Origin of the sequence: Pseudomonas putida (assembly GCF_028682475.1) — a bacterium.
Lineage (GTDB): Bacteria > Pseudomonadota > Gammaproteobacteria > Pseudomonadales > Pseudomonadaceae > Aquipseudomonas > Aquipseudomonas putida_AG.
The window spans coordinates 1-56726 of the sequence record NZ_JANHLE010000005.1 but is presented as its reverse complement, the minus strand read 5'-3'; the positions used below and the strand labels follow the sequence as shown (position 1 = coordinate 56726).

Below are 56726 nucleotides of genomic sequence, written 5' to 3'. Positions count from 1 at the left end.
GCGACGCCCTGGGCCATGCGCGCCAGCAGGTCGGCGGTGGCCGGGGCGATCAGCACCAGGTCGGCCCATTTGGCCAGTTCGATATGGCCCATCGCCGCTTCGGCAGCAGGGTCCAATAGGTCCATGTGCACCGGGTGACCGGACAGTGCTTGCAGGGTCAGCGGGGTGATGAACTCCGCGCCGCCGCGGGTCATGACGACACGCACCTGCGCACCGTGTTCCAGGAGTCGGCGGACCAGTTCGGCACTCTTGTAGGCGGCGATGCCGCCGCCGACGCCGAGAACGATGCGCTTACGATACAGCCGCTGCATAGGCTTGCCTTTTGCTCGATGATTGCACGCGGCGACGACGCCTCCCCAGGCCGAATCGTCGCGTAAAAAAGTGCGGGTAATGTAGCACAGGGCTGAAACACAGGAGCAGTAACCGATGGACAGGGAGGTGCGGATGAGTATCAGGGATTGGCCTGTGGCGGAGCGGCCGCGGGAAAAACTGTTGGAGCGCGGGGCCGCAAGCCTTTCAGATGCAGAATTGCTGGCGGTTTTTTTGCGCACCGGGGTAGCGGGCATGAGCGCGGTCGACCTTGCCCGGCATCTGTTGAAGAAATTTGGCGGATTGCGCCATCTGCTTGAGGCCGATCAAGCCACGTTTCAGCGTGAAATCGGACTGGGGCCGGCAAAATACACCCAGTTGCAGGCCGTGATGGAAATCGGTCGGCGGCACTTGGAGCAAACTATAGCCCGCGACTCGGCGCTTCAAAGCCCGGGTGCAGTACGTCGTTACCTGAAAGCCAAACTGCGTCATGAACGCAGCGAGGTGTTCGGATGCCTGTTTCTCGATACCAAGCACCGACCGCTAGGTTTTGAGGTGCTGTTCCGCGGCTCGATCGACAGCGCCAGTGTCTATCCCCGAGAAGTCATCAAGCGCGCCTTGGCAAACAATGCAGCGGCGTTGATTCTTTGCCATAACCATCCATCAGGTGTGTGCGAGCCCAGTCAGGCTGACTTGATCCTGACTCGACGCCTGAAGACTGCGCTGGAGCTCGTTGATGTCAGGGTGCTCGACCACCTCATTGTCGGCGATGGCGAGCCCCTGTCGATGGTCGAGCGCGGTTGGTTCAGCGCGTCGAACTGACCTTGGCGAAATCCTGGCGACCAAACGGGCTGACCTGGTAACCCTGCACGTCCTTGCGCAGCAGTGCGGCAGCGGTCGGGTGCGCCAGCGGCAGCCACAAGGCCTGTTGCTGGATCTGCGTCTGGGCCTGCTGGTACAGACGGCTGCGCACGCTCTGGTCGGTGGTGGTCTTGCCCGCGCTGATCAGCTGGTCCAGGCGCTGGTCGCAATAGCGGGCGAAGTTGGTGCCGGACTTCACTGCCGCGCAGGCGAACTGCGGGCTAAGGAAGTTATCCGGGTCGCCGTTGTCACCGGCCCAACCCATGAAAAGCAGGTCATGCTCGCCAGCCTTGGCGCGGCGGATCAGCTCGCCCCATTCGATCACGCGGATCTCGGCCTTGATGCCGATCTTGGCCAGGTCTGCCTGGAGCAACTGCGCGCCGAGGCTCGGGTTGGGGTTGAGCAGGCTGCCTTGCGGGCGGGTCCAGATTGTGGTGCTGAAGCCGTCTTTAAGGCCGGCTTTGGCCAGCAGTGCGCGGGCTTTGTCCAGGTCGGTGGGGTAGCCCGGCAGGTCCTTGGCGTAGCTCCAGGTATTGGGCGGGTAGGGGCCATTGGCGGCCACAGCAGTGTCTTCGAACACCGCTTTGAGGTAGCTGGACTTGTCGAATGCCAGGTTGATGGCCTGGCGCACTTCGGGCTTGTCCAGCGGGGCATGCTGGCTATTGATCGCGACGAAAGCGGTCATGAAGGCTTCGGTCTTTTCTACCTTCAGCGCCGGGTCTTCGCTGGCGGCGGCAATATCCAGCGGTTTGGGCGACAAGGCGATCTGGCACTCGTTGCGCTTGAGTTTCTGCAGGCGCACGTTGGCGTCCGGGGTAATGGCGAAGATCAGCGGATCAACCGCGGGCTTGCCAGCAAAGTAGTCCGGGTTGGCCCGGTAGCGGATCACCGCGTCCTTCTGGAAGCGGTTGAACACGAACGGGCCGGTGCCGATCGGCTGGCTGTTGAGCTTCTCCGGGGTGCCGGCCTTGAGCAACTGATCGGCATATTCGGCGGAGTAGATCGAAGCGAAGCCCATGCTCAGGGTCGGCAGGAACGTCGCATCGGCGTGATCGAGGGTGAAACGTACGGTCTGCGGGTCTACAGCCTCGATCTGTTTGATCAGGCTGGGCAGCTGCAGGGATTGCGCATGGGGGTATCCGCTCTGGGCGATCTTGTGCCAGGAATGCGCGGGGTAGAGCATGCGCTGGAAGCTGAACAGGACGTCGTCGGCATCCAGGGTGCGGCTCGGCTTGAAATAAGGGGTGCTGTGGAACTTCACCTCGGGGCGCAGCTTGAACTCATAGATCAGGCCATCGGCGGAAACCGTCCAGCTTTCGGCCAGGCTCGGTACCACCTGGCCTGTTGCAGCATCGAATTCGACCAGGCGATTCATCAGTACATCGGCTGAAGCATTGGTGGTTGTCAGCGAGTTGTACTGCACCACGTCGAAGCCTTCGGGGCTGGCTTCGGTGCATACACTCAGCGCAGCCGCATGGGCGAGTGCCGGGCCGAACAGGGTGGCGAACAACAGGGGTAGAGCGGCAGCACGCATGAGGAATCCTTGGCTGAACGATGGCCCATCTGCCAGTGCAGTCTGGAAAAGTCTTACCCTAGTGTGCCAAGCCAGAAATGACCATAGCCTTTTTTGCCAATCGTGCGACGAGTGGTCGACACCTTGCCGGGCCAGTCGTTATGCTGCTCCGGCGTGTCGCCCAGCAAGGCAAAGCACATATTCTGTTGTTGTGCTTTGGTCTTTCTGGTATAAAGCAGCGCTCTTTTCTAGGGGCTCGGCTTGTCGCATCTGTTGATTGAGTCGATAAGACCCTGAAGAAACACGGCGCCTGGCGCCAAAGACTGAGAGATTAAGCGGCCAACCCATGCCGGGTTGGGCATGTGGTTTTAGAGGGCTGAGGCATGTCGAGAGTCTGTCAAGTTACCGGTAAGGGTCCGGTAACCGGGAATAACATTTCCCACGCAAACAACAAAACCCGTCGTCGTTTCCTGCCGAACCTGCAGCATCATCGCTTCTGGGTCGAGTCCGAGAAGCGTTTCGTGCGTCTGCGCGTATCTGCCAAAGGCATGCGCATCATCGACAAGCGCGGCATCGATGCCGTTCTGGTCGACATTCGCCGTAACGGCGCTAAGGTCTAAGGGAGAGAATCATGCGTGAATTGATCCGTCTGGTGTCGACCGCTAATACCGGCCACTTCTACACCACCGACAAGAACAAGCGCACCACTCCGGACAAAATCGAAATCAAAAAATTCGATCCGGTTGTTCGCAAGCACGTGATCTACAAGGAAGCCAAGATCAAGTAATTGATCCGGCTGACGAAAAAAGGGCCCGTATCTCTGGATACGGGCCCTTTTTTTATGGCGGCAGGAGCGGGTTAAGCTTTCTGCTCGAACATCACATAGATCTTGCGGCACGGCTCCAGTACTTCCCAGGTGCCCTTGAAGCCTGCAGGGATCACAAAGCGATCACCGGCACGCAAGGTTTTCGCGCCGCCGTCTGCATCGCGCAGCACCGAAACGCCCTGAACGATCTCGCAGTACTCGTGTTCAGTGTAATTGACGGTCCATTGCCCCACTTCACCTTCCCAGACGCCGGCAGCGAATTGACCGCAAGGGCTGGAATAGTGGTTGTAGACCGCCTGATCTGGCTCACCCTTGAGAATCTTTTCTGCAGCAGGGCGGTAACGTTCGGCCTCGGTGAGCACCTGGGCGAAGTCGATGATCTGATCAATGCGCATGGCTGGTTCTCTTGTTTGTTTAATAAAATGAACATCAGTAGGCTTTTGGTGCCATTATGTCAAATATATTGATAATTAGGTCGCCAGTGGTTTAGGGTGGCAGGTGCCTGTGCGCGTAGCTCGCCCAGCCAGAATTTTTGACAGTGCCGGTGATCCCTCGTGCGGCACTGCACCTTAACAAGAGGAGGAGTTTCGTATGACCACCCTGACTCGTGCGGATTGGGAACAGCGTGCCCAACAACTGAAGATCGAAGGCCGCGCTTTCATCAATGGTGAATACACCGCCGCCGTTTCCGGCGCGACGTTCGAATGCCTCAGCCCGGTCGATGGCCGTCTGCTGGCGCACGTTGCCAGCTGTGATGAAGCCGATGCCCAGCGCGCCGTGGAAAACGCCCGCACTACTTTCGCGTCCGGCGTCTGGTCGCGCCTGGCCCCAGCCAAGCGCAAAGCCACCATGATCCGTTTCGCCGCCCTGCTCAAGGCGAACGTCGAAGAGCTGGCGCTGCTGGAAACCCTGGACATGGGCAAGCCGATCAACGATTCGCTGACCATCGACGTGCCAGGCGCTGCCCAAGCCCTGAGCTGGAACGGTGAAGCGATCGACAAGATCTACGACGAAGTCGCGGCTACCCCGCACGATCAGCTGGGTCTGGTGACCCGCGAGCCTGTGGGTGTGGTGGCCGCCATCGTGCCGTGGAACTTCCCGCTGCTGATGGCCTGCTGGAAGCTCGGCCCGGCGCTGGCCACCGGTAACTCGGTAGTGCTCAAGCCTTCGGAAAAATCGCCACTGACCGCCATTCGTATCGCCCAACTGGCAATTGAAGCCGGTATTCCGGCCGGCGTGCTCAACGTGCTGCCAGGCTACGGCCACACCGTCGGCAAGGCTCTGGCCCTGCACATGGACGTCGATACCCTGGTGTTCACCGGTTCGACCAAGATCGCCAAGCAATTGATGATCTACGCCGGTGAATCGAACATGAAGCGTGTCTGGCTGGAAGCCGGCGGCAAGAGCCCGAACATCGTCTTCGCCGACGCCCCGGACCTCAACGCCGCTGCCGAAGCGGCCGCCAGCGCCATCGCCTTCAACCAGGGCGAAGTCTGCACCGCCGGCTCCCGTCTGCTGGTCGAGCGTTCGATCAAGGACAAGTTCCTGCCACTGGTACTCGAGGCCCTCAAGGCCTGGAAGCCCGGCAACCCGCTGGACCCAGCCACCACTGTCGGTGCTTTGGTCGATAGCCAGCAGATGAACACCGTGCTGTCGTACATCGAAGCCGGTCACAGTGACGGCGCCAAACTGCTGGTCGGTGGCAAGCGTATCCTCGAAGAAACCGGTGGCACCTACGTCGAGCCGACCATTTTCGACGGCGTCAGCAACGCCATGCGCATTGCCAAGGAAGAAATCTTCGGCCCGGTACTGTCGGTGATTACTTTCGACAGCGTTGAAGAAGCGATCAACATCGCCAACGACACCCCGTACGGCCTGGCCGCCGGTGTGTGGACCGCCGACATCTCCAAGGCGCACCTGACCGCCAAGGCCCTGCGTGCCGGTAGCGTCTGGGTCAACCAGTACGACGGCGGCGACATGACCGCGCCGTTCGGTGGCTTCAAGCAGTCGGGCAACGGTCGTGACAAGTCCTTGCACGCGCTGGACAAGTACACCGAGCTGAAGGCGACCTGGATCAAGCTGTAAGCAGCTAGCCACCGCCCAACCCGGGCATCCTCTGTGGGAGCCGGCGTTGCCGGCGATGCGGCCTGTGTGGTCCGCATCGCTGGCAAGGCCAGCTCCCACAGTGGTTTGTGAAACCCGCAAAGGAGCGTGCAATGCGTTGGGGAACCTATTTCGCGGTGCTGACGGCGGTGCTCAGTGTCGGCCTGGCGCTGGGCGTGAGCATGCCGCTGGTGTCCTTGCGTCTGGAAAGCTGGGGCTACGGCAGCTTTGCCATTGGCGTGATGGCGGCGATGCCGGCGATCGGCGTATTGCTCGGCGCCAGCCTGTCCAGCCGGCTCGCCGCGCGTTTCGGCACTCCGGGGCTGATGCGTCTGTGCCTGTGGGCGGGTGCCGTGTCCATCGGCCTGCTGGCGCTGTTGCCCAGCTACCCGCTGTGGCTGGTGCTGCGCCTGCTGATCGGCATGATCCTGACCATCGTGTTCATCCTCGGCGAAAGCTGGATCAACCAGCTGGTGGTCGAGCAATGGCGCGGGCGCCTGGTAGCTTTGTATGGCAGCAGCTATGCCCTTAGCCAGTTGGCCGGGCCGTTGCTGCTGGGTGTATTGGGTTCGGAAGATGACCTCGGCTTCTGGATTGGCGCCGGTTTGCTGCTGGCAGCACCGCTGGTGTTGCTGGGGCGTGACGGAGCGCCAAGTGCAGAGGCGTGCAGCGTGACGTTATTCGATCTGATCGGTTTCTGTCGGCGCCTGCCGGTGATTGCCTGGGCGATCGCCCTGTTCGCTGCGTTCGAGGCGATGATCCTCACCCTGTTGCCGGTGTACTGCCTGCAGCAAGGATTCACCACCGAGATTGCCCTGTTCATGGTCAGCACCGTGGTGGTCGGCGATGCACTGCTGCAGTTGCCGATTGGCGCGCTGGCCGACCGCATGTCACGGCGCACTCTGTTCAGTGGCTGCGCACTGGCGCTGCTGGTGTCGAGCCTGGCGATTCCGCTGATGTTGCAGACCTGGCTGATCTGGCCACTGTGGGTGTTGTTCGGTGCCAGTGCCGGTGGCTTGTTCACCCTGTCGCTGGTGCTGATCGGCGAGCGCTACCGTGATGATGCGCTGGTGCGGGCCAACGCCCATGTCGCGCAGCTGTGGGGGATCGGTTGCCTGATCGGGCCGTTGGTTGCCGGTGCCGGCAGCCAGTGGGTCAGCGGTCATGCCTTGCCACTGCTGATGGCTGCGGGGGCTGCCGGCCTGGTGCTGCTTGCGCGGCGGCCGAATGCGTTCGAGCCAGCGCCGGTCTAGAGCATCCGCTCCAGGCCGACGGCCTTGCTGATCCAGGCGTTGAAGCGGCGCCAGAGGCCGCCGGGTTCGGTGGTCAGGGTGTGCAGCTGGTGATTGTCTTCGGTCACCCAGACCACCTCGCCGTTGACCAGCTTTGGCTGGTAACTGAGTGCCGGAGCCATGCCCTGGACTGCCAGGTCGCGGGTGTACTCGGCAAGCTCTGGGCTGTCGACCAGCACGCCGACTTCGGTGTTCCATAACACCGAGCGCGGGTCGAAGTTGAACGAACCGATGAAGGTCTTGCGCCGGTCGAAGATGATCGCCTTGCTATGCAGGCTTGAGTCGGAGCTACCGTAGATGCGCAGGGCGCGTTTCGAGCCGGGGTCGCCGGGCTGGCGACGCAGCTCATACAGATGCACGCCATGCTCCAGCAGCGCCCTGCGATAGGGTGCATAGCCACCATGTACGGCGGGTACGTCGGTGGCTTCCAGCGAGTTGGTCAGTAGTTTCACCGAGACACCGGCATCGGCGCGGCTGGTCAGGTACAGCAGGCCGGGTGCGCCCGGTACGAAGTAGGCCGAGATCAGGATCAGCTCGTGTTGCACGCCGTTCATGTCCGGGGCCAATTGATGGGTCATCAGCAGCTGAGGGTCTGGCTCATCGCGGGCCAGGACCTTGCTGGGTGCATCCCACAGCGCCTGGTTGTGGGCCCAGATCAATTCATTGCGCCAGATGCCCAGGCGCGGATTGGTCTTGTACGACATCAGGCGGTCATACAGCGCCTTGCGCTCGACTTCGGCTTCGGCCAGCGAGGCTTCCAGACGCTGGCGGCTGGCGCGCAGGTCATCGGCGTCAGGCTGGGTCATGAGGAAATCGCCGATTGGCCGGCTCAGGGCGCTGTTCCAGTATTGATCGAAGCTGTGCCCCAGTTGCTCGGCAACCGGCCCCACACCTAACAGGTCGATATCGGTGAAATTCAGGTTGGGCTCGGCGTCGAAGTACTCATCGCCAATATTGCGGCCGCCGACGATGGCCATGCTGTTGTCCACCAGCCACAGCTTGTTGTGCATGCGCCGGTGTTGCAGGCTGAGGTTGAACAGGCGGCCGAGCGCCCGGGTTACGCCGGTGCTGCGGCCCAGGTGCAGCGGGTTGAACACGCGGATGTGGATGTTCGGGTGCGCGGCGAGGGTGGCCATCTTGTCGTCGATGCCGTCGCTGGTGGTGTCGTCCAGCAGGATGCGAATCCGTACACCGCGGTCGGCAGCCTGCAGCAGCTCGTGGACCAGGGCGCGGGTGCTGAGACCGTCGTGGACGATGTAGTACTGCAGGTCGATGCTCGACTGGGCGTTACGGATCAGCTCGGCGCGGGCGCGAAACGCTTCGTTGCTGTTGGGCAACAGGCGAAAACCGGAGCGCCCCTCGTAGGCGGATGCCTGACGCTGCACCGAGCGACCGAAGGCCGAGTCGCTGGCGGGTAGCGCCTGACTGACTTCGCGCGGCTGGCTAACGCTGGCGCATCCATTCAGGCCGAGCATCAGCGACAGCAGCAAGGGCAGCGTGCGCGGGTTTATCAAGGCTGTGGGTCCTTCACGACGGGGCTTATGGATATCGACCGCGAGCGGCGGCGGAAAGTTACTCGTCGCTTGCGGCTTCGGCCAGTAGACGAATGGCGGTCTCGCCAACCTTGCGTACCGCCGCTTCGATCTCGGCGGTAGGACGGGCGGCGAAATTCATTCGCAGGCAGTTACGGTACTTGCCCGAGGCGGAAAAAATGCTGCCTACGGCAATCTGTACGCCTTGCCCTAGTAAAGCCCGGTTAAGACGCAGGGTGTCGAAACTTTCCGGCAATTCTATCCACAGCATGAAACCACCCTGCGGCCGGCTGGCGCGGGTGCCGGACGGAAAGTAGCGGGTGACCCAGTCGCTCATCTGGTCGCGGCTGCGCTGGTACTGGCTGCGCATGCGCCGCAGGTGCGGCTGGTAGTGCCCTGCTTCGATGAAGTCGGCGATGGCCAGTTGCGGTTGGGTCGCGGTGCAGCCGGTGCTGATGTATTTCATGTGCAGCACCCGCTCCAGGTAGCGGCCGGGAGCGACCCAGCCGATCCGCAGGCCCGGCGCCAGGGTCTTGGAAAACGAACTGCAGAGCAGCACCCGGCCGTCTTCGTCGAATGACTTGATCGTGCGCGGGCGCGGGTAGGTGTAGGCCAGATCGCCGTATACGTCGTCTTCGAGGATCGCCACATCGAAGCGTTGGGCCAGGGTCAGCAAGGCCTTCTTGCGCGCCTCGGGCATGATGTAGCCCAGCGGGTTGTTGCAGCTCGGGGTGATCTGGATGAGCTTGATCGGCCATTGTTCCAGGGCCAGCTCCAGGGCTTCTAGGCTGATGCCGGTGAGCGGGTCGGTGGGGATCTCCAGGGCTTTCATGCCCAGACCCTTGAGGGTCTGCATGGCGCCGTGAAAGCTCGGCGAGTCCACCGCGACGATATCGCCGGGCTGGCACACCGCGCGGATGCTGGTCGAGAGGGCCTCGTGGCAACCCGTGGTGACCACCAGATCGGCCGGGTCGAGGCTGCAGCCGGAATCGAGCATCAGCCGGGCGATCTGTTCGCGCAGGGCCAGGGTGCCGGAAATGGTGTCGTAATACAGCCCAGGCATGTCCTGGCGGCGGCTCAGCTGGGCCAGGCTGCGCAGCAGGGGCTTGAGGGTCGGGCTGTCGACGTCGGGCATGCCGCGGCCGAGTTGCACCACATCCTTGCTCGGCACGCTGCGAATCAGCTCGATGACCTGTTCCCATTGGGAAATTTCCACTGGCCGTTGCGCCGGCCGGCTGACGGCGGGCAGGGCAGGCAGGCTACGATCGGTGGGTACGAAGTAGCCGGACTTGGGCCGTGGCGCGGCCAGGCCATTGTCTTCGAGCAGGCGATAGGCCTGCTGCACGGTGCTCAGGCTGACGCCATGTTCCACGCTCAGGGCGCGTACCGACGGCAAGCGGTCACCGGGGCGGTACAGGCCTTGTTCGATGCGGGCGCTGAGCAGCTCGGCAAGGTTGACATAGAGGGTCACGGCATACTCCCGCAGCGAATGTTGGCTGACCACCGATACAGATGCTGAAAAAATACAGCATTCAGTCTGAAAACGGCCAATTCTGTATGGAAATAATAAATCTGCTTTGAATCTGTAATGCTTTTCCCCAAGCGCGCAAGCTTTTCCTACGGTTATCCAAACCCGGAGGAGTCAAGCAATGAGCGGTATGAGCGATGTGCGCCTGCAATTACACGCGGAAGAACTGAGCCGTGAACAGCGTTTGCAGCTGTTCAATGTACCGGCCGGGCTCGGGCGCTGGGGGTTGATGGCACACCGTTGGCACAGCCGCCGGGCACTGCTGGAGCTGACGCCCGAGCAGCTGCGCGATGTTGGCCTGACGGCGGAGCAGGCACGTGAGGAGGGGCTCAAGCCATTCTGGCGTGGCTGAGATCGGCAATTTGCAGCACCCCGGTGGGAGCGGGCTTGCCCCGCGATGCGGTGTGTCAGTGACATCGCATCGCGGGGCAAGCCCGCTCCCACCGGGGGGTTATCCACCTCAGACCAGCTCTTTGAGCCGGTGCCAGAGCATGCCCAGGGCCAGCAGCGGTGAACGCAGATGTTTGCCACCCGGGAAGGTGATGTGCGGGACCTTGGCGAACAGGTCGAAACGTCCGCTGTGCTGGCCGCTGATGGCCTCACCGAGCAACTTGCCCGCCAGGTGCGTGGCGTTGAGGCCGTGGCCGGAGTAGGCCTGGGCAAAGTACACGTTTGGCTGGTCCGGCAGGCGGCCAATCTGCGGCAGGCGATTGGCGCCGATGCCGATCATGCCGCCCCATTGGTAGTCGATGCGTACATTCGCCAGCTGCGGGAACACCTTGAGCATCTTCGGCCGCATGTACGCGGCGATATCTTGTGGATCGCGTCCGGAGTAATGGCAGGCGCCACCGAACAACAGGCGGCGGTCGGCAGAAAGGCGGTAGTAATCCAGGGCTACGCGCTGGTCGCAGACCGCCATGTTCTGCGGCAGCAGGTTGTGTGCCTGCGTTTCGCTCAAGGGCTCGGTGGCGATGATGTAGCTGCCCGCGGGCAGCACCTTGCCGCCCAGTTCGGCATTCAGGTCATTGAGGTAGGCGTTGCAGCCCAGCACCAGGGTGCTGGCTTGTACTGAACCTTGCGCCGTATGTACCCGCACCTGCGAGCCATAGTCGATGCGGGTGACCGCCGATTGTTCGAACAGGCGCACGCCGAGCTTGTTGGCCACCGCTGCCTCGCCCAAGGCCAGGTTCAGCGGGTGCAGATGACCCGAGCCCATGTCGATCAGGCCGCCGACATAGCGGTCGGAACCCACCACCGTGTGCATCTGCTCCGCTTGCACCAGACGCAATTCATGGCGGTAGCCCAGGCTGCGCAGTTCCTCGGCGTCTTCGGCGAAACCCTGCAGGTCTTTCGGTTTGTTGGCCAGGTCGCAGTAGCCCCAGGTCAGGTCGCAGCTGATCGCGTGGCGTTCGATGCGCTGGCGGACGATATCCACTGCTTCCAGGCCCATCAGTTTCAGCTCGCGCACGCCGTCGCTGCCCAGCACCGGGGCGAACTGATCAAGGCCGTGGCCGACGCCACGAATCAGTTGCCCGCCATTGCGCCCGCTGGCACCCCAGCCGATTTTGCGCGCTTCGAGAAGGATCACATTGAGGCCGCGTTCGGCCAGCTCGATCGCGGTGTTCAACCCGGAAAAACCGCCGCCAACCACACAGACATCGCAGCTCAACTCGCCCTGCAAACACGGATACTCCGGCTGGGGCAGGCTGCTGGCAGCGTAGTAGGAGGCGACGTGAGAAGCGGGTGATTGAACAGCGGCGCTCATGGATGAGTCCTGGCTTTAAGTGTTTGGAAAAATTGACGCAGGATAAGCTGCACTTTCGGCACCGGGCAACCATGGGGCAAAATAGCGGTCATTCCCGTTCTTCGCCGCAGGCCGCCATGAGTTGCAACAGCCACAAGATCCGTTTCCTGCGCGATCAGATCCCGTCGTTCGAGTGCGTCCCCGGTTGCCATGACTGCTGTGGGCCGGTGACCACCTCCTCGGAAGAAATGGCCCGCCTGCCGCGCAAAAGCGCCGCCGAGCAGGAGGCCGCCCTGGCCGAGCTGAACTGTGTGCACCTGGGGCCCAACGGCTGCACGGTGTACGAGGAACGGCCGCTGATCTGCCGGCTGTTCGGGACCACGCCGCGGCTGCCATGCCCCAACGGTCGCGGCCCGGCCGAAATGATCGATCCCCAGGCCGAGAAGCTGGTGCATCAGTACATCGCCAGCACCCGTCAGGTGCTGGTCTGAGCGTCAGTCCGGAATCGGCAGGCTGAGGCTCTCTTTGACCTCTTCCATGACAATGTAACTCTTCGATTCGCGCACATGCGGCAACTTCAACAGGATGTCGCCGAGCAGCTTGCGGTATGAGGCCATCTCCGAGATCCGCGCCTTGACCAGGTAGTCGAAGTCGCCGGAAACCAGGTGGCATTCCAGTACGTGGGGCAGCTTCAGCACCGCGCGGCGGAACTCTTCGAAGGTGTCGCCCGACTTGTAGTCCAGGCTGATCTCGACGAACACCAGCAGGCTGCCCTTGAGGTGCTGCGGGTTGAGCCTGGCGTTGTAGCCCATGATGATGCCTTCACGCTCCAGGCGCCGGACCCGTTCGGTGCAGGGCGTGGTCGACAGACCGACTTTCTCGCCCAGTTCAGTAAACGAGATCCGCCCATCCGCCTGCAGGATCCGTAGGATGTTGCGGTCGATCTTGTCCAGTTCACGTTTGCTTTGGTGCTGGGTTCTCATAGTGGATGCCCCTCCGTAAAAGCGTACCTTGCCGAGAATTCTCGCCAAATATAGGCTTTTATACAGTGAAATGCACTGGTCATACCTTCCTATACTGCGCGCATCTATGCCATTAACAACAAATGTCAGCGGTACGCTGCGTCGAGGGTAATCAACATGCGAGTTCTGGTACTTGGTAGCGGTGTGATCGGAACCGCCAGTGCCTACTATCTGGCACGGCAGGGTTTTGAAGTCGTCGTGGTCGACCGTCAACCGGCCGTCGCCATGGAAACCAGCTTTGCCAACGCCGGCCAGGTCTCGCCAGGCTACGCCTCGCCCTGGGCTGCGCCGGGCGTGCCGCTCAAGGCCATCAAGTGGCTGCTCGAGCGCCATGCACCCCTGGCAATCAAGGCCACCGCTGATATCGACCAGTACCTGTGGATGGCGCAAATGCTGCGCAACTGCACCGCCAACCGCTATGCCGTGAACAAAGAGCGCATGGTTCGCCTGTCCGAGTACAGCCGCGACTGCCTCGACGAGCTGCGCGCCGAAACCGGCATCGCCTACGAAGGCCGCACCCTGGGTACCACCCAGCTGTTCCGCACCCAGGCGCAGCTGGACAACGCTGCCAAGGATATCGCCGTCCTCGAGCAGTCCGGCGTGCCGTACGAAGTCCTCGACCGCGCAGGCATTGCCCGCGTCGAACCGGCCCTGGCCAACGTTACCGACATTCTCGCCGGCGCCCTGCGTCTGCCTAACGACCAGACAGGCGACTGCCAGCTGTTCACCACCCGCCTGGCGGAAATGGCGATCAAGCTCGGTGTCGAGTTCCGCTTCGGCCAGGATATTCAGCGCCTGGACTACGCCGGCGACCGCATCAATGGTGTGTGGATCGACGGCAAGCTGGAAACCGCCGACCGCTACGTGCTGGCGCTGGGCAGCTACTCGCCGCAATTGCTCAAGCCGCTGGGCATCAAGGCCCCGGTCTATCCGCTCAAGGGCTACTCGCTGACGGTGCCGATCACCGACCCGGCCATGGCCCCGACTTCGACCATTCTCGACGAGACCTACAAGGTCGCGATCACCCGTTTCGACAACCGCATCCGTGTTGGCGGCATGGCTGAAATCGCTGGTTTTGACCTGTCGCTGAACCCGCGTCGACGCGAAACCCTGGAGATGATCGTCAATGATCTTTATCCTCGCGGCGGCGACCTGAGCCAGGCCAGTTTCTGGACCGGCCTGCGTCCGACCACCCCGGACGGTACGCCGATCGTCGGTGCCACGCCGTTCCGCAACCTGTTCCTCAACACCGGTCACGGTACACTGGGCTGGACCATGGCCTGCGGTTCCGGTCGCTTGCTGGCCGATCTGATCGCGCGCAAAAAGCCGCAGATCAGTGCCGAAGGTCTCGATATCTCTCGTTACGGAAAACATCAGGAGCCTGCAAAACATGGCAATCCAGCGCCAGCTCACCAATGAGCGCATGAGTCAGATCGTTACCCACAATGGCACCGTCTACCTGGCGGGCCAGGTGGGCGACGACATGAATGCCGGGATTGAGCAGCAGACCCGTGAAACCCTGGCCAACATCGAGCGCCTGCTGGACCTGGCGGGCACCGACAAGAGCCGTCTGCTCTCGGTGACCATCTACCTGAAGGACATCGATGCGCACTTCCAGGGCATGAACAGTGTCTGGGACAGCTGGTTGCCGAAAGGCGTCGCACCTGCGCGCGCCACCGTTGAAGCCAAGCTGTGCGAGCCGGAAATCCTCGTCGAACTGTCGGTGGTCGCCGCACTGCCGTAATCGCAATCCCTCACCCGGTGCCGCTGGCGGCCCATCAGCTGCGATTGAGCACCGGGCTTTTTACTTCCAACCAGACTGCCCAGAAGGCTGCCGTCATGCGTCCTGCCCGTGCCCTTATCGATCTCCAAGCCCTGCGTCACAACTATCAACTTGCCCGCGAACTGACCGGTGCCAAAGCCCTGGCCGTGATCAAGGCCGATGCCTATGGTCATGGTGCGGTGCGCTGCGCGCTGGCGCTTGAGCAGCAGGCCGATGGTTTTGCCGTGGCTTGCATCGAAGAGGCGCTGGAGTTGCGCGCGGCCGGCATCAAGGCGCCGGTGTTGCTGCTCGAAGGCTTTTTTGAAGCCAGCGAATTGCCGCTGATCGTCCAGCACGACCTGTGGTGCGTGGTGCATTCGCTGTGGCAGCTCGAAGCCATCGAGCAGGCACAGCTGAGCAAACCGATCACCGTGTGGCTCAAACTCGACTCGGGCATGCACCGGGTTGGCCTGCATGTCAAGGACTATCAGGCCGCTTACCAGCGTCTGCTGGCCAGCGGCAAGGTCGCGCGCATCGTGCTGATGAGCCACTTCGCCCGTGCCGATGAACTCGACAGCGCAGCCAGCAATGAACAGCTTGCGGTGTTCCAGGCAGCACGCCAGGGCCTGACTGCCGAGGTCAGCCTGCGCAACTCGCCGGCCGTGCTCGGCTGGCCGAACATGCCCAGTGACTGGGTGCGTCCAGGCCTGATGCTGTATGGGGCGACGCCGTTCGAAGTGCCACAGGCAGAGGCCGCACGGCTGCAGCCGGTGATGACGGTGCAATCGCGGGTAATCAGCGTACGTGAGCTGCCGGCCGGTGAGCCGGTGGGTTATGGCGCCAAGTTCATCAGCCCGCGGCCGACCCGGGTTGGTGTCGTGGCGATGGGTTATGCCGATGGTTATCCACGCCAGGCGCCAAACGGCACCCCGGTACTGGTGGCCGGCAAGCGCACCCAGCTGATCGGCCGGGTATCGATGGACATGCTCTGCATCGACCTCACCGACGTGCCGGAAGCCGGCCTGGGCAGCCCGGTGGAGTTGTGGGGCAAAAACGTGCTGGCCAGTGAAGTGGCACTGCATGCCGGCAACATCCCTTACCAGATCTTCTGCAACCTCAAGCGCGTACCGCTGGACTACAGCGGCGATTAACACGCGAAAGCGGACAGGCTGCGGGTCGAAGTGTTGTAAATACTGAACGCTGTTGCGATGATAACGTTCAATTTCGACCCCACTCGTTCGTTTAGGAGGGCTCCAGCATTGGACGTCGGTGAACGACTGCAAGCCATTCGCAAGCTCAAGGGCCTGTCCCAGCGTGAACTCGCCAAACGTGCGGGCGTCACCAACAGCACGATCTCGATGATCGAGAAGAACAGCGTCAGCCCTTCCATCAGCTCGCTGCGTAAAGTGCTGGGCGGTATTCCCATGTCCATGGTCGAGTTCTTCTCTGAAGAACTGCAGCCGGAAAACCCCACGCAGATCGTCTACAAGGCCCACGAGCTGATCGATATCTCCGACGGGGCAGTGACCATGAAGCTGGTCGGCAAGGCGCACCCGAGCCGGGCCATCGCGTTTCTCAACGAGGTCTACCCACCGGGTGCCGATACTGGTGAAGAAATGCTCACCCATGATGGTGAAGAGACCGGCATTCTTCTCGAAGGTCGCCTGGAGCTGGTGGTCGGCCTGGAAACTTTTATTCTCGAAGCGGGCGACAGCTACTATTTTGAAAGTACCAAGCCGCACCGTTTCCGTAATCCGTACGATGAGCCAGCCCGGCTGATCAGTGCGGCGACCCCGGCCAACTTCTAAGGCGTACAGCGCGGCGGATTGTCGCGGCTAAGACCCTTTGGACATTAGGGTTGTTTCGGTATGGCAGGGTTCCCGTTATACTTGCGCCGCCTGCGAAACCGTGGCCGCGGGCGTGACTAGCCACCATGAGGGTGTACGTGTGAATCTAATCAAGAAAATGCTGGCCGTACCAGCTGCCGTATTGGCCCTTTGGGCAGTCAGCGCACAAGCTGCGACCAACGACGACATCGCCAAGCGACTGGAACCGGTCGGCCAGGTGTGTGTCCAGGGGCAGGAATGCAAGGGTATGGAAGTGGCTGCCTCCGCGGGTGGCGGCGGTGCCAAGACCCCGGATGAAATCATCGCCAAGCACTGCAATGCTTGCCACAGCACTGGGCTGCTCGGCGCACCGAAGATCGGCGACACTGCTGCCTGGAAAGAGCGTGCCGACCACCAGGGTGGTCTGGACGGTATCCTCGCCAAGGCTATCACCGGTATCAATGCCATGCCGCCCAAAGGCACCTGTGCAGACTGCTCGGATGACGACCTGAAAGGCGCCATCAAGAAGATGTCCGGCCTGTAAGCCTGCGCTTCGCCAACAAAGCCCGCCCTGTGCGGGCTTTGTCGTTTTTAGCGCTGGCCTGCGGAGCAAACTCGGGCCATGCTCGGTCGAACCTGCATGGATGACCGGGAGGCGCAGATGGCGCAAAGCTGCTCGATCGAAAAGGCCGTAGAGGAAGTGCTGGCGCGCTTGCCCGCACATATCCACATGGGCTTGCCGCTGGGCCTTGGCAAACCCAACGCCTTCGTCAACGCGCTGTATGCGCGCATCCGCCAGTTACCTGAACGGCGTCTGACGATCTATACCGCCCTGAGCCTGGGCAGGCCCGATCTGGGCGACGGCCTGCAACGGCGCTTTCTCGAACCCTTTATCGAGCGCGTGTTCGGCGACTATGAAGAGCTCGAGTACCTGAATGACCTGCGCAACGATCGGCTGCCGGCGAACATTCGCGTCGAACAGTTTTTCATGCAGCCCGGCAGCCTGCTGCACAGTGCCACGGCCCAGCAGGACTATGTCAGCAGCAACTACAGCCACGCCGCGCGGGACATCAATGCCAAAGGCCTGAACCTAGTGGCCCAGCTGGTGGCTGAAGATCCCCGGCACCCGGATCAGTTGAGTCTGAGTTGCAACCCGGACATCACCCTCGACCTGTTACCGATGATCGAGCGCCGGCGCGCCGCCGGGGAAACCATCCTGCTGTTGGGCCAGGTGCATGCCGAGCTGCCTTACATGCCAGGCGCCTCGGAGTTACCGCGCCAGGATTTCGATGTGCTGATCGATACGGTTGAGCAGCGGCGACTGTTCTCGACGCCGAACATGCCGGTCACCACCCAGGATCATTTCATCGGCCTGCACGCCAGCACCTTGGTGCACGACGGCGGCACCTTGCAGATTGGCATTGGCGCCATGGGCGATGCGCTGACCGCTGCACTCCTGGCCCGACAGGCTGAAAGTGAAGCGTACCAGGCGTTACTCGCAGACATGGATCTTCAGCCCTGGCAGCAACTGATCGCCCGCGAAGGTGGCACCGAGCCCTTTGCCCACGGGCTGTATGGCTGCAGTGAGATGTTCGTCAACGGCCTGTTGGCACTGCTGGACGCGGGCATCATCCGGCGCCCGGTCGATGGCGGGGTGTTGGTGCATGGTGGCTTCTTCCTCGGCCCTCGGGCGTTCTACCAGCGCTTGCGCGACATGCCACTCGACGCCCGCAAACGGATTGAGATGCGCGCTATCAGCTACATCAACGAGCTGTACGGCCAGGAGTCGCTCAAACGTTCGCAGCGCCTCGATGCACGCTTTATCAACACAGTGTTCACCATGACGCTGATGGGCGCCGGGGTTGCTGACCAGCTGGAAGATGGAAGGGTGCTCAGCGGTGTCGGCGGGCAATACAACTTCGTTGCCCAGGGGCATGCCCTGGAGGGCGCGCGCTCGATTCTGCTGCTGCGCAGCTGGCGCGAAGCGGGCGGTGAGGTCAGCTCCAACCTGGTGTGGAAGTACGGCCATTGCACTATTCCCCGGCACCTGCGTGATGTGGTGGTTACCGAATACGGTATTGCTGACCTGCGTGGGCAGACCGATAGCGAAACCATTCAGCGATTGCTGGCGATCTGTGATTCACGCTTTCAGCCCGGGCTGATCGAGCAAGCGCAGAAGGCCGGCAAGCTACCGTCCGGATTCAAGCTGGCGGCGCGCTTTACCGATAACACGCCGCAACGGTTGCAGCAGTTGCGTAACGCACATGGGCGGTTGTTCCCCGAGTATCCGTTGGGCAGCGACTTCAGCGATGAGGAGCGTGATCTGTTACGAGCGTTGAACTGGCTCAAGAGCAAATTCAAGTTGAGCGAAGTGCTGGAGCTGGGCAGGGCGGCACTGGACGCACCGGCGCCCGAGGCTTATCCACAACAGCTGGCGCGCATGGGGCTGGCGCAGCCGCAGGGGCTGAAGGAGGAGCTGTATCAGCGGCTGTTGCTGGCGGGGTTGCAGGCTACAGCGGTCGCTTGAGGGCCAATCGCCGGCAAGGCCGGCTCCCACAAAGGTTCAGGGTTAACCCCGTTCCCTGTGGGAGCCGGCATTGCCGGCGATGGGATCGACGCCAATTACTCGATGAAAGTAACCACGCCATCCTTCAGCGACTTGACCCGCGCCAGCGATTCAACGCGGTAGCCCTGGCTGTCCAGTTCGGCACGGCCGCCCTGGAACGACTTCTCGATGACGATACCCAGGCCGGCAACGGTGGCGCCGGCTTGCTTGATGATCGAGATCAGCGCCTGGGAGGCTTTGCCATTGGCCAGGAAGTCGTCGATCACCAGCACGCGGTCGCTGCTGTTGAGGTGGCGCGGGGAGATCGCCACGGTGTTTTCAGTCTGCTTGGTGAAAGAGTACACCGAGGCGGTCAGCAGGTTCTCGGTCAGGGTCAGCGACTGGTGCTTGCGCGCGAAAATCACTGGGACACCCAGCTTCAGGCCGGTCATCACCGCCGGGGCGATGCCCGAGGCTTCGATGGTGACGATCTTGGTGACGCCGGAGTCGGCGTACAGCCGGGCGAATTCGTCGCCAATCAGTTGCATCAGCGCAGGGTCGATCTGATGGTTGAGAAACGCATCGACTTTGAGAACCTGATCGGAAAGCACGATGCCTTCTTCGCGAATCTTCTGGTGCAGTGCTTCCACTGTGGTATTTCCTCGATGTAGCAAGAGTGGCTACGGCAATGCGCCGCAGCAAAGGTTGATTATCTAACGTTTCAGCATGGCGCGGATATCGGCCAGTGCATTATTGCCGCGCGCCGCCTTCACTTCGGTGGGCGCATCGTCCAGGCCTTCCCAGGCCAGGTCATCGTCGGGCAGCTCGTCAAGGAAGCGGCTCGGCGCGCAATCGATGATCTCGCCGTACTGCTTGCGCTTGGCGGCAAAGGTGAAGGCCAGGGTCTGGCGCGCGCGGGTAATGCCCACGTAGGCAAGACGCCGTTCTTCTTCGATGGTGTCGGCTTCGATGCTGGAACGGTGGGGAAGAATCTCTTCTTCCATGCCCATGATGAACACATAGGGGAATTCCAGGCCCTTGGAGGCATGCAGGGTCATCATCTGCACGCCCTCGGCGCCGTCTTCTTCCTCCTGCTGACGTTCGAGCATGTCACGCAGGACCAGCTTGCCGATGGCTTCCTCGATGGTCATCTCGCCGTCTTCGTCCTTCTCCAGGGTATTTTTCAACGCCTCGATCAGGAACCAGACGTTACCCATGCGAAAGTCCGCAGCCTTGTCGCTGGAGCTGTTGGTGCGAATCCAGTTTTCGTAGTCGATATCGGTGACCATGCCACGCAGGGCGGCAATCGGGTCTTCCAGCGCCACCTGCTCGCGGACCTTGTCCATCCAGCGTTTGAAACGCTGCAGACGGTCGGTGAAGCGGCTGTCCAGATGCTCGCCGAGGCCCAGCTCCTCGCTGGCGGCGTACATCGAGATCTTGCGTTCGGTGGCGTAGTTGCCGAGCTTTTCCAGGGTGGTCGAGCCGATTTCCCGGCGCGGTACGTTGATCACGCGCAGGTAGGCGTTATCGTCGTCCGGGTTCACCAGCAAGCGGAAATAGGCCATCAGGTCTTTTACTTCCTGACGTCCGAAAAAGCTGTTGCCGCCGGACAGGCGGTAGGGCACCTGATGGTGCTGCAGCTTCAGTTCGATCAGTTTGGCCTGGTAGTTGCCGCGGTACAGAATCGCAAAATCACTGTAAGGGCGGTCGGTGCGCAGGTGCAGGCTGAGAATTTCCATGGCCACCCGCTCGGCCTCGGATTCCTCGTTCTTGCAGCGGATCACGCGGATCTCGTCACCGTGGCCCATCTCGCTCCACAGCTGCTTCTCGAACGCATGCGGGTTGTTCGAGATCAGCACGTTGGCGCAGCGCAGGATGCGGCTGGTGGAGCGGTAGTTCTGCTCGAGCATTACCACCTTCAGCGACGGGTAATCCTCTTTGAGCAGCATCAGGTTTTCCGGGCGCGCACCACGCCAGGCGTAGATCGACTGGTCGTCGTCACCGACCACGGTGAACTGGTTGCGCGTGCCGATCAGCATTTTCACCAGCAGGTACTGGCTGGCGTTGGTGTCCTGGTATTCGTCGACCAGCAGGTAACGCACCTTGTTCTGCCATTTTTCCAGGATGTCGACGTGCTCCTCGAACAGCTTCACCGGCAGCAGGATCAGGTCGTCGAAGTCCACCGCGTTGAACGCCTTGAGCGTGCGCTGGTAGTGCGCGTAGACCACGGCGGCGGTCTGTTCCTTGGGGTTGCGCGCCTTTTCCAGGGCCTCGGGCGGCAGGATCAGGTCGTTTTTCCAGGCGCCGATCATGTTCTTGATCTCGTCGACACCGTCGTCGCCCGAGTATTCCTTCTGCATGATGTCGGTCATCAGCGCTTTGACGTCAGTCTCGTCAAAGATCGAGAAGCCCGGCTTGTAGCCCAGTCGCTGATGTTCCTTGCGGATGATGTTCAGGCCCAGGTTGTGGAAGGTCGACACGGTCAGGCCGCGCCCCTCGCCTTTGCGCAGCAGGGTGCCGACCCGCTCTTTCATCTCACGTGCGGCCTTGTTGGTGAAGGTCATGGCCACGATGTACTGCGCACGGATGCCGCAATTCTGGATCAGGTGCGCAATTTTGCGGGTGATCACGCTGGTCTTGCCGGAACCGGCACCGGCGAGCACCAAAAGAGGGCCGCCGACGTAGTTCACGGCTTCTTGTTGCCGGGGATTGAGTCGGGACATGACGAAAACCGGGGTCGCTAGAAAAATAGCCGCGCATTTTAGCAGGGGTGGAAGGATTCTGCCGCGACCGTCTGACAGTGTGACGTACCACGCGATCTAAATTTGCCGGTTTTGTTACTTTCCCGCAGGATGCGTGGCGAAACCGCGGGATGTCGGCAATGGAATGGCTCGATGTTAAGTGAAAATCATTTTCACTAATGGTTTAGGATGAGCCTCTCGCTGCCCATTGTCATATGACTGTGTCCACGTCCTAAGGAGCCAGCTTGTCTACGCCTGTCGAACCCTTGCGTTTGCTCTTGCTGGCTGACGAGCCCGAATGGGCCGCCACCTTGCGTGATTGCCTGGTGCCGCTGGCGGGCAGTGCGGTGCTGTTGACCGCACCGAACTGGGACGCAGTCGACAGCCTGTTTGGCAATGACCGCAATGCCGTGGTGCTGGCTACTCCGCAGCTGCAGCCGGCACCTGGCCGTTGCATTTTGCCGATGGTGTTGCTGCTTGAGCATGAGCCGCAGGTGCCACCGCCGGGCGTCAGCGACTGGCTGGTGCTTGACCAGCTTGGCCCCGATACCTTGCGCCGCAGCCTGCGTCATGTGCGCGAGCGTGGCGTGCTGGAGGCTACCCTGCTGCGCCTGGCCGAACAGGATCCGCTGACCGGCATCGCCAACCGCCAGGGCTTCCAGACCCTGCTGGCCGCGCGCCTGGCCGACAACGACGGACGCGGGGTGGCCCTTGGTCACCTGGACCTGGACAACTTTCGCCGGGCCAACGATGCGCTCGGTCACCAGGCCGGTGACCGGCTGATCCTGCAGGTGGTCGGGCGCCTGAAAAGCCAGCTTGAAGCCGGCGATCAGGTGGCCCGCCTGGGCAGCGACGAATTCGCGCTGCTGATCGATACGCGCCGCGAGCCACAACGCGCCGAATGGATGGCTGAACGTATTACCGAGGCTTTGGCCGAACCTTACTGGGTCGACGGCGAGAGCCTGTTGCTCGGCTGTAGCCTGGGTGTCGCCCATGCCCGCGCCCAAGGCGGTGCAGACCCATTGATGTGGCACGCGCACATTGCCATGCAACAGGCCAAGGGCACCCAGGGCTGCACCTTTCATGTCTTCAATGAACGCATCAACCGTAACGCGCGCAGCCTCGCCGATCTGGAAAGCGAGCTGCGCCGCGCCTTGCGTCGCGACGAACTGGAGCTGCACTACCAGCCGCGGCTGGACATGGCCGACGGCCGTATCGTCGGTCTGGAGGCACTGGTGCGCTGGCGCCACGCCGAGCGCGGTTTGCTGCCGCCCAGCGAGTTCGTGCCGCTGGCCGAGCAGAGCGGGTTGATCGTGCCCTTGGGCTATTGGGTGATTTCCCGTGCCTTGCGCGACATGCAGGCGCTACGTGAGCAGGGTCTGGCGCCGCTGCACATGGCGGTAAACCTGTCGTTCCGCCAGTTTCAGGACAGTCAGCTGCTGGCCACTTTGAGCCGATTGATCATCGAGCATGGCGTCGATGCGCGCTGGCTGGAGTTCGAGCTTACCGAAACCGCGGTGATGCGCCGCAACGATCTGGTCGAGCAGACCATGGACGCCCTGGGTCGTCTGGGCGTGCGCTTTTCTCTCGATGACTTTGGTACCGGCTTTTCCTCCTTCGTCCACCTCAACAGCCTGCCGATCACCTTGCTCAAGGTCGATCGCAGCTTTGTCGGCGGCATGGAAAAGCGTGAAGAGAACCGCAAACTGGTGCACGCCATGATCAACCTGGCGCACAACCTCAACCTGGAGGTGGTGGCCGAAGGCGTGGAAACCCCGGAACAGATGGACCTGTTGCGCAGTTTCAACTGTGATCAGGTGCAGGGTTTCCTGATCAGCCGGCCGTTGCCGATCGATGAGTTGATGGCGTTTTTGCTGAGTGGCTCGGCGCGGCAGTCGGTAGCTTTGTAACCCCATCGCTGGCAAGGCCAGCTCCCACAAGGATCTCTGTCATCTGGGCAGTGTGGGAGCCGGCCTTGCCGGCGATGAGGCCCTTCAACTCACTGAAGTTGCTGCGTTGTTCACGCTACCCGAGCGGCCCAGCATTCGCTTCATCCGCCACTCGAACGCCAGCGTCAGGCTCACCGCCGCACACGCCAGGCCCAGCGCCAGCCCCCACCACACGCCCACTGCGCCCCAGCCCAGGGTAAAGGCCAGCAACCAGGCCGCCGGGGCGCCGATCACCCAGTAGCAGAACAGCCCGACCAGGAAGGTGGTCTTGGCATCCTTGAGCCCGCGGATCGAGCCCATGGCGATGGTCTGCACGCCGTCAAACAGCTCGAACCATGCCGCGACCATCAACAGGCTCACGGCCAGCTGGATGATATCGGCAAAGGCCGGGTCACCGTGGTCGAGGAACAGCCCTACCAACGGGTCCGGCAGCAGCCAGAACAGGATGGCGAACATCAGCATCATCGCCGCGCCAAAACCGATCCCGACGCGGCCGGCGTGGCGTGCGCCAAGCAGGTTACCGGCACCGTAATACAATCCCACGCGCATGGTTACGGCATACGACAACCCCGCCGGAATCATGAACGCCGTGGAAACGATCTGCAGGGCGATCTGGTGGGCGGCAAGTTCGGTGCTGCCGAGCACACCCATGCACAGCGCGGCAAAGGCGAACAGGCCGACTTCCACGGTGTAGGTGCCGCCAATCGGCAGGCCCAGGCGCCACAATTCGCGCAAGGCTGGCCAGGAAGGACGGCTCAGGCCCTTGGCAATCGGGTAGGGCGCATAGGCCGGGTGCCAGCGGATGTACAGGGCCATGGCCACGGCCATGCAGTTGGCCACGATGGCGGTGACCAGGCCGATACCCACCAACCCCAGTTTCGGCAGGCCGAACATGCCCTCGATCAGCGCATAGTTGAGCAGGAAGTTGGCCACGGTACCGACCAGGCTGATGACCATCACCGGCGTTGAGCGGCCGATGGCGCTGGTAAAACCACGCAGGGCCATGAAGCTCAGGTAGCCGGGCAGGGCGAAGGGCAGCAACAGCAGGAACTGGGCGGCCGCCTCGACGTTGGCAGGGCTCTGGCCGAGCAGCAACAGCACCGGTTCCAGATTCCACAGCGCCAGCGCCGCCACCAGGGCCATGGCCCAGGCCAGCCACAACCCGGCCTGGGTCAGGCGGGTGGCGCCGACGGTGTCACCGGCGCCCTTGCGAATCGCCACCAGGGTGCCGACTGCAGCGATTACCCCCAGGCAAAAGATCGACACGAACGAATAGCTCGCCGCGCCCAGGCCACCGCCCGCCAGGGCCTGTGGGCTGATGCGGGCCATCATCAGGGTGTCGGTCAGCACCATCAGCATGTGCGCCAGTTGCGAGGCGATCAGGGGACCTGCCAGGCGCAACAGGGCCTTGAGTTCATGAGTGGGTGCGGCCTGCATTGAATCGTCCTTTTCTGGCACTGCATGGGGGAAAGCTTGAAATTCTCATCCTTTATACGGTTATTCGCAAAAGGATAAAAACGATCCGTGGCATGATTAAAACTCATGTCAGTATGATCTGGTGAATTGCCCAGGGCACCTGCAGAGGATTTGTCCATGTCCCGTCGTTTACCGCCGTTGTATGCCTTGCGGGCCTTTGAAGCGGCTGCCCGGCACAGTTCCTTCACGCGCGCCGGGGATGAGTTATCGATCACCCAGAGCGCAGTCAGCCGTCATATCCGAACGCTCGAAGAACATTTCGCCTGCCGTTTGTTCGTGCGCAATGGCCGCAGCCTGCAACTGAGCGAAGCGGCCCGGCTGTTGCTGCCGGGCGTACGAGAAGGCTTTGCCGCCCTGGAGCGTGCCTGCAATACGTTACGAAGCGAAGACGACATCCTGCGCATGAAAGCGCCTTCGACCCTGACCATGCGCTGGTTGCTGGCGCGGCTCAGTCGCTTTCGTCATCTGCAACCGGGCAATGAAGTGCAGCTGACCAGCGCCTGGATGGATGTCGATCATGTCGACTTCAACCATGAGCCCTTTGATTGTGCGGTATTGCTTGGGGATGGGCATTTTCCGCCGGACTGGGAAGTGGCCCGGCTGTTTTCCGAGCTGCTGATCCCGGTTGGGGCGCCCGATTTACTGGAAGAGGGCCCTTGGGACGCCAAGCGCCTGGCCGGTATCGAGCTGTTGCACCCGACACCGGACAAGCGTGACTGGCGCAGTTGGCTGGCGCGCATGGGTCTGACCGACAAGGTCTCGCTCAAGGGCGGTCAGGTGTTCGATACCCTGGAGCTGGGGATGATCGCCGCTGCGCGGGGTTACGGGGTGTCGATGGGTGATCTGTTGATGGTCGCCGAAGACGTGGCTCAGGGGCGTTTGAGCCTGCCCTGGCCGACGGCGGTGGCCAGTGGTCTGGATTATTACCTGGTGTGGCCGAAAACCCGCCCGGGGGGTGAGCGGTTGCGGCGGTTGAGTGATTTTCTTCAAGGCGAGGCTGATGCGATGGACCTGCCGCAGGTGCAGGTCCTGAGGTAGCTATCGCGGGGCAAGCCCGCTCCCACCGGGATCATTCCCACCTCTGTGGGAGCGGGCTTGCCCCGCGAAGAGGCCCTTACAGCCAAGGCAGATCCAGCGCCCGAGCACAGGCCTGCAACGACCGCTGCTGACTCTGCGCATACAGCGCCAGTTCGTCCTGCACCGGCTTACCCAGCGCCTGCTCGAAGGCATCGCGGTTAGCATTGCTGCCGTACTCGCTCTGCGCAACATCCCCCAGGTTGGACTGGAAGATCCCCGCCGCACTGACCGGCAAAAAGTCCTCATACACCAGCGCTTCGAAATGCACATGGCCGGCATCGATCAGGCCGTTCAGCGAGGTAGGACGATCTACGTCGCCACGTGCCGCCAGGCCGCGTTCGGTGGGGAAATAGCGGAAGTACGCCAGGCCCTGCTCACGCATCTGCGCGAGGTCGTCCGGGAAGGCCTGGAAGCTGTCTTTGAGCAACTGCATGTAGCGCTCGGCGTTGGCTTCTGCCGGTACGCCGCCCAAGGCATCGCGGGCGCTATCAAGCAGCTGGTCATACAGCTGGCGGCCTTTGGGCGTCAGCGCTGCACCACGCTGCTCGATCTCGCCGAAGCGGGCGGTGTGACTGCCGCCCGTCGCACCTTGTTGATCACTGAACGCGACCTTTTCCTGCAGCGCCTTGAAGCTGGTCTGACGCAGCAGGATCGGGTAGCGACGCGGCGGCGGGCCTTCGATCACCGCCTTGGGAGGAATGCCCTTGGCCGGCATGCCCAGCTGGATCGCATCGATGTCCAGCGTGCGCGGGGTCAGATGGTTGATATGCGGGCCTTTGAAGGCCACCACATCGGCGATCAGCCGGTGTTGATCATGCAACTGTTGGTACTGCTCGGCCGTTACCGTGGCATCGTGGTGCCAGCGGAAGGTGTGCAGGGCTTCATCAACAAAGCTACGGGCATCGTCGGCGTTGAGGCCACCATCACGCTCGAACTGCTGAATCAGCTCCAGGGCGCGCGGAGTGAAGATCTGCCGTTTGGCGAGGATCTGCCGGGACAGTTCGCGCAGGGCCGGGTTGTCGATCAACTCCAGGCGCAGCAGCGAGGTGAAAACCCGGAACGGGCTGATATGCAGCGATTGTTCGTGAACGGCGCGAAATGCCGTGGAATGCACCGGCACCCCGGCCGAACTGAGGTCGTAATAACCCACCGGATGCATACCCATCACCGCAAACAGGCGGGCGATGGTCGCCAGTTCTTCGGCTGTACCGACGCGGATGGCACCATGACGCTCCTGGTCCAGGCGTTCGATTTCGCCGGTCCAGCGCAGGGCCTGGGCCACTTGTGGCTGCTCGGCCATGACCTGCTGGTTGATTTCGCTCACCAGCGACAACAGGGTGCCGTACAGCGGCACTTCCTGTTTGTACATGAGCGACATGGCGGCGGAAAACTGCGCGCGAATGCTGTCCGGGCTGACGAAATCTTGAGCGGGCATCGAAAGCTTCCTGGTGAAGTGGGCACCCCTACATGAAAGCGAGGAATGCACGACTCCCGCAAGCGAAAAAAAGTCGATGAGTCATTCCGTGATTTCTTGACCTTTTGGCGCCAGCTCGGCGGCGATCCAATCGACCAGTGCCCGTACCTTGGGCACTTCCGCCGCGTGCTCGGCAAACGCCAGAAAGTGCGAGCCGTTGCTGCGCATGCTGTGCTGCCAGGGCACGACCAGTTTGCCTTCGGCCAACTCCTGCGCTACCAGGTAACGCGGCACCAGGGCCACGCCACAACCGGACTGGGCGGCGCTCAGGCTCATATAGAAGGTGTCGAAGCGCGGCCCGTGGTAGCTGTGAGGCGAATGCAGACCTTGTTCGAGGAACCATTCGTGCCAGGCCTCCGGGCGCGAAGTGCTTTGCAGCAGCACCAGCTCGGCCAGTTCGCTGGCGTCGTTCAAGGTGCGGCCCTGCAACAATTCCGGCGCGCACACCGGCACCACCTCTTCGCCGAACAGTTCGACGCAGGTCGCCCCGGGCCAGGTGCCCTGGCCGTAGAAAAACACCACGTCGGCCTTGCCCTGCAGCAGGGCGAAGGGCTCCATCTCATTGCGGATATCCAGGTGGATATTGGGGTGGCGCTTGCCGAAGCCTTTGAGGTGCGGAATCAACCAGCGCACGCCAAAACTCGGTTGAGTGGCTACCTTCAATACTTCGGTTTGTTCGCCATAGGAGAGGATGTAGCGGCTGGACATGTCGACCTGGGTGAGGATCTTGTTGACCTCGGCCAGGTAAAGCGCGCCTGCTGGTGTCAGCTGCAGGCGGCGGCGAATGCGCAGGAACAGGTGATGACGCAGCATCTCTTCAAGCTGCGCCACCTGTTTGCTCACCGCGCTCTGGGTCAGGTGCAGTTCTTCGGCGGCGCGGGTGAAGCTCAGGTGCCGGGCGGCAGCCTCGAAGCACTGCAGGGCGGCCATCGATGGCACCAGACGTTTGGACATGGCGGTCTCTAAGCGGGTAGATCATTACCTGGCGGAATGATATGCAGAATAAAGGTCGTTTGTTGCGCCAGAGTGATCGGATTAATACTGATCCGGATCACTAATTCAACCACTCATCGCATGCAGGAGAAGAAAATGGTTGATGGACTGCTTGACCGCCTCGGTGTCCCGGCCAGTGCCTACACCCACGGCAACCATCCCGTTCACACCCCTATCGATGGCAGCGCGATTGCCTCGGTGCACCTGGAAAGCAAAGCCCAGGTCGTGGCCAAGATCGACAAGGCCGAGCAGGCCTTCCAGGCCTGGCGCAATGTGCCGGCGCCGCGTCGCGGTGAGCTGATTCGCCTGTTTGGCGAAGTGCTGCGGGAAAATAAAGCGGCGCTGGGCGAACTGGTGTCCGTCGAAGCCGGCAAGATCACCCAGGAAGGTCTGGGCGAAGTGCAGGAAATGATCGACATCTGCGACTTCGCCGTGGGCCTGTCGCGCCAGCTGTACGGCCTGACCATCGCCTCCGAGCGCCCAGGCCACCACATGCGTGAAACCTGGCACCCGCTGGGTGTGGTCGGGGTTATCAGTGCTTTCAACTTCCCGGTTGCGGTGTGGGCCTGGAACACCTCGCTGGCGCTGGTTTGCGGCAATGCCGTGGTCTGGAAGCCGTCGGAGAAAACCCCGCTCACCGCACTGGCCTGCCAGGCGCTGTTCGAGAAAGCCCTGAAAGCCTTCGGTGATGCGCCGGAAGGCCTGAGCCAGCTGATCATCGGTGATCGCGAAGCCGGCGAAGCCCTGGTCGATGACCCGCGCGTGCCGCTGGTCAGCGCCACCGGCAGCACCCGCATGGGCCGTGAAGTCGGACCGCGGGTTGCCGCACGCTTTGGCCGCAGCATCCTCGAACTGGGCGGCAACAATGCCATGATCCTGGCGCCTAGCGCCGATCTGGACCTGGCCGTGCGCGGCATCCTGTTCAGTGCCGTCGGTACTGCCGGTCAGCGTTGCACCACCTTGCGCCGCTTGATCGTTCATCGTTCGATCAAGGACGAAGTCGTGGCTCGGGTCAAAGCTGCTTACGCCAAGGTGCGTATCGGCGATCCACGCAAAGACAACCTGGTCGGTCCGCTGATCGACAAACTGTCGTTCAGCGCCATGCAGGACGCCCTGGCCCGTGCCCGCGACGAAGGCGGCCAGGTGTTTGGTGGCGAGCGTCAGTTGCAGGAGCAGTACCCGAACGCTTACTACGTCTCGCCAGCGATTGCCGAGATGCCGGCGCAAAGCGCCGTAGTGCGTCACGAGACCTTCGCGCCGATCCTCTACGTGCTGGCCTATGACGACTTCGACGAGGCCCTGCGCCTGAACAATGAAGTGCCTCAAGGTCTTTCTTCGTGCATCTTCACCACCGACCTGCGTGAAGCCGAGCGTTTCCAGAGTGCTGCGGGCAGTGACTGTGGTATCGCCAACGTCAACATCGGCACCAGCGGTGCGGAAATTGGCGGTGCATTCGGTGGCGAGAAAGAAACCGGTGGCGGCCGTGAGTCGGGCTCCGATTCGTGGAAGGCTTACATGCGTCGGCAGACCAACACGGTGAACTATTCGCGTGAGCTGCCGTTGGCTCAGGGGATTGTGTTCGACTGATTACCGCGTTGACTTCATCGCTGGCAATACCAGCTCCCACAGAGATCCCAGCTCCATGCAGGACCCTGTGGGAGCCGGCGTTGCCGGCGATGGGCGCTCCACCGAACAAGAACAATGAAGGAAGCCGGCCATGCCAGAGCTGCGTCAACAATGTCTGTGGGAACACGTAACCAGGCTCGCTGCGCCGGTCGATAAACTGGCCACCGAGCTCAAGGCCGACGTCTGCGTCATTGGCGGCGGTATCACCGGTCTCAGCGCCGCGCTCCACCTGCTGGAAGCGGGCAAATCGGTCGTCCTGCTGGAGGCCTGGAAAATCGGCCACGGCGGTTCCGGGCGCAACGTCGGCCTGGTCAACGCCGGGACCTGGATTCGCCCCGACGATGTCGAAGCCACCCTTGGCCAGCAGCAAGGCAGCCGCCTGAACAAAGTATTGGGCGAAGCCCCGGCTGAAGTCTTCGCCACCATCAAACGCCTGGGTATCGATTGCCAGGCACACAACACCGGCACCCTGCACATGGCGCATAACGCCAGCGGCGTTGCCGACCTCGAAGCGCGTCATCAGCAATGGAGCCGTCGCGGTGCCGACGTCGAGCTGCTCACCGGCGCCCGCTGCGAGGAGTACTGCGGTACCGACAAGATTTCCGCCGCGCTGCTCGATCGCCGCGCCGGCACCATCAACCCCATGGCTTACACCCAAGGCCTGGCCGCTGCGGTCACCCGCCTCGGCGGGCAGATCTTCCAGCAATCGGCTGTCGAGGGCCTGGAGCGCGAAGGTCGCGGCTGGCGGGTGAAGACCGCGCAAGGTTCGGTCAGCGCCGACAAGGTGGTGATCTCCACCGGCGCCTACACCGAAGGCGACTGGACCACCCTGCAGAAGCACTTCTTCCGTGGTTATTACTACCAAGTCGCCTCCGTGCCGCTGCAAGGCGCAGCCGCCGACAACGTCCTCAAGCACGGCCAGGGCTCCTGGGATACCCGCACGGTGCTGAGCAGCATTCGTCGCGACGATGAAGGACGCCTGCTGCTGGGTAGCCTGGGACGGGTCGACAACAAGCCGAGCTGGTTCATCCGCAGCTGGGCCGACCGTATCCAGAACCACTACTTCCCGCAGCTGGGCAAGGTCGAGTGGGAAATGCACTGGACCGGCTGTATCGACTTCACCCCTGATCACCTGATGCGCCTGTTCGAACCGGCTCCCGGCCTGGTGGCGGTGACTGGCTACAACGGTCGTGGCAACACCACCGGCACGGTGATCGGCAAAGCCTTCGCCCAGTTCCTGCTGCACGACAACCCGGATACCTTGCCGATTCCGTTCTCGCCGATGAAACCGGTATCGGCGCCCGCGCTGCGCACCGGCTTCTACGAAACCGGGTTCTCGCTGTATCACGCCGGGCAATGCTTGCGCGTGGTGCTGTAAGGGCTACTTGTGCAGCCAGCTGAGAAAGCCGCCTTTCTTGATGGCTGCCGGTTTTTGCTCCAGTAGCGACTGCCGGGTTTGCTGGCGGATGCGTTGCAGTTTGATCAGCGCCGTCTTGACCTCACCACGTTGTTCCAGGCAACTGCGCACCTCGGCCTTGTCGATGCGGTAGAGGATGCAGCTGGTCAGGGTACGGAACTCGGCGGTGGAATCGTCCGGCTCCAGCAGGCCTTCCAGGCCCAGTACCTCACCCGGCCCCATGCGTCCGGCCTCGATTTGCTTGTCGCCATCGCGAAAGCCAGCTGACACCACGCCGGTGCCGATCACCAGCAGGTAGTCCGAGCTGTCGCCCACGCCGAGGATGACCTGATCGGCCAGATACTCCACGGCTGTCATGCGTTGGCTGAGGCTGTCCTTTTCTTCACTGCTCAGTGAACGGAAGATCCGCACATCCTCAAGCAATGCACGTTGCCGATTCCAGGTTTGCGGCGTCAGGGCGTCGCTGTTCCAGACCACACCCGCCGCTTCCAGATGGCGGTGGGCGAGGTCGAACATATGGTTGCGCACCTCGACTTTCTGGCTCATGGAGCTGACGAAACCACTCGCTTCGTACTCCACCGACTCCAGGCTGGAACTCTTGATCGTTGCCTTGGGCGGCGGTGTGGCGAGCAGCGTGCGCGTGCCTTGCAAGGTTTTCTCCAGGGCATCAAGCACTCGCCGCGGGCGCACTTTGGCGGGTACCACGACGCTGATGGAGACACCATGTAGGTCGTTGGGCTGGCTGAAATTGAGCAGCTTGGCCTTGGCCGCAACCGAGTTGGGAATCACCGCCATGCTGCCGTTGCCAGTGAGTAATCGGGTGGCGCGCCAGTCGATATCGATCACCTTGCCTTCAGTGCCGTCGATGCTGATCGAGTCGCCGACCTGGTAGGGGCGGGTGGTGTTGAGGACGATGCCGGAGAACACATCGCTGAGCGTGCTTTGCAGCGCCAGACCGATGACGATTGCCATCACCCCGGAGGTCGCCAGCAGGCCTTTGACCGGCAGCTGCAGGACATACGCGGCAGCGGCAACCACGGCAACCAGGAAGATCACTGCACCCAGTACATCCTGCAACAGTCGCCCGGTATGGCCGCTGCGCGAGCCCAGAATGACACCGATCACCACGGTGATGGTGCGCGCCGCGAACAGCCACCAACCGATTCCCAGTACTGTCGCGAGCAGATTGCGCGGTACATCCTCGACCCAGGGCGCCGCCTGCAGCGGGCTGACCCCGGCACTGATCAGCACCCAGCTGAACAGCAGGAACATCGCCAGCCGCAGGCCGATGCGCAAGGGGCGGCGGTCGACCGGGATCACCTGCCAGAGCATCAGATCGAGCGCGATCAGGCTGATGCCGATCAGTAGCGGGTAACTCTGGGCAAAAGCGAACATACCTGTCTCACGACGCTGGGATGTTGCTAGTAAAGAGCAGGTTGGTGGCAATTACTACTGGCGCGTGGGCTCAGAACATCACGTAGGCACTGGCGCTGGTCTGGTCCAGGTCGATATTGCCGACTTTCAGCACTTCCTGCTCCAGACGCACGCCGATGTTACGGAACACGTCCACTTCGACACCGAGGCCATAGGTCATGTCCAGATCGCTGCTGTCACCAGCGATATCGTTGTCAGCGTCCCAGGCATGCACGCCGGCGCTGGCGAACAGGCGCACGCGTTGACCGATCGGAAAGCCGAAGTGAGCGGCGGCCTGCAGCGAGTGGCCCTCGAAGTCGCCGTCTTTGCCACTGAAGTTACCCAGGTCTACCCAGGCGCCTTCCACTGCCAGATACGGATTCAGCCGGTAGCCGACAAAGGCCTTGTAAGCGTTGTCGTCGTCACTGAGCTGGTGCTCATCGGTTTCCACCTTGGTCAAGCCGCCGCCCAGATAGAGGCCACGGTCATCTGCCACGGCGTTCACAGAGCTGAGTACAAGGAGGGCGGCTGCAAGCTGTTTTGCGAATTTCATCGTTGGTCCAATGGAGTTTGGTTAATGGGAGAAAGGGCTGATCAAGCCGGTTTCTTGGGCAGGAACTCTCTGTCCAGGCGGTCACGGATCATCTGCGCGGCGGTATCCATGGCCGGATAGATGTCCTCGACCACAGGTGCCTTGTCTTGTCCGATGTTTCGGCCACTGGCCCGGTCTACGGCAAGGGCAAGGGTTTCACCGCTCAAGCTGTCGCTGACTTCGCTCTGGAAGAACAGATAAAGGGTTTCATCGCGTACACCGGTGGCGTGCAGGGAGAGGCCAACCAGCATGCCGATGGGAATGTATTCGGTGACATTAGGATCACGCGGTTTGCGTTCAATGTCGGCAATCGAAACTTGCAACGACAGCGCGCCCTTGGTGGGTTTGTCGACCAGGCGATAACCGCCGGCAGTCAGTTGTTTTACCAACTGGGTGCGGAAGTGCTGGCGCAGTTTCTCTGCATCGCCATTAAACTTGGCAAAGCGCGGATCGGTACTGTCGAAAGAAATGCTGTTCGGTAAGTTGATGAAAATGGCTTTGTTATGGTTTTTTGACAAAGGCGCATCGGTTTTCTTCCACGCAACACTGCCGTCATCGTGTTCGATAACTTGCAGTGGAGCATTGGTTTTTTGTTGTTCCGGAGTTATCGCGGTGTCGATGCTTGGCGCCATCGAACAACCCACCAGGCTCATCGAGAACAGCAGCGGCAAAAGCGTTTTAAAAGACATGGAGATTCCTGTTGACGTCACGTTCAGGGTGACCGACTTATCCCCACTCTAGGGCCGCGAGCGGGGAAAACAGGAATCAAAAATTGTTATTTATGGCCTGCGCGGCGGTTCGCGCGCCATCAGTTGCTCATGCAGCGCATCCGGTCAAGCTCAAGGAAGTAGTAGCACAGCGCATCGCTATCGGTAGGGATGATGACCAGGCTGAGGATGGAACCGAGCCTGAAGTACTGCCGGGCAAACAACAGATCGGAATGACGGCTGACGTCGAACAGTTCTGTGTGGCTACTGGCCTGGAGGTCTTCAACCTTGATCTTTACTCGCCAGCGCGAAGTGTCAACGAGCGAGGCACCGACGGCAACATGCCGCTCTTTATCGCCGAGGCGCTCAAGGACACTAATCACGGCACTGGGCTCACTGATCGTCAGCGCCTCTTTGGACTCCATGACGTCGTGCTCTATGAAGTTTCGGCCCTCTGTTCGATAAGGCTGGCTATTAATATAGGGGCGCGGAAGTGTGATCAAAAGCGCTACCAGAGAGGCCAGGGCGATAACGGTAATTATCAACCAGTGGTGCCATGCGGTTCGATTGTTTTTCATTGTTCGCCCACACAGTGTTTAAGCATATTGATGAGCTGCTCATCCTGCTGCTGAAATTCGAAGTTGTAAGTACGTCCTGTTGTGCGGACACAGGACATGTTCATGCGCGATCCCTTGCGGCTTATGAAAACCTGGCCTTTAATATTTTCAGTAGGAAGATTTAAACTTGTTACATCCGCCTTGAGCTTGTTTGCATCTTGCGCGCTTTTGCCAACGGCTGAAATTGAAAGTTCACCTTGCTGGATAACTGCAATATGCAACTCACTGACGGGTTCATACCAGGCAACCAGGCGCCAGATGGACAAGCCAGCCAATACCGCCGCAGCCAGGTAGCCGAGGCGCACAGCCGTCCCCATGCCTGGCTTGCTGTCAGGCAAGGCTGTAGGCACGGCCGTATTTGGCGTACTTGTTTCCTGGGGCGCCTCTGCAGGCGCTGCTGCAGCCTCGGAGTGGGCGACCACCTGGTCGCTGTTGAAGCGGTAGCCGCGTCGCGGCACGGTGATCACGATTTCGTGATCCTTGCCATCGCCGAGGATGTTTCTGAGCATGAAAATGGATTGGTTGAGGCTGCCTGCCGAGACGACGCGGTCATCCCAGGCGAACTCCAGAATCGCCTCACGCGAACAGATCGCGCCGGGTTCCATCAGCAGAAGTTCGAGTATTCGCGACTCTGCGCGCGCCAGTGTTAATTCCTCTGGCGCACCTTGGTTTTTGCTGATAATAATCTTGCAGTGCTCGGCATTAAACTCCACAAGGTCGCTGTTTTTAAGTCGAAAATTGTAGATCATCAAGCATTACGCGCGTTGTGAAATTCCTCACTATTATAGTGGTCGTTATCAGCGAAGCAAGTCGATGAAGGGCGCTTGCTATTGTCTGGGTGGGTTAATAAAATATCGGGAAGTATATATTTCAATGTTGAAATAATCACTCACGCCGTAGTTGTCGGTCGGTACTGCAGTGCTTCGGCAAGATGCGGGCGGTCAATAAGCGTGGCTTGCTCAAGATCCGCCAGGGTACGGGCTACCTTCAGCAGGCGATGTGCGGCGCGCAGCGACAGGCAGAGGCGTTCGCAGGCGCTTTCCAGCCAGTGCTGGTCGGCTGAGGACAATGCGCAATGCTGGCGCAGGCCCGGCAGGTCGAGAAAAGCGTTGGCGCAACCCTGGCGCTGTTGCTGCAGCTCCCGAGCGCTGGCGACCTGCGCCGCGATGCTGGCGCTGCTTTCGCCATTGCCAGTCACCGGAGACAACGCCGTGGCCTCGCGGGCAACGGTCAGGTGCAGGTCGATGCGGTCGAGCAACGGGCCGGAGAGTTTGTTGCGGTAGCGCTGGATCTGATCGCTGCCACAACGGCAGCGCCCGCTGGGGTCGCCGAGATAGCCACAGGGGCAGGGGTTCATCGCCGCGACCAGCTGGAAGCGCGCCGGAAAGCGGATCTTGTCCTTGGCCCGGGCAATGACGATTTCACCGGACTCCAGAGGCTCGCGCAGCACCTCCAGCACCCGCCGTTCAAATTCCGGCAATTCATCGAGAAACAGCACGCCGTGATGGGCGAGGGTGATCTCGCCGGGTTGCGGGCGGCTGCCACCCCCCACCAGTGCTGCCCCCGACGCCGAGTGATGAGGATGCCTGAACGGTCGCTGCGGCCAGCTACTGAGCGGCACATGGCTAGCTACCGATTGAATCGCCGCTACCTCCAGGGCCTCGCGTTCATCCAGCGGCGGCAAGAGGCCGGGCAGACGGCTGGCGAGCAGGGTTTTGCCGGTGCCCGGCGGGCCGCTGAACAGCAGGTTGTGCGCCCCGGCAGCCGCGACCAGAAGTGCGCGTTTGGCGGCTTGCTGGCCCTGGACTTCATTGAGGTCCGGGTACGGGCGAACCTGCAGCAACAAGCCGTTGGCAGCGTAGGGGTTGAGCGGTTCCTGCCCGTTGAGGTGGGCTACCAACTCCAGCAGGTGCCCAACGGCGAACACCACCAGGCCTGATGCCAGGCAGGCTTCTTCGGCATTCTCCTCAGGCACTACCAGCGCCCGTCCGGCAGCGCGGGCTGCCAACGCTGCCGGCAGCACGCCTTGTACCGGGCGTATGGCGCCGGAGAGGGCCAGTTCGCCGAGGCATTCCAATTCGCCCAGCGCAGTGACCGGGAACTGGCCATTGGCGGCAAGAATTCCCAAGGCAATCGCCAGATCGAAGCGTCCGCCGTCTTTGGGCAAGTCCGCTGGCGCAAGGTTAAGGGTGATGCGTCGGGCCGGAAACTCCAGGCCGGAATTGAGGATCGCGCTGCGCACGCGGTCTTTGCTTTCCTTGACGGTCGCTTCAGGCAAGCCGACCAGGGTTAGCGCCGGCAGGCCGTTGGCCAGATGGGCTTCGACACTGACAGCCGGGGCCGATACACCGACCTGGGCGCGGCTGTGGACAAGGGCGAGGGACATGAACACTCCATGATCGATGCGGGGCCGCGTCCTGCGGCTTAACAAAGATAGTGGGGCGAGGAGGGTCAAGGCTGGAAAGAGTGAGTCTGGTTTTTACAGGCTAAGGGCAACAGTCGGTGGGAGCGGGCTTGCCCCGCGATTGCGGTCTGTCAGTCTCATCGCATCGCGGGGCAAGCCCGCTCCCACCGGGTAATGATTTGCCTGTAACTGTTTTCTGTCAGACGCTTCTGTAGTATCACAAAGAACCTGTGGGTGGCTTCTTGGAAAAGTGCAAAGCTAAGCCCATCAACTTCCAACCGCCATCGTTTGTGCCTCTCGCAGTTCGGCCGCTATTTCATTCAAGTCATCCTGCTTTTCCTGCAGTTTGATTCTAGCCTTGGCAATCTTTTTGGGGCTGCCCGTGGCTTGAGCTTCGCGCAGTTTGGCCTGAGCTTCTAGCACGTCGTCCAGTTTATCGTCCAGTTTGCTTTCGAGTTTCACTACTTTCTTTTCCACGCTCGTGATCGGTCTGACGTAGCTGTGGTCGACACAATAGGCGTTTGTTTTACTCAGCGCCCTTTTCAGTCCTGCCACGCGGTGGATATTTCCGTACTTCTCCGCTTGCAGGATCTGATATTCAAGGGCAGCACGTTTATGTGCGCAATCAGCAGAGGCTGGAGTAGAGAATACCGCCCCCAAGGTGAGTACTAATGGAAATACAGAGATGTTCAGCTTTTTCATAATTGAAGTCCTTAAATAAAACTCAAACATAGGGAAATTGTCCCATCCAAGGCCGTTTACTGTGGAGCGGGTGCAGGGGCTGATCAGGCTGTTTCAGTTTTGACAAAAGCCCCTGATGGATGAACATCAAGAGCATTTTGCTTTCTACTTGTTCATCCCGGCGTCAACGGAAATCAAAGAGTTCGAAGTGCAGGTTGGCTTTCGGAATCCGGTTCAGTTCCATCAACTCCTGCACGGTGGCGAGTAAACCTTTAGGGCCGCAAAAACTGACGTGAATGCTGTTCGGGTTAGTTTGAGCCACCGCTTGGCGCAATGTTTCGGTCAACTGTTCGATACCACCCGGGTTAGCAACGAATTGTGCCCCGCGCGCCTGGGCCATGGCTTGTAACTCCTCGGGCGCAGGGAAGGCGCGTGAGGGGTTGAAGCAATAAACCAACGTCGCTTTTTCGAAGTCTTTGGCGTCAGGGTCTTGCAGCCAGGAAATGAAGGGCGAAATACCAACCCCTGCGCCAATCCAGATTTCCCGTTCGGCGTGAGCGATGCGTTTAAAACGTCCATAGGGAGCGTACAGCGTGGCGCCCATGCCGACCTTGACGCACTCGCACAGCTTTTTGGTGTAATCCCCCAGCCCTTTGATCATGAACGCAATCTGCCCATCAGCCCCATTGGCGCTAGCGATGGTGAAAGGGTGCGGCTCGCGCAGGCCCTTTTGCTGCATCGCCAGAAATGCGAACTGTCCGGCATTGAAGTCAAAGCCCTTGTGGATCGGCGCCAATGTCAGATGGACTGCATCTTTGACTTTGTTCACCGCGGTCACCCGATAATCGCCGGTACGGGCAACGAACGGGTAGACAAGCAGTTTGTAGAGCGCGGCGATCACGCCCAATGTGCAAAGCAGTGTCAACCAGATACCCGTAGGACCGAGCAGGGTGATCGGTGATTTGAAGCTGAGCCAGTGCAATATCACGAGCAGGAACAGTGGGCCGGAAAGCTTGTGCCACCACCGCCATACGCTGTAAGGAATGTGGCGGTTCAGCGCCAGTAGTACGATCATGACCAGTGCGGCATAGCTCAACTGGCGTACCAGCCGCGTCCAGTATCTGGGCAGCTCGAGAATCGACGCGCTGTTCCAGGCCTCCAGATTGCCCTTGAATACAAAGTGGTAGGTGGCAAACACGAGCGCCCATACACCGAGCCATTTGTGCGTCTCATAGACGCGATCCAGGCCGCCAAACAGGCTCTCGACTACACCCCAGCGACTGGCCAACAAGCAGGAAACGGCCATGTAAGCCAGTGCGCTGGTGCCCAGTACCAGGCTAAGGGTTGCGGACGTCAGCCAGGTATCGACAGGTATTTCGGTTAATAGCGTTAGTGTCGTTATCAGCAAAATGCCCAATATACAATGCGCAGTTCTCAACTCGAATACTCCTGTTGTAAATTCGAAAGAAGAAGTCCAGCTCGTCGATCAGGGAAAGGTAAGCTCCACTTTGGCAGTGCCGCTGAAGTCACCAGGGGTCACGGTGCCGATAGCTTTAAGTACCGATTTAAACATCACCGGGGTATAAGCAGTGTTGGCCATGAAGCTGTAAGGCTCGCCGACGCGCGCATCACCTACAGTTAACTGTGAAAACAAGCCGGTTACGCCTTTGAGCGGCACCATCCCTTCAATCGACAGGCTCACTTTAGCGTTAGTGTTACAGGTTACAAAAGCCATAGCGTCGGCACTGTTGTTAACAACGGTCTCTGGCGTCAGGTTGTCATGACGCAAGTCAATGGAACCGAAGATACTGCAGCTTGTTGTTTCCTCCAGCTCCTCTGGCGGTGGAAGTACGATCTGCCCTGCCTCGGTATTGGCCAATTTGCATTGAATCCAAGTACTGTTGGTTTTATAGTTGCAGGCCATAAAAATCAAAGTAATTTTTTCTTTGTTTACCAATGGCAAAGGCACGCCGCTGACAAGCTGACTATTAACGAGTTGGCCTATAACCGCATTTACATCATCGTTAGGTAATGGGTTTGGGCCGAGATAGATGGGCGGTTGCGTCGCAACTCCCACATAAGCCACTACGATCCAAACCCCATTTTTTGTGGGCCACTCGGCCGACATGCGTGCTGGCAATTGGGATTTAGTCACTTCCGACAACCCCACGTGATCCATGTCACCAAACATGCTATAGGTACCTGAGCCAGGATCTTTTTTTATGTAAAGCGTTCCGGCGGCTGGAGCGGAAAATATCAAAAACAATAATATTGATATATATTTCATCTGGGCAACTCGCTGCTGTTTGGCATTGCGCAATCGTGCGCTATTTTGCTAGTCGTAATGTGCGGAAATATTTACGCTAGTTGAAAAGTTACCGCCTTGAAATTTGGTGCCGGGAAGGGCGGTTAAAGTAGCAATGATGTTATTGTTGCTGTCGGCAGATGTACGAATGCCTGTGTTGACTTTCCAGACAGTCCCCAGGCGCTCACTGACCAATTTTATTCCCAGGCCCTCGATGCCGGTGTTTATCACGTCCGGGCTGTAACCGGCCGTGCCGATCAATATCAATGAGAATGCAGTCGCCTGGTTTCCACACGTAACGCTTAGATCAATGGGTACGCTGTACTCGCCCGTGGCGATTTTCGAGACATCGACATCGGTGAACTTCACATCGAGTGAATTGCCTAGGTTGAATTTGCATCCGGGCTGGGTGATGCTGCCGGAAATGTACGCTGTCGCTGTCTCTGTCCCGGCCAAGCAGCTGTCCGCTGCCAGGCCCAAGGCGAGAGCAATGACCGGCGTAACGAGATGCTTTAGTTGGATGATTGGCGTCATGGGTAGGACAACTCGAAGTTTGCGACTGCAGAAAAACTTCCTGCCTCGACGGTGCTATTCGGCTGCTTGAGCACGTAAGCCTTGAACGACAACCGATCCTCAACGCCTCCGGAAAGGTTGAAACTCAGGGTGTCTCTGTTGAGCTTGATGCGCTCGTCCGCCGATGTTTCCAGGCCGACGGCGATTCCGGAAGCCGCACCACTGACGGCTAATGCACCGCTGACCAGCGCGTCCTCCATGCCTTTGAAGATGATATTGACCTTGCTCGCGGATGCGCAGGTTTTGACCGTAATGTAAAACGGCATGGCCGGGCTCTTGCCGGTCGCCATCAAGTCCTTCTTGCTGTAGTCATCGAACTTTACCGTCTGCTCCGGATTGTCCACGGTGAGTTCGCAGGTTGGCACAATCAGGTTCCCTGAAAAGTTCAAGCGTATTTCATCGGCGATGACAACGCTGCCAGGCAGCAGCAGAGCACTTAATACGCCCAACCCCATGAGTATTTTTTTCATTGCGTCAACCTGAGAACTCAGCACGGTGAATGAACACGTTATTCATTTGTCCGATCAGGACTTCTTTGCCTCTTTGTTTAACTGGCAGGCGCTGGTGTCACAGCGGTACTTGAGTTGGTGATAGCCGCCGAAGTCATTGATGTAGGTCAGGACCGGCTGAGTGACCTTGCCGTCGGGAACAACCTCCTGAGCGGAGAAGGGTGCAAGCATGACCGGATTGAAGTCTGTCTCGCCACGGGTGTTCGAGGCATCCACGATCTCGTTGATGGTGATGTAGTAGGGCGTCGGGTTCTCAAGAGTGAAACCCCGTGCGTTTTTCTTCACCGTCAATCGCTCTTGCCAGATATCGCCGCGTTCCGGGACGATGTTCGCCGGGCGATAGAAGAGTTTGACTTTTGTCTGTAGCGCGATCTGCATGGAGTTGCTGGCTTCCGCACGCGGGGGGACTTCACGCAGGTTGAAGTAAAACAGTGATTCACGGTCTTTTGGCAACTGCTCGACTTCGGCCGACTTCAATATTTTTACCTGCCCACCGGAGGTCGGTTCCAGCCGTTGCAAAGGCGGCAGGACGATCAGCGGCCCTGTTATTTTTTTTTGCTGGTCGTTCTCGATCCACGACTGAGCCAGGTAAGGCAACTCTTTGTTGTCGTTACGGATACTGAGACTCAACGATTTGTTTTCGCCGTTGAAAATGACCCGGGTACGGTCCAGCGAAACCGCTGCTTGAGGCGCGAGTCCGGGGGCGATTAAACATCCGGCGACTGCCAGGTATTTGAAGAACTGCGTATTGATCAGCATATAAGATCCTCAAGTCAGGATTGGGGTTGGCAGAGCAGGGTGTAGCGCTGCTCCGACTGCAGGTTGTCGGGCAGTTTGAGGTTGCAGCGTTTATTGCGGCCCCAGGCCACTTGGAACTCGGAGTTGGTATTGATACCGGTGAGATAGGCGAAGCCACTGTCGGCGACAATCGCGACTTCACGCCCGGATGCATCGAGCAGGCTTGCACCGAAAGGTGGGTATGAACCATCCGGCAGTTGCAGGGTAACCAGTGCCTTCTTGCCCTGAATCACGGTGAGTTTGCGATAACCAATGGCGCCTTCAGTCAAGGTGGCTTCGGTGACCGATTTACTCGCGTCCATGTCATCGGGCAGGCGATTGAGGTCGATCTGAACATTGGTACGGTAATAGCTGTTGAAGGTCGGCAGTACTGCCACCCCCATGGCGTTGGTGCGGGTTTCACCATTTTGCAGCGGCACCCCGGCAACACCGTCGGTGTCGAGCATGATCCGCGTGCCGCCGTTGAGCGCAGGTGGGTGCAAGGCCGCGCCTTTGGCGGTGACGGTAGCGCCCCCGCGCACGGACAGGCCGACACTCTGGCTGCCATTTTCGCGGTAACTGCCGTTGAGGCTGTAGTCGGCCTGAGCGGTATGCTGGCTGTAGTAACCCTGGATACCATCACCGTCGAGCCCGGTGTTGGCGCGGATCTGATAATTGCGACTTGGCTCGTAATTCGAATAGCTGGCGCCGTGACGCACCCCGCCTTTATGGGCATAGGCGTCGTAGCCAATGCGCTGGCCATCACCAAAGGGCAGGGTCAGTGAGAGCGACAGGCTATTGTCTGATTCCCAGTCATTACGGGTCCGATTCAACGACAGGGTCATGGACAGGCCTTTGAACCTGCCCACATCGAAGTAGCGGCTCAAGTAGGCGCTGATGTTTTCCGCAGAGCTCTGATCCCAGTAATCCTCATGGGTGTAGGACAGGTGGGTGCTGAAACCCAGGTCGCGGAACGACTTGGTAGCCAGCAGGGTATAGGCGGTTTTGCTGTTGCGCTGGACGCCGTCATAATTACGCGCGTTAAGAAAGTCATCCATGGTCATGAACTGGCGCTGAGAGAAGCGATACCCGGCAAAGTTGAGTTCGCTGTCGTATTCATCAAAGCGCTTCGCGTAGTTCAGGCGCAGGGAGCTGCCGCGCAGTTCTCCGCGATCGGGGACATCGGCACGGGTGTGGGTGACGTCCACAGACACCACGCCTAACTCATGGAGGTTGCGGCCAACACCGCCGGCGACTGCGGTGTAGTCCTGGGTCAGCAGGCTGCCACCGAACAGCGACCAGTCGCTGTTCATGCCCCAGGACATCTCGGCAGCGGCAAAGGTCGGGCCGGAGGTTTCCCGGTCAGAGGTGGACGGCCGGCCCAGTGTCACGTTGTAGCGAAAATATCCCGGCCGACTCAGGTAAGGGACGTTGGCCGTTTCGGTCTGGTAGGTCTTGGTGGTGCCATCATCTTCGCTGATCTCGATGTCCAGCTTGCCGCTGACCGCGCTATTGATGTCGCGAATGCGGAAGGGCCCTGGTGGCACCGTGGTTTCATAGAGCACGCGATTGTCCTGGCGCACCGTAACCTTGGCGTTACCCTTGGCCACGCCCACCACTTCCGGGGCATAGCCGCGCAGGCTCGGCGGCAGCATTTGATCGTCGGTGGCCAGGTTGATGCCCTGGTAGCGGAAGGAGTCGAACAGTTTCGAGTCGAGGTTGACTTCGCCGACCATCAGCTTTGCCCCTTGCCGTGGCAGGGGGCGATAGGCATAGAAGTTGGCCCAGGAAAAGTCCTGAGTCTTGTAGCTACGGGCCTGGGAGCTGCTGCCTTGAAAGTCGCCGCGCAGGCGCCATGCGCCCATGTTGAAGCCCATGGTGCCGTTGCCGCTGAGCTGGCGATTGGTGCCGGCGCCGCTGTATTGGCTGACAGAGGAGTTAAGGCTGTAGTCGAGGATGAAACCGGGGATGCCTTCATCCCATTCGCTGATCGGGCTCCAGTTAGGATCGCGGTATTCCATCCAGGCCTGGGGAACGCTCAGGCGCAGCACGCTGTGCTCCATGTCGGGCGTTAGCCGCAAGCCTTGGATACTTTCCAGATCCGCACAGTTGTCCTCGCCATGCCAGCTGGCCAGCTTTTTCAGGACCTCTTCTTTCAGGCCCAGGCTGTGCGCCTGGGCCATGGGCACACAAACCCGAGTGGTGGTGGCGTCCGGGTCTGTGGCATAGAAATGCAGGCTGCGTTCTGCGAGTTTTCGATCATTGACCTGAATACTCATCAGGTACTCCCCCGGCATGACGTAGTTCGCCGTTTTGAAACGGCTGAGGTCGATGCTGCTGCGCTCGTCCACATCCATGACATCGAGGTTGAAGTCGACGGCCACGGACGCCAGCGGCATTGCCAGTGAACTGATCAGTACCCCCAGCGAAAGAGTGATCTTGCCTGCAGTCATATAAATTCAAATAAAAAATGGAAGTTATCGACTGTTTATTCAGTCAAACGGCGTCAAATAAAAAACACTTCATGCGTGGCACGCGGCAACGTTAAAGTGCGGAAATTCAGGACGAACTATCCGAGTCACGGCCGGCGCGAATGCTCGGCATGTGAATAGAAGTTGTTAGGAACTTTTACAGTCTGCCGATGCGGCTAACTTGAAAGGCTTATTAATATCGAGACTGTAAAGTCTCGATATTAATTGAACTCACAACCTTGGAGAGTGCACGCTCTCGGCGGTTACTTTATTCGTAAGCCAGCATGAAGTTGGCAGTGGCGGTGAATTCGCCCGGGGTAACCGCTACGTCTTTAGCGGTGGTACCACGCAGGAACGCGCCGAATGCCAGGGTGTTGTTGCCTTCCAGCAGGGTACGGGCGGCAGAAGCTTCACCCAGCTTGACCTGAGCGCCGGAGCCGTTGGTCAGGGCAATGCCTGCGCCTTTGGCCGAACCTGCGATACCCAGAAGGGTTGGGTCAGTCATGTCAGCGTCACCACCGAAGGTGACCTTGACCTTCTTCAGTTTGCTGATGTCGCACTGCTTGAGCTCAATGTTGAAGCTCTGCATTGACGATTCGCCCTGGTTTGCCAGGGTTTTGTTGGAGATTTCGTCCATGCGAACAGTCTGGTCCTTGCTTGCTGCATCCAGCGAGCATGGAGCGTCAATGATGCTACCGATAAAGTTGACTTTACCAGAGCCACCGGCTTTGCCAGTTGCTGCTGGCGGCTCAACCGGCTCTTCAGCGGCATACGCTGCGCCACTGGCCAATACAAATGCAGTCAGGAGTGCCAAGGGGGCTTTCTTAAAATTCATCTTTCATCCTTAATTGAACCGAGGGTCTATGCGTCACACAAAATCTCTTGGATAGAGGGACGTGAACGCATGGGCCACCATATTAAGTTTTTGAAAAATGCCAGCTAAGAGGGCTGTGCCTACAATCTAGTAAGGCATTTCCTACAAGCCGGTATGTAATCCTCATGATATGCGACGCCAGTAATCAGGCAGCGTAGGCACGCTCAGGTGCCCTCGATGTCCAGGTGGGTCAACGCTTGTTCCAGTTCAAAAATCGCTTGTTCCACGCCATCACTGGCTTCCAGCAGCACCGGGTAAGACAACTCCTTGTGGGTGCAAACCTGCTCCAGCCGCACGCAGCAGGTGATCAACCGGTTGGCCGTCACCACTCGCGCCGCGCCTTTCAAGCGGTGTCCAAGCTCCGACAACCCCGCGCTATCCAGATCCTCGACCATCTGGATCAGCTCCTCCAGGTCCTTGCGATTGCTGGTTACCAGCTCATCGACAAGATGCTTCATCAGCTTCGGGTCGCCGTTAGTAACCTCTGCCAGAGGCGCCAGATCAAAGAGCACGTTCTCGTCGAACTGCGACACCGGTTGTGGGGTGAAGACGGCCGGGTTATCAGCATGCTGGCGAACGACTTGGTGAATGCTGGCGATGCGTTCCGCGAGCAGGTCCAGGCCCACAGGCTTGATCAGGCAATCGTTCATGCCGGCCTGGATACAACGCTCCAGTTCTTCGGGCTGAGCATCGGCGGTAAGGCCGACGATGACACAGGCCGGGCGCTGCTGCTCGCGCTCCTCCTGACGAATCGCCATGGCCAGTTCCGGTCCGCTGAGCAAGGGCATGTGGCAGTCGGTGAGCACGACGTCGAAGTCGCCCTTGCGCCACTTGTCCAGCGCCATCGAGCCGTTGTCGGCCTCCGTCACGCTATGACCGAGGAAGTTCATCTGCTGGCGCAGGACTTCTCGGTTGACGGCATGGTCATCCACCACCAGCACGTTCCAGGACTGCAGGATTTCTGACGGCGACCTGCCGCTTTCCACCGCAGGGGTCTCGACCGGCTCAAGGATGTTGAGCAGCAGCTCGACCTGGACCTGGGTGCCTTTGCCACGGGTGCTGGTCATGGCCAGCCGCCCGCCCATGAGTTCACACAGAGAACGGCTGATCGACAACCCGAGACCTGCGCCATCCTGGCCTTTACGGACACCGTCGGCAGCCTGGGAAAATGGCTTGAACAGCTTTCTCTGGTCCTCGGCGGAGATACCGATCCCGGTGTCTTCGATCAGCAGGTACACACTCATGCGCCCCTGCTCGATGACTTCCCCTCGGAGTTGTACTTTGACGCTGCCTTCGTCGGTGAACTTGATGGCATTGCTAAGCAGGTTGGAAAGCACTTGCTTGAAGCGCAGCGGATCAATCCACACGTCGCAATCGGTGCTGGAGTCGATATCCAGTTGCAGATCCAGGCCCTTCTGCAGCGACAAGCTCTCGAAGACCAGTACCACCGACTCCATCAACTCCCGCAGGTTGGTCCGTTTCGGCGACAGGCTCAAGCGTCCGGACTCGATGCGGGCAATATCGAGAATGTCGCCAATCAGCCCTAGCAGACTCTTGGCCGATGAATAGGCAATCTCGATGCTCGCCTTGTCGAACGTACCTCGCTCGCCACGCATGAGCACCAGTTCCAGAATGCCGATCACCGCGTTCATCGGCGTGCGGATTTCATGGCTCATGGAGGCCAGGAAAGTGGTTTTGGTCCGACTGGCTTCGTCGGCGATGTTCTTCGCAACTTCCAGTTCTTCCATCATCCGGTGAGGTTCAGTGATGTCCAGCCAGCCACAGTTCACGCCTATGACCGCTCCGAGGGCGTCGTGGAAGGGTTGAATCCAGTGATCGATCCATAACGTTTTCCCGTTCAGCTCGACGGCACAGCAGCCCCGGAGGGTGCGATCTTCGTCCATGGCGGTCAGGTAACTACCGTGCAGATCGGGAATCGATGCGCTATAGCCATCGATGATCTGCTCGACGGTCTTGCCCAGCACCTGGTCCCGGGACAGTCCTGTGGCCTGCAAATAGCTGAGGTTGCACGACAGCATGCGACCTTCACGATCGCGCACATACACAGGGTGGGGCATGCCGTCGGTGAGGGTCTGGATGACCGTGAATTGTTCATTCAATGCCTGGTCGGCAGCGATACGGTTGTTGATCTGGCGACGCAGATGAAGGATCCAGCCCACGGCCAGCAGTACCAGCAGCAGGGCTCCGCCAGCGACGGTGGCAACGACCCCGCGATAGTCGCGCCAGGTCTGCCCGCTCATCGAAGCATTAGCCCGCCAGCGATTGAATATTTCATTCATTTCGTCGGGTGGAATGCTCTGCAGTGCCTTGTCCACTATCGATTGAAGTTCGGTTTCGCTGCGGCGCATGGCGAAGCTGCCGGATGCCTCGCCGCCGTTATCAATGATGTTGGCGACTTTCAGCTCCTGGTCATACAGCCGTGAAACGTAGTAGCGCGCAACGGCCAGGTTGAGGAGTGCGGCATCGGCATCGCCATCATTGACCATGCTCAGCGTGTCGAGGGTGGTGGACGCGGTGAGCATGCGGATCTGGGGAAATTCCTCAGCGATCTTGTTGAACAGCACATGCCCGTCGGCAATGGCCATACGCTTGCCTTGCAGGCTGGCGAGATCGACAGTCGCCGGGTCGGATCCGGCTTTGGTCACCAGCGCGAAAGCGGTTGCGGCGAATGGCCGGGTAAAGCGTAGGAATTCCTCCCGGTCGGGGCTGGCAGTCAAAATCGCCAGGTCGGCCTTACGGTCTTTGAGTGCCTGCATGATGCTGGTGAAGCTGCCGCTGCGTTGCACTTCGAAATTAAGGCCGGTGCGCATCGAAATCATCACCAGCAGGTCGGCGACTACGCCGCTGAAGTTGCCATCGGTGTTGTAGAACGCCACGGGAGCCAGATCGTCATTGATTACCAGGCGTACCACAGGATGGCGAAGTACCCAGCGATTTTCCTGGGGCGTCAGGGCCAGCTTGCCGTTTGCCAGGGCCACATCGCCGCCGGTCCAGAGTTTGATGATGGACTGTTGCAGATTCACGCCCAGCGTATCGATCACCTTGTCGATGATGCGGTGCAAGCGCGGGTTGTCCTGATTGATGGCGAAGCTGAATCCGGCGACATCCAGGTCAACAAAGCGCACGAAACTGACTTCGTTGAAAAAACTCTGGTTGATCATGTTGAAGGCCGAGAGGTTGTCTCCCAGATACAGATCGACATGACCAAAGGCCAGCGCCGCCATGGCTTCCAGGTGTGATTTCATCGGCTGGAAATGCGCACCGGGGAAGCGAGACTGCAACTCGGCCAGTTGCAGATAGTCGACGGGCATGGCGATGGTCAGGCCGTTCAGATTACGGGTGAAATTACGCGCGTCGCCCTTGCGGCTGAACAGCGCTGGCCGATCGTCGACGTAAGGCTTGCTCAGCACCACCGATGGGTTATGCCGTTCAAAACTGTTGGAGCTGCCCAGCAGGTCGATCTTTCCAGAGGCCAACAGGGCAAGTCCGGTAGCCCTGTCGGGCACGGAGACTACCTGCACCTTGATATTCAGCATTCGCCCGATCAAGGCGATGTAGTCGGCTGTGATGCCTTCGTAGTCATGGGTGCTATAGATAATGTCATAGGGCGCAAAGCGCGATGCGGATACGCCCAGCACCAGCTGATGCTTTTGTCGAAGCCAACGCCAGTCACCCTGTTCAAGGTCGATTTCGGTTGAGTCGACGGTTGTCCGGCTGTTGAGATTCAGGTGATTGATGCTGGGCTCTTTGGCCCATGCGAGGCTGTTCAACAACACGAGGCAGATCAACAGCAAAACATGTCGCGAGCGACTGAAAATAGGCAAAGCAGTCAATTGGGATTACCTGGCTGGGCCCGAGGAACTGCTACAAAGCTAGTTTAGGCAAGGGATGAAGGCGGGAGGGGCAGAGGCTGCAGACAGGCAACGCTGTGTGGTATCTGCATCGCTTTCCCACGCCCACATTATAGGGGGGCAGGTTGACTCAAGTTTTGATCCAGGCAGTAGGAAACGAAATGTTTAGCGGGCATCGGACGGGCGAATAGGAAGCCTTGGGCCATGGTGCATCCCAGACTCAACAGCAGTTGTGCCTGCTCCTGGGTTTCGACCCCCTCGACCACCAACGACAGGCCAAGGGCATCGGCGAGCGTAACGGCACCGTGGATGATCGCTCGGCTGCGCGGCTGAATATCCAGTTTGCGCACGAACGAGGCATCCAGCTTGATCTGGCTGAACGGAAACTCGCAGAGCCGTTCAAGTGAGGAATAGCCCGCGCCGAAATCGTCCATGGCCAATCCACATCCCAGCAGCCGCAATCTGAGCAAGGTTTCCAGGCTGCTGGCCGGCGCCAGTATCAATCCGGACTCGGTCACTTCAAACAGCAATCCATTGGCGGGCAAACGGAATTGCTCCAGGGATTGACTCACCTGCTTTACCAGTTCCACCGAGGCGAGCTGCGACACGTGCAGGTTGAAGGCCAGCTCGACGGACTGTGAAAGCTGGGTCAACTGGCGCTGCAAGGCAATGCCCTGGCTTAGCAATGCAGAGAACAGCCGTCCAATAAGCTCGTTGGCTTCCATGATGGACAGAAAGCGAGCAGGCGGCAGGATTCCCAGTTGCGGGTGATTCCACCGGGCCAGGACCTCGGCGCCACGCAGCTGACCAGTTGCCAGATCAACCTTGGGTTGATAATAGGCTTCGAACTCTCCGTTGTTCAGGCCTCGTACAATATCCGACACGGACAAGGGCTTGGGGCTCTCTGTGGGCGCAGCCGAGTGTGGCTCCGGGCGCCTGTAGCGCTGTAGCAACGCTTTGGCCCTGCCAAGATTGAAAGGCTTGCCCAGATCCCCGAGAAACTCCAGCCCCAAGGACAGGATCATCGAAGCCGTAGCCTGGCGAAGGACCGGGTCCAGGTCGCTGCTGAGAATCACCGAGTGCAACAGGCCGCTCTGACTGGCATGGTGCAGGAATGTCAGGCCATCCATACCGCGCATGTGCAGATCACAGATCGCTACGTCCACACCACCGCTCTCTTTAAGCGCCGCCAGTGCTGCGTCGCCGTCGGCGGCCTCATAGATCTGACCGATTTCGGCATTCCTTAGCGCCGAGACGGCAACCAGCCTTTGAAAGGGCTGGTCCTCAAGTATCAATACGCGGATTCCGGGCATAACAGGTTGTCTGAAAAGGGTAGGGGGGCGGCAATTTTCAGCGAAATTTCTTACAAAATCTTTCAGCCAGATCCCCAGATCTTGTAGGAAATTTCCCAATGAAATCAGGAAAGTCCTTGCCTGAAAAATACGCTTTTGCTCAACAAAAAAACAAGAATGATTATAAGAATGATAAAGATCCGAGACTTTACAAATCATGGTCTTTACTTCTTAATGTGGAGGTGGATTACGGTTTAGGTCGTTCAGTACATGGGCTCCTAATGTTAGCTTAGTGCATCGAGCGCTAATCAGTTCCGCTGTAAACCGAAGCCCCAATACTTTGCAAGCGATGTGAAATATGAAAAAAGCACTGATTGTCGATGATCACCCTGTCATTCGATCCGCCCTGAAGATTTCATTGACCAACCAAGGCTTGGAGATTGTGGGAGACTGCGATAATGGGGTGGATGCCCTAGCCCTTATCAGAAGTCTCCAGCCGGACATCGTGATCCTCGATATCGGTATGCCTAAGCAAGATGGCCTGGAAGTAATAAGCCGGATTCGCGCTGAGGCGCAACCGGTATTGATTCTGGTGTTCACCTCGCTGCCAGTGGAAGTCTATCTCAATCGCTGTATCGCGGCCGGTGCTAATGGCTTTGTAAGCAAAGAGGAAAGTATCCATAACTTGAACAACGCGATCACCGCCTTGCTTGACGGTTATACCTACTTCCCCAATTGCTCCTTGAACGCGCCGACCGTAAGGGAAGTAGACGCAGGTGATGCAGCCAGGGTAAAGAAGCTGACAGACAGAGAGATCGTCATTCTGCAACAGCTTGCACTGGGTTACAGCAACAAGGTGGTCGCTGAAAAAATGTTGCTAAGCAATAAGACCATCAGTACTTACAAGTCCAGAATCTTGAACAAGATCAATGCTGATTCATTTTTGGAACTGGTGGATTTTGCTAAAAGAAACAACATTATAAGCTAGATGTTTTTGTCGGCAGTACAGAGAGGAACGAGTCTGATTTTTCCCTAGGGTTTTTCCCTGTGTGGATTGTAGCTGTTTTCTGTCAGACGCTTCTGAATTATGCTCCCGACGCCGCTGCTCTGTTGCGCCCGTTCAGGTGGATGTCTACTCTGCGTCTGTCGTTGCTTAGCAGCCCAGGCGCGTGTGCTTAATGGTTTATATTCATGAATTTAGAAAATGTCCGCTATTATGTTGCTTTAACTTGTGTCGTTTTCGGCCCTTCTATTTTATACACGGGACTGATTACATGGCCAATAAGGGTCGCGTATAACTTTGAAGGTAGGCAGCTACAAGTTCTTTATGCGGCAACCTATATAATAATTGTTGTGTTGGGGGTTATTTTTTATAGAAAAAGGCTGCGCGGCGTAATTTGATCGGAAATTTGCGTTGTATATTATTTTTGCGATTCTCACGCTTTTTCAGATAGTTCGAAGTATTCCTGTTTTATTTCCTGTATTCCTTGCCATGCGCTTATTGCACCGTCTTCAACTGCCCTGACAATGTCATCTGCGTAAGAGGCGACAAGGGAATTGAACTGGAGCTGGATCATGCCGTCATTAAAGTGCATGGCTCCGAGTGTGTAACTAAATGATATTAAGTCACCGGCGGATTTGGCTACATCATGAATGTCACATGATTTTTCATCCATTTTGATTTTGTCCATGTGTTAAATCCGGTTGTGTTTGCATGATGATGCATTCAAGTGCGGTTCTGTTCAATGTTGCAGTGGCGGGTGATTGAATAATCAGAAGCTTGCTACAACTTCAGCTTGTAGCTGGTGTTGGTATTAAACGTTCAGTTTGTCGGTTTGTTCTTTCGGACTTTGTCGTTGAACGTGGCGGACTTTAACGCTGACTGCGAGTGCAGGCACTCTTACTTGGGTGCGGAGGGTGACGGAGGAGCAGGCATACTTCGCGATTGCGGACATTCAGGCACATCGTATCGCGGGGCAAGTCGGGTCGCCGTACCGCCGCTCCTACCGGTTGTAGTGGTTTTCTGTCAGACGTTTCTGAATCATACTTCCCGCGCCGCTGCTCTGTTGCGCCTGCCCAGGCGCATGCCTACCCTGTGACAGTCGTTGCCAATTCAACGACCGGATGTCGCAGTCCGAGGCATAAGCAGAGCTCCATTTCCCTGGTACAGGTTTTCCCCCACCTGTATTTCTGGTCAATGGCGGCTGTGCGTGGGGCACCTTCGGGTGCGCCGGTTCCTATGCCCGGTCTGCGAACCCGCGTACAGCTGCCACCCATTTCGTTTCGCAGCGAACGGTGGCCGCTCCATCTGCATGGGAGTCGCCCGATGAAAAAGCCTGTTCCAGATCCACCCGACCTGCCCTTTGTGCACACCATCGAAAGACCTGTCGCCAGCTGTCCCGAGCATCCGCCGTTGTTCAATGTATGTGCAGGTGTCAGTGCTGAGGACGCGCTGGTGCACGCTTCGCTCTATCTGAAGTGCGCCAGCGTCAGTATTGAAGAGGCGGTGCGATACACCGCGGAGCCCGGGAAAAGCTATGTCTGGTCGACCCAGCATTCAGTGGAGTTCGCCCGGGCGTTGATCGATGCGTTGCTTGACGGGATCGAGTTGCAGCACTTGCCAGACTGAAATGCGTCCTCTCCGGTGGGAGCAACTATCTGCGGTGGGAGCGGGCTTGCCCCGCGATGCGATGTGACTGATCGTCCGCAATCGCGGGGCAAGCCCGCTCCCACCGGGGGGGTATCCGATTTACTCCGCCGCAGGCGGATTCAGGCGCGCTTCCATTTCGGCAACCTTGGCCTCCAGCGCTTCCAGACGGGCGCGGGTGCGGGCCAGAACGACCATCTGGCTGTCGAATTCTTCCCGGCTGACCAGTTCCAGTTTGCTGAAGCCGCTTTGCAGCAGGGCTTTGAACTGGCTTTCAAGTTCGGCGCGAGGTTGCGAAGTGTCGCCGGCGAACAGGCGCGAGGCTTGGTCGCTCAGGGCATCGAGAAAGGCTTTGGGCGCGAGCATGTTCGGCTATCCGCTGTATCCAAGTGGGGCGCCAGTGTAGCACGCAGTATTCGCGGCCTTGCGCTGCACGCTTTTTGCGCATCGCGGTGAATCGTCGCGCACCGTAATTGTGCAGCGAAACGCTGCTGGCGACTGGCCAACTGACTGCGTTCAACGCAAGTGCCTGTAATTGGAAGATTTAGCGGATCTGGCAAGGTTTCTGCTAAGACCTTGGTGACCCATGCACTGATGCAGTCACCGTGACGAAGCGGGGTGCAGGCGGAGCATCAAGCGGTTTCGGTCGACGACGCGTTACAAAGCCAGGCGCTGCGCTTAGACTTGAGTCGGGTTTGTTTTCCTGGGGCAAGTCCACCAATTCGGGAGAGAGTTTCATGAAGCTAGTCACTGCCATCATCAAGCCGTTCAAGTTGGACGACGTGCGCGAGTCGCTGTCTGAAATCGGCGTGCAGGGTATTACTGTCACTGAAGTCAAAGGCTTCGGTCGGCAGAAGGGCCACACCGAGCTGTATCGCGGTGCTGAGTATGTGGTTGATTTCCTGCCCAAGGTGAAGATCGACGTCGCCATCGACGACAAGGATCTGGACCGGGTCATCGAAGCGATCACCAAGGCGGCCAACACCGGCAAGATCGGTGACGGGAAAATTTTCGTGGTCAATCTGGAGCAGGCGATTCGCATCCGTACCGGCGAAACCGATACCGACGCGATCTAAAAAAGCCTCACCAAACCCCAACGCCCCAGGAGAAAACAACATGACTCTGCGTCAGTTCGCAGGGCTAGGAGCCCTTTTGCCTCTCGTAATGCCCGGCTTGGCCCTGGCAGAGGAGGCAGCCCCCGTTCTCAACTCCGGCGACACCGCCTGGATGTTGACTGCCACCGCCTTGGTGCTGTTCATGACCATCCCCGGTCTGGCCCTGTTCTACGGCGGTATGGTGCGTTCCAAGAACGTGCTGTCGGTGATGATGCAGTGCTTTGCGATCACCGGCCTGATCAGTGTGTTGTGGGTGGTTTACGGCTATAGCCTGGCGTTCGATACCACCGGTATGGAGCAGGGCGTAGTCAACTTCAATTCCTTCGTCGGCGGCCTGTCCAAAGCCTTCCTGGCTGGCGTGACGCCTGCGAGCCTGACCTCTTCGGCGGCGCTGTTCCCCGAGGCGGTATTCATCACTTTCCAGATGACCTTCGCGATCATCACCCCGGCGCTGATCGTCGGTGCCTTTGCCGAGCGGATGAAGTTCTCGGCGATGCTGATCTTCATGGCCATCTGGTTCACCCTGGTCTACGCGCCGATTGCCCACATGGTCTGGAGCGGCAACGGTGGCCTGATGTGGGACTGGGGCGTACTCGACTTCGCCGGCGGCACGGTGGTGCACATCAACGCCGGTATCGCCGGCCTGGTCGCCTGCCTGGTGCTGGGCAAGCGCAAGGGCTTCCCGACCACGCCGATGGCCCCGCACAACCTCGGTTACACCCTGATGGGCGCGGCCATGCTGTGGATCGGCTGGTTCGGTTTCAACGCAGGCTCCGCCGCTGCCGCCAACGGTACTGCAGGCATGGCCATGCTGGTGACCCAGATCGCCACCGCCGCTGCAGCACTGGGCTGGATGTTCGCCGAGTGGCTGACCCACGGTAAGCCAAGCGCTCTGGGCATTGCCTCGGGTGTAGTCGCCGGTCTGGTGGCGATCACCCCGGCTGCCGGTACCGTCGGCCCGATGGGCGCCCTGGTGATCGGCCTGGTCGCCGGTGTGATCTGCTACTTCTGCGCCACCAGCCTCAAGCGCAAGCTCGGCTACGACGACTCCCTGGACGCCTTCGGTGTGCACGGTATCGGCGGTATTGTCGGCGCGATCCTTACTGGCGTGTTCGCCGCCCCGGCACTGGGAGGCTTTGGCACCGTTGAAGACATCGGCGCGCAAGTGTGGATTCAGGCCAAAGGCGTCGGCTTTACCGTGATCTACACCGCGATCGTCACCTACGTGATTCTCAAGGTGCTGGATCTGGTCATGGGCCTGCGGGTTAACGAAGAAGAAGAGTCGGTCGGTCTCGACCTGGCGCAACACAACGAGCGCGGCTACAACCTGTAACGGCCTCGAAAAATCTTGCCCGGCTTGCCGGGCATTTTTTTGCCTGCAGTTTGTCGGTTTCAGGCAACGCAAACGGTTTCTTTCGGCGCTTTTGCCGCCACTTTTTCGGCTGGCTGCACGTAGGCAGAAAACTTACAGACCAGAGTGCCAGTTAGGCACTTTGCTTTTTCTCTGAGCACGCTAGAATGCGCGCCGAAGGGAGCTGACAAGCTGTCCGCAAACTTCGCTACCCTTTGCTAGGCTTGCCAATGAGCAGGCTGATCACGCCAGGGTAGGCCGACGATTCACTATCGGCAGCTCTTTAATTTCGTCAGGCCCTGCCAAGAGCGGGACCTGCACGGTGTTCGCCAGGTTGCTGGCGCGCACCCGAGGTGGCGGCAAACCCGCGACCCTTTGAATTTTTCCGGCGGCTGTCGATTTACGGCGCTGCTGGACTATAACTAATGTGCTTTTCGCAAGTCATGAGGTAGAACATGAGCGACGACGATCTGGAAAATGACGACCTCGAAGTAGGCGACGAAGACGATGGTGATGAAGGCCTCGAAGCGGCAGCCGATGATGTGGCTGACGACAGCGGTGATGACAGCCCGGCACCCGTAGCCAAAGGCAAGTCCAAGTCGGCGGCGGTCTCGGTAGACGAGATGCCGAGCATGGAAGCCAAGCAGAAGGAGCGCGATGCCCTGGCCAAAGCCATGGAAGAGTTCCTCTCCCGTGGTGGCAAGGTGCAGGAAGTGGAGGCCAACGTGGTCGCCGATCCGCCCAAGAAGCCGGACAACAAGTACGGTAGCCGCCCTATCTGAGTGGTTTCGTCAGCAAGAAAGCCCGCCGTCGCTGCGGGCTTTTTTGTGCCTGTGGGAGGCAGATACTGCTGGAGCATCTGCCTGTGGGAGCGGGCTTGCCCCGCGAGGCGATGTGGCTGAAAACCGCC

52 protein-coding genes (1 of these 52 running past the window's edge) are annotated in these 56726 nt (G+C 59.7%); 22 read left to right on the top strand and 30 right to left on the bottom strand.

What is annotated here, in order from left to right:
• On the bottom strand, nt 1-311 hold the start of the coding sequence (gene coaBC / locus NPS47_RS06050) for a bifunctional phosphopantothenoylcysteine decarboxylase/phosphopantothenate--cysteine ligase CoaBC (protein WP_157190527.1). 898 nt of this gene lie to the left of the window's left edge; only the first 311 of its 1209 coding nucleotides appear in the window; the start codon lies at nt 309-311; the stop codon falls past the left edge of the window.
• Between the two features lie 133 nt (nt 312-444).
• On the opposite strand from coaBC, the gene radC reads away from it, so the two are divergent.
• Nucleotides 445-1131 (top strand): RadC family protein, encoded by a 687-nt coding sequence (gene radC, locus NPS47_RS06045; protein ID WP_274294132.1) that lies wholly within the window; start codon nt 445-447, stop codon nt 1129-1131.
• On the opposite strand, the gene NPS47_RS06040 is transcribed toward radC, so the two are convergent.
• Nucleotides 1115-2704 carry an ABC transporter substrate-binding protein gene (locus NPS47_RS06040; protein WP_274294131.1) on the bottom strand — a complete coding sequence of 530 codons (1590 nt, stop codon included), beginning with the start codon at nt 2702-2704 and terminating at the stop codon, nt 1115-1117. The genes radC and NPS47_RS06040 overlap by 17 nt on opposite strands.
• 362 nt (nt 2705-3066) lie before the next feature.
• On the opposite strand from NPS47_RS06040, the gene rpmB reads away from it, so the two are divergent.
• Nucleotides 3067-3303, top strand: a complete 237-nt coding sequence (gene rpmB / locus NPS47_RS06035) for a 50S ribosomal protein L28 (RefSeq protein ID WP_010225868.1) — start codon at nt 3067-3069, stop codon at nt 3301-3303.
• Nucleotides 3304-3314: 11 nt separating this feature from the next.
• Nucleotides 3315-3470, top strand: coding sequence for a 50S ribosomal protein L33 (rpmG, locus tag NPS47_RS06030; RefSeq protein ID WP_010225867.1), 156 nt, complete (start codon nt 3315-3317; stop codon nt 3468-3470).
• Between the two features lie 71 nt (nt 3471-3541).
• Here rpmG and NPS47_RS06025 read toward each other — a convergent pair whose 3' ends face one another.
• Nucleotides 3542-3904: a cupin domain-containing protein gene (locus NPS47_RS06025; protein ID WP_133213813.1), complete on the bottom strand. Its 363-nt coding sequence runs from the start codon at nt 3902-3904 to the stop codon at nt 3542-3544.
• A gap of 196 nt (nt 3905-4100) precedes the next feature.
• On the opposite strand from NPS47_RS06025, the gene NPS47_RS06020 reads away from it, so the two are divergent.
• Together NPS47_RS06020 and NPS47_RS06015 are read left to right on the top strand one after the other, a co-directional pair.
• Nucleotides 4101-5594, top strand: a complete 1494-nt coding sequence (locus NPS47_RS06020) for an aldehyde dehydrogenase (RefSeq protein WP_274294130.1) — start codon at nt 4101-4103, stop codon at nt 5592-5594.
• A 131-nt stretch (nt 5595-5725) separates the two neighbouring features.
• Nucleotides 5726-6865, top strand: coding sequence for an MFS transporter (locus NPS47_RS06015; RefSeq protein ID WP_274294129.1), 1140 nt, complete (start codon nt 5726-5728; stop codon nt 6863-6865).
• Here the strand turns inward: NPS47_RS06015 and NPS47_RS06010 are convergent.
• Nucleotides 6862-8379 (bottom strand): phospholipase D family protein, encoded by a 1518-nt coding sequence (locus NPS47_RS06010; protein ID WP_274294264.1) that lies wholly within the window; start codon nt 8377-8379, stop codon nt 6862-6864. The genes NPS47_RS06015 and NPS47_RS06010 overlap by 4 nt on opposite strands.
• Nucleotides 8380-8476: 97 nt before the next feature.
• Nucleotides 8477-9907 (bottom strand): PLP-dependent aminotransferase family protein, encoded by a 1431-nt coding sequence (locus tag NPS47_RS06005; protein WP_274294128.1) that lies wholly within the window; start codon nt 9905-9907, stop codon nt 8477-8479.
• 178 nt (nt 9908-10085) lie between these two features.
• On the opposite strand from NPS47_RS06005, the gene NPS47_RS06000 reads away from it, so the two are divergent.
• Nucleotides 10086-10316, top strand: a complete 231-nt coding sequence (locus NPS47_RS06000; RefSeq protein WP_274294127.1) for a DUF1127 domain-containing protein — start codon at nt 10086-10088, stop codon at nt 10314-10316.
• Nucleotides 10317-10424: 108 nt separating this feature from the next.
• Here NPS47_RS06000 and NPS47_RS05995 read toward each other — a convergent pair whose 3' ends face one another.
• On the bottom strand, nt 10425-11729 hold the full coding sequence (locus NPS47_RS05995; RefSeq protein ID WP_274294126.1) for an NAD(P)/FAD-dependent oxidoreductase: 1305 nt from the start codon (nt 11727-11729) through the stop codon (nt 10425-10427).
• A gap of 116 nt (nt 11730-11845) precedes the next feature.
• Here NPS47_RS05995 and NPS47_RS05990 point away from each other — a divergent pair, with 116 nt between their 5' ends.
• Nucleotides 11846-12199, top strand: a complete 354-nt coding sequence (locus NPS47_RS05990) for a YkgJ family cysteine cluster protein (protein ID WP_038615877.1) — start codon at nt 11846-11848, stop codon at nt 12197-12199.
• Nucleotides 12200-12202: 3 nt separating this feature from the next.
• On the opposite strand, the gene dadR is transcribed toward NPS47_RS05990, so the two are convergent.
• The gene (gene dadR / locus NPS47_RS05985) at nt 12203-12691 is read right to left on the bottom strand and encodes a transcriptional regulator DadR (protein ID WP_027980766.1); all 489 of its coding nucleotides are present in this window, start codon (nt 12689-12691) and stop codon (nt 12203-12205) included.
• 156 nt (nt 12692-12847) lie between these two features.
• On the opposite strand from dadR, the gene dadA reads away from it, so the two are divergent.
• From dadA to NPS47_RS05955, 6 genes are all read left to right on the top strand, one after another.
• Nucleotides 12848-14149: a D-amino acid dehydrogenase gene (gene dadA, locus NPS47_RS05980; RefSeq protein ID WP_038615875.1), complete on the top strand. Its 1302-nt coding sequence runs from the start codon at nt 12848-12850 to the stop codon at nt 14147-14149.
• On the top strand, nt 14121-14474 hold the full coding sequence (locus NPS47_RS05975) for a RidA family protein (RefSeq protein ID WP_038615873.1): 354 nt from the start codon (nt 14121-14123) through the stop codon (nt 14472-14474). The genes dadA and NPS47_RS05975 overlap by 29 nt, the downstream gene beginning before the upstream one ends.
• Nucleotides 14475-14569: 95 nt before the next feature.
• Entirely contained in the window at nt 14570-15643 is a 1074-nt protein-coding gene (gene alr, locus NPS47_RS05970) for an alanine racemase (protein WP_274294125.1), read from the top strand.
• Nucleotides 15644-15751: 108 nt separating this feature from the next.
• A complete protein-coding gene (locus NPS47_RS05965) occupies nt 15752-16300 on the top strand; it encodes a cupin domain-containing protein (protein WP_028942437.1) in 549 nt (182 codons plus the stop codon).
• Nucleotides 16301-16457: 157 nt separating this feature from the next.
• Nucleotides 16458-16862 carry a c-type cytochrome gene (locus tag NPS47_RS05960; RefSeq protein ID WP_274294263.1) on the top strand — a complete coding sequence of 135 codons (405 nt, stop codon included), beginning with the start codon at nt 16458-16460 and terminating at the stop codon, nt 16860-16862.
• A gap of 117 nt (nt 16863-16979) precedes the next feature.
• The gene (locus NPS47_RS05955; protein ID WP_274294262.1) at nt 16980-18845 is read left to right on the top strand and encodes an acetyl-CoA hydrolase/transferase C-terminal domain-containing protein; all 1866 of its coding nucleotides are present in this window, start codon (nt 16980-16982) and stop codon (nt 18843-18845) included.
• A gap of 95 nt (nt 18846-18940) precedes the next feature.
• Here the strand turns inward: NPS47_RS05955 and NPS47_RS05950 are convergent, their stop codons facing one another.
• Nucleotides 18941-19513, bottom strand: a complete 573-nt coding sequence (locus NPS47_RS05950; RefSeq protein ID WP_038615864.1) for a xanthine phosphoribosyltransferase — start codon at nt 19511-19513, stop codon at nt 18941-18943.
• Between the two features lie 63 nt (nt 19514-19576).
• Nucleotides 19577-21586 carry a DNA helicase Rep gene (gene rep / locus NPS47_RS05945; protein ID WP_274294124.1) on the bottom strand — a complete coding sequence of 670 codons (2010 nt, stop codon included), beginning with the start codon at nt 21584-21586 and terminating at the stop codon, nt 19577-19579.
• A 263-nt stretch (nt 21587-21849) separates the two neighbouring features.
• Between rep and NPS47_RS05940 the strand changes: the two genes are divergently transcribed.
• Nucleotides 21850-23514 (top strand): putative bifunctional diguanylate cyclase/phosphodiesterase, encoded by a 1665-nt coding sequence (locus tag NPS47_RS05940; RefSeq protein ID WP_274294123.1) that lies wholly within the window; start codon nt 21850-21852, stop codon nt 23512-23514.
• A gap of 84 nt (nt 23515-23598) precedes the next feature.
• Here the strand turns inward: NPS47_RS05940 and NPS47_RS05935 are convergent, their stop codons facing one another.
• A complete protein-coding gene (locus tag NPS47_RS05935; RefSeq protein ID WP_274294122.1) occupies nt 23599-24990 on the bottom strand; it encodes a NorM family multidrug efflux MATE transporter in 1392 nt (463 codons plus the stop codon).
• 156 nt (nt 24991-25146) lie between these two features.
• Here NPS47_RS05935 and NPS47_RS05930 point away from each other — a divergent pair, with 156 nt between their 5' ends.
• Nucleotides 25147-26067: a LysR substrate-binding domain-containing protein gene (locus NPS47_RS05930; protein ID WP_274294121.1), complete on the top strand. Its 921-nt coding sequence runs from the start codon at nt 25147-25149 to the stop codon at nt 26065-26067.
• Nucleotides 26068-26143: 76 nt separating this feature from the next.
• On the opposite strand, the gene hglS is transcribed toward NPS47_RS05930, so the two are convergent.
• Together hglS and NPS47_RS05920 are read right to left on the bottom strand one after the other, a co-directional pair.
• The gene (hglS, locus tag NPS47_RS05925) at nt 26144-27541 is read right to left on the bottom strand and encodes a 2-oxoadipate dioxygenase/decarboxylase HglS (protein ID WP_274294120.1); all 1398 of its coding nucleotides are present in this window, start codon (nt 27539-27541) and stop codon (nt 26144-26146) included.
• 81 nt (nt 27542-27622) lie between these two features.
• Nucleotides 27623-28534 carry a LysR family transcriptional regulator gene (locus tag NPS47_RS05920; RefSeq protein WP_274294119.1) on the bottom strand — a complete coding sequence of 304 codons (912 nt, stop codon included), beginning with the start codon at nt 28532-28534 and terminating at the stop codon, nt 27623-27625.
• A 135-nt stretch (nt 28535-28669) separates the two neighbouring features.
• On the opposite strand from NPS47_RS05920, the gene NPS47_RS05915 reads away from it, so the two are divergent.
• Both NPS47_RS05915 and NPS47_RS05910 read left to right on the top strand, forming a co-directional pair.
• Complete coding sequence (locus NPS47_RS05915; RefSeq protein ID WP_274294118.1) at nt 28670-30160, top strand: L-piperidine-6-carboxylate dehydrogenase; 1491 nt, start codon at nt 28670-28672, stop codon at nt 30158-30160.
• A 130-nt stretch (nt 30161-30290) separates the two neighbouring features.
• On the top strand, nt 30291-31577 hold the full coding sequence (locus NPS47_RS05910; protein ID WP_274294117.1) for an L-pipecolate oxidase: 1287 nt from the start codon (nt 30291-30293) through the stop codon (nt 31575-31577).
• Nucleotides 31578-31580: 3 nt separating this feature from the next.
• On the opposite strand, the gene NPS47_RS05905 is transcribed toward NPS47_RS05910, so the two are convergent.
• The 16 genes from NPS47_RS05905 to NPS47_RS05830 form a co-directional block, all read right to left on the bottom strand.
• A complete protein-coding gene (locus tag NPS47_RS05905) occupies nt 31581-33011 on the bottom strand; it encodes a mechanosensitive ion channel family protein (RefSeq protein WP_274294116.1) in 1431 nt (476 codons plus the stop codon).
• Nucleotides 33012-33081: 70 nt separating this feature from the next.
• Complete coding sequence (locus NPS47_RS05900; RefSeq protein ID WP_274294115.1) at nt 33082-33582, bottom strand: porin family protein; 501 nt, start codon at nt 33580-33582, stop codon at nt 33082-33084.
• 41 nt (nt 33583-33623) lie between these two features.
• Nucleotides 33624-34331 (bottom strand): DUF3313 domain-containing protein, encoded by a 708-nt coding sequence (locus NPS47_RS05895; RefSeq protein ID WP_274294114.1) that lies wholly within the window; start codon nt 34329-34331, stop codon nt 33624-33626.
• A 98-nt stretch (nt 34332-34429) separates the two neighbouring features.
• Entirely contained in the window at nt 34430-34753 is a 324-nt protein-coding gene (locus NPS47_RS05890; RefSeq protein ID WP_274294113.1) for a hypothetical protein, read from the bottom strand.
• Nucleotides 34754-34902: 149 nt separating this feature from the next.
• On the bottom strand, nt 34903-35694 hold the full coding sequence (locus NPS47_RS05885) for a winged helix-turn-helix domain-containing protein (protein ID WP_274294261.1): 792 nt from the start codon (nt 35692-35694) through the stop codon (nt 34903-34905).
• Nucleotides 35695-35834: 140 nt separating this feature from the next.
• Nucleotides 35835-37331 carry a YifB family Mg chelatase-like AAA ATPase gene (locus tag NPS47_RS05880; RefSeq protein ID WP_274294112.1) on the bottom strand — a complete coding sequence of 499 codons (1497 nt, stop codon included), beginning with the start codon at nt 37329-37331 and terminating at the stop codon, nt 35835-35837.
• A gap of 285 nt (nt 37332-37616) precedes the next feature.
• Nucleotides 37617-38051: a DUF1090 domain-containing protein gene (locus NPS47_RS05875; RefSeq protein ID WP_274294111.1), complete on the bottom strand. Its 435-nt coding sequence runs from the start codon at nt 38049-38051 to the stop codon at nt 37617-37619.
• A 163-nt stretch (nt 38052-38214) separates the two neighbouring features.
• On the bottom strand, nt 38215-39468 hold the full coding sequence (locus tag NPS47_RS05870; RefSeq protein WP_274294110.1) for a ferredoxin reductase family protein: 1254 nt from the start codon (nt 39466-39468) through the stop codon (nt 38215-38217).
• A gap of 48 nt (nt 39469-39516) precedes the next feature.
• Nucleotides 39517-40350 carry a hypothetical protein gene (locus NPS47_RS05865; protein WP_274294109.1) on the bottom strand — a complete coding sequence of 278 codons (834 nt, stop codon included), beginning with the start codon at nt 40348-40350 and terminating at the stop codon, nt 39517-39519.
• 15 nt (nt 40351-40365) lie between these two features.
• A complete protein-coding gene (locus NPS47_RS05860; RefSeq protein WP_274294108.1) occupies nt 40366-40869 on the bottom strand; it encodes a fimbrial protein in 504 nt (167 codons plus the stop codon).
• Nucleotides 40866-41378 (bottom strand): fimbrial protein, encoded by a 513-nt coding sequence (locus tag NPS47_RS05855; RefSeq protein WP_274294107.1) that lies wholly within the window; start codon nt 41376-41378, stop codon nt 40866-40868. Before NPS47_RS05855 ends, NPS47_RS05860 begins: the two co-directional genes overlap by 4 nt.
• Nucleotides 41379-41432: 54 nt before the next feature.
• Nucleotides 41433-42176, bottom strand: a complete 744-nt coding sequence (locus NPS47_RS05850) for a fimbrial biogenesis chaperone (protein WP_274294106.1) — start codon at nt 42174-42176, stop codon at nt 41433-41435.
• 14 nt (nt 42177-42190) lie between these two features.
• Entirely contained in the window at nt 42191-44647 is a 2457-nt protein-coding gene (locus NPS47_RS05845; RefSeq protein WP_274294105.1) for a fimbria/pilus outer membrane usher protein, read from the bottom strand.
• A gap of 286 nt (nt 44648-44933) precedes the next feature.
• Nucleotides 44934-45500 carry a fimbrial protein gene (locus NPS47_RS05840; RefSeq protein ID WP_274294104.1) on the bottom strand — a complete coding sequence of 189 codons (567 nt, stop codon included), beginning with the start codon at nt 45498-45500 and terminating at the stop codon, nt 44934-44936.
• Between the two features lie 203 nt (nt 45501-45703).
• A complete protein-coding gene (locus tag NPS47_RS05835) occupies nt 45704-49336 on the bottom strand; it encodes a transporter substrate-binding domain-containing protein (RefSeq protein WP_274294103.1) in 3633 nt (1210 codons plus the stop codon).
• Between the two features lie 185 nt (nt 49337-49521).
• Entirely contained in the window at nt 49522-50724 is a 1203-nt protein-coding gene (locus tag NPS47_RS05830; protein WP_274294260.1) for an EAL domain-containing response regulator, read from the bottom strand.
• 337 nt (nt 50725-51061) lie between these two features.
• Here NPS47_RS05830 and NPS47_RS05825 point away from each other — a divergent pair, with 337 nt between their 5' ends.
• Nucleotides 51062-51691 (top strand): response regulator transcription factor, encoded by a 630-nt coding sequence (locus NPS47_RS05825; protein WP_274294102.1) that lies wholly within the window; start codon nt 51062-51064, stop codon nt 51689-51691.
• Between the two features lie 448 nt (nt 51692-52139).
• Here the strand turns inward: NPS47_RS05825 and NPS47_RS05820 are convergent, their stop codons facing one another.
• A complete protein-coding gene (locus NPS47_RS05820) occupies nt 52140-52394 on the bottom strand; it encodes a hypothetical protein (protein ID WP_274294101.1) in 255 nt (84 codons plus the stop codon).
• 635 nt (nt 52395-53029) lie between these two features.
• On the opposite strand from NPS47_RS05820, the gene NPS47_RS05815 reads away from it, so the two are divergent.
• Nucleotides 53030-53332 (top strand): DUF3077 domain-containing protein, encoded by a 303-nt coding sequence (locus NPS47_RS05815; RefSeq protein WP_274294100.1) that lies wholly within the window; start codon nt 53030-53032, stop codon nt 53330-53332.
• A gap of 120 nt (nt 53333-53452) precedes the next feature.
• On the opposite strand, the gene NPS47_RS05810 is transcribed toward NPS47_RS05815, so the two are convergent.
• Nucleotides 53453-53716: an accessory factor UbiK family protein gene (locus NPS47_RS05810; protein ID WP_274294099.1), complete on the bottom strand. Its 264-nt coding sequence runs from the start codon at nt 53714-53716 to the stop codon at nt 53453-53455.
• 371 nt (nt 53717-54087) lie between these two features.
• Here NPS47_RS05810 and glnK point away from each other — a divergent pair, with 371 nt between their 5' ends.
• The 3 genes from glnK (at nt 54088) to sutA (ending at nt 56598) form a co-directional block, all read left to right on the top strand.
• Complete coding sequence (gene glnK / locus NPS47_RS05805) at nt 54088-54426, top strand: P-II family nitrogen regulator (protein ID WP_002555808.1); 339 nt, start codon at nt 54088-54090, stop codon at nt 54424-54426.
• Between the two features lie 40 nt (nt 54427-54466).
• Nucleotides 54467-55798: an ammonium transporter gene (locus NPS47_RS05800; RefSeq protein WP_038615817.1), complete on the top strand. Its 1332-nt coding sequence runs from the start codon at nt 54467-54469 to the stop codon at nt 55796-55798.
• A 473-nt stretch (nt 55799-56271) separates the two neighbouring features.
• Complete coding sequence (gene sutA, locus NPS47_RS05795; protein ID WP_274294098.1) at nt 56272-56598, top strand: transcriptional regulator SutA; 327 nt, start codon at nt 56272-56274, stop codon at nt 56596-56598.
• Nucleotides 56599-56726 lie beyond the last annotated feature (128 nt).

What these genes read in the sequence shown, in the direction of transcription:
- radC (WP_274294132.1), top strand. Translation starts at nt 445, where the DNA reads ATGAGTATCAGGGATTGGCCTGTGGCGGAGCGGCCGCGGGAAAAACTG.
- NPS47_RS06040 (WP_274294131.1), bottom strand. Translation starts at nt 2,704, where the DNA reads ATGCGTGCTGCCGCTCTACCCCTGTTGTTCGCCACCCTGTTCGGCCCG.
- rpmB (WP_010225868.1), top strand. Translation starts at nt 3,067, where the DNA reads ATGTCGAGAGTCTGTCAAGTTACCGGTAAGGGTCCGGTAACCGGGAAT.
- rpmG (WP_010225867.1), top strand. Translation starts at nt 3,315, where the DNA reads ATGCGTGAATTGATCCGTCTGGTGTCGACCGCTAATACCGGCCACTTC.
- NPS47_RS06025 (WP_133213813.1), bottom strand. Translation starts at nt 3,904, where the DNA reads ATGCGCATTGATCAGATCATCGACTTCGCCCAGGTGCTCACCGAGGCC.
- NPS47_RS06020 (WP_274294130.1), top strand. Translation starts at nt 4,101, where the DNA reads ATGACCACCCTGACTCGTGCGGATTGGGAACAGCGTGCCCAACAACTG.
- NPS47_RS06015 (WP_274294129.1), top strand. Translation starts at nt 5,726, where the DNA reads ATGCGTTGGGGAACCTATTTCGCGGTGCTGACGGCGGTGCTCAGTGTC.
- NPS47_RS06010 (WP_274294264.1), bottom strand. Translation starts at nt 8,379, where the DNA reads ATGCTCGGCCTGAATGGATGCGCCAGCGTTAGCCAGCCGCGCGAAGTC.
- NPS47_RS06000 (WP_274294127.1), top strand. Translation starts at nt 10,086, where the DNA reads ATGAGCGGTATGAGCGATGTGCGCCTGCAATTACACGCGGAAGAACTG.
- NPS47_RS05995 (WP_274294126.1), bottom strand. Translation starts at nt 11,729, where the DNA reads ATGAGCGCCGCTGTTCAATCACCCGCTTCTCACGTCGCCTCCTACTAC.
- NPS47_RS05990 (WP_038615877.1), top strand. Translation starts at nt 11,846, where the DNA reads ATGAGTTGCAACAGCCACAAGATCCGTTTCCTGCGCGATCAGATCCCG.
- dadR (WP_027980766.1), bottom strand. Translation starts at nt 12,691, where the DNA reads ATGAGAACCCAGCACCAAAGCAAACGTGAACTGGACAAGATCGACCGC.
- dadA (WP_038615875.1), top strand. Translation starts at nt 12,848, where the DNA reads ATGCGAGTTCTGGTACTTGGTAGCGGTGTGATCGGAACCGCCAGTGCC.
- NPS47_RS05975 (WP_038615873.1), top strand. Translation starts at nt 14,121, where the DNA reads ATGGCAATCCAGCGCCAGCTCACCAATGAGCGCATGAGTCAGATCGTT.
- alr (WP_274294125.1), top strand. Translation starts at nt 14,570, where the DNA reads ATGCGTCCTGCCCGTGCCCTTATCGATCTCCAAGCCCTGCGTCACAAC.
- NPS47_RS05960 (WP_274294263.1), top strand. Translation starts at nt 16,458, where the DNA reads ATGCTGGCCGTACCAGCTGCCGTATTGGCCCTTTGGGCAGTCAGCGCA.
- NPS47_RS05955 (WP_274294262.1), top strand. Translation starts at nt 16,980, where the DNA reads ATGGCGCAAAGCTGCTCGATCGAAAAGGCCGTAGAGGAAGTGCTGGCG.
- rep (WP_274294124.1), bottom strand. Translation starts at nt 21,586, where the DNA reads ATGTCCCGACTCAATCCCCGGCAACAAGAAGCCGTGAACTACGTCGGC.
- NPS47_RS05935 (WP_274294122.1), bottom strand. Translation starts at nt 24,990, where the DNA reads ATGCAGGCCGCACCCACTCATGAACTCAAGGCCCTGTTGCGCCTGGCA.
- NPS47_RS05930 (WP_274294121.1), top strand. Translation starts at nt 25,147, where the DNA reads ATGTCCCGTCGTTTACCGCCGTTGTATGCCTTGCGGGCCTTTGAAGCG.
- hglS (WP_274294120.1), bottom strand. Translation starts at nt 27,541, where the DNA reads ATGCCCGCTCAAGATTTCGTCAGCCCGGACAGCATTCGCGCGCAGTTT.
- NPS47_RS05920 (WP_274294119.1), bottom strand. Translation starts at nt 28,534, where the DNA reads ATGTCCAAACGTCTGGTGCCATCGATGGCCGCCCTGCAGTGCTTCGAG.
- NPS47_RS05915 (WP_274294118.1), top strand. Translation starts at nt 28,670, where the DNA reads ATGGTTGATGGACTGCTTGACCGCCTCGGTGTCCCGGCCAGTGCCTAC.
- NPS47_RS05910 (WP_274294117.1), top strand. Translation starts at nt 30,291, where the DNA reads ATGCCAGAGCTGCGTCAACAATGTCTGTGGGAACACGTAACCAGGCTC.
- NPS47_RS05905 (WP_274294116.1), bottom strand. Translation starts at nt 33,011, where the DNA reads ATGTTCGCTTTTGCCCAGAGTTACCCGCTACTGATCGGCATCAGCCTG.
- NPS47_RS05900 (WP_274294115.1), bottom strand. Translation starts at nt 33,582, where the DNA reads ATGAAATTCGCAAAACAGCTTGCAGCCGCCCTCCTTGTACTCAGCTCT.
- NPS47_RS05890 (WP_274294113.1), bottom strand. Translation starts at nt 34,753, where the DNA reads ATGGAGTCCAAAGAGGCGCTGACGATCAGTGAGCCCAGTGCCGTGATT.
- NPS47_RS05885 (WP_274294261.1), bottom strand. Translation starts at nt 35,694, where the DNA reads ATGATCTACAATTTTCGACTTAAAAACAGCGACCTTGTGGAGTTTAAT.
- NPS47_RS05880 (WP_274294112.1), bottom strand. Translation starts at nt 37,331, where the DNA reads ATGTCCCTCGCCCTTGTCCACAGCCGCGCCCAGGTCGGTGTATCGGCC.
- NPS47_RS05875 (WP_274294111.1), bottom strand. Translation starts at nt 38,051, where the DNA reads ATGAAAAAGCTGAACATCTCTGTATTTCCATTAGTACTCACCTTGGGG.
- NPS47_RS05860 (WP_274294108.1), bottom strand. Translation starts at nt 40,869, where the DNA reads ATGACGCCAATCATCCAACTAAAGCATCTCGTTACGCCGGTCATTGCT.
- NPS47_RS05855 (WP_274294107.1), bottom strand. Translation starts at nt 41,378, where the DNA reads ATGAAAAAAATACTCATGGGGTTGGGCGTATTAAGTGCTCTGCTGCTG.
- NPS47_RS05850 (WP_274294106.1), bottom strand. Translation starts at nt 42,176, where the DNA reads ATGCTGATCAATACGCAGTTCTTCAAATACCTGGCAGTCGCCGGATGT.
- NPS47_RS05845 (WP_274294105.1), bottom strand. Translation starts at nt 44,647, where the DNA reads ATGACTGCAGGCAAGATCACTCTTTCGCTGGGGGTACTGATCAGTTCA.
- NPS47_RS05840 (WP_274294104.1), bottom strand. Translation starts at nt 45,500, where the DNA reads ATGAATTTTAAGAAAGCCCCCTTGGCACTCCTGACTGCATTTGTATTG.
- NPS47_RS05830 (WP_274294260.1), bottom strand. Translation starts at nt 50,724, where the DNA reads ATGCCCGGAATCCGCGTATTGATACTTGAGGACCAGCCCTTTCAAAGG.
- NPS47_RS05825 (WP_274294102.1), top strand. Translation starts at nt 51,062, where the DNA reads ATGAAAAAAGCACTGATTGTCGATGATCACCCTGTCATTCGATCCGCC.
- NPS47_RS05820 (WP_274294101.1), bottom strand. Translation starts at nt 52,394, where the DNA reads ATGGACAAAATCAAAATGGATGAAAAATCATGTGACATTCATGATGTA.
- NPS47_RS05815 (WP_274294100.1), top strand. Translation starts at nt 53,030, where the DNA reads ATGAAAAAGCCTGTTCCAGATCCACCCGACCTGCCCTTTGTGCACACC.
- NPS47_RS05810 (WP_274294099.1), bottom strand. Translation starts at nt 53,716, where the DNA reads ATGCTCGCGCCCAAAGCCTTTCTCGATGCCCTGAGCGACCAAGCCTCG.
- glnK (WP_002555808.1), top strand. Translation starts at nt 54,088, where the DNA reads ATGAAGCTAGTCACTGCCATCATCAAGCCGTTCAAGTTGGACGACGTG.
- NPS47_RS05800 (WP_038615817.1), top strand. Translation starts at nt 54,467, where the DNA reads ATGACTCTGCGTCAGTTCGCAGGGCTAGGAGCCCTTTTGCCTCTCGTA.
- sutA (WP_274294098.1), top strand. Translation starts at nt 56,272, where the DNA reads ATGAGCGACGACGATCTGGAAAATGACGACCTCGAAGTAGGCGACGAA.